Source organism: Pseudomonas sp. SB113 (assembly GCF_040754745.1).
In the GTDB taxonomy this organism is placed as follows: domain Bacteria; phylum Pseudomonadota; class Gammaproteobacteria; order Pseudomonadales; family Pseudomonadaceae; genus Aquipseudomonas; species Aquipseudomonas grimontii.
The window spans coordinates 1-54,820 of record NZ_JBFMHW010000019.1 but is presented as its reverse complement, the minus strand read 5'-3'; the positions used below and the strand labels follow the sequence as shown (position 1 = coordinate 54,820).

Annotated in this window: 60 protein-coding genes, 1 tRNA gene, 2 pseudogenes and 1 riboswitch (1 of these 64 cut by a window edge); of the genes and pseudogenes, 37 read left to right on the top strand and 26 right to left on the bottom strand. The window is 59.4% G+C overall.

From position 1 onward, the window contains the following. Positions 1–435, bottom strand: partial view of a methyl-accepting chemotaxis protein gene (locus AB1462_RS22815; protein WP_276544320.1) — the beginning only. Its footprint begins 1,587 nt before the window's first position; 435 of the gene's 2,022 nt are visible here — the first part of the coding sequence; it begins with the start codon at positions 433–435; the stop codon falls past the left edge of the window. A gap of 322 nt (positions 436–757) precedes the next feature. Here AB1462_RS22815 and AB1462_RS22810 point away from each other — a divergent pair, with 322 nt between their 5' ends. The 5 genes from AB1462_RS22810 (at position 758) to AB1462_RS22790 (ending at position 5,714) form a co-directional block, all read left to right on the top strand. Further along, the gene (locus tag AB1462_RS22810; protein ID WP_259192001.1) at positions 758–1,750 is read left to right on the top strand and encodes an SIR2 family protein; all 993 of its coding nucleotides are present in this window, start codon (positions 758–760) and stop codon (positions 1,748–1,750) included. A 63-nt stretch (positions 1,751–1,813) separates the two neighbouring features. Next, complete coding sequence (locus AB1462_RS22805) at positions 1,814–2,377, top strand: hypothetical protein (protein ID WP_259192000.1); 564 nt, start codon at positions 1,814–1,816, stop codon at positions 2,375–2,377. Positions 2,378–2,638: 261 nt separating this feature from the next. Further along, positions 2,639–4,108, top strand: a complete 1,470-nt coding sequence (locus AB1462_RS22800) for an RES domain-containing protein (protein WP_259191998.1) — start codon at positions 2,639–2,641, stop codon at positions 4,106–4,108. A 230-nt stretch (positions 4,109–4,338) separates the two neighbouring features. Further along, positions 4,339–5,055, top strand: coding sequence for a class I SAM-dependent methyltransferase (locus tag AB1462_RS22795; protein ID WP_259191997.1), 717 nt, complete (start codon positions 4,339–4,341; stop codon positions 5,053–5,055). A 131-nt stretch (positions 5,056–5,186) separates the two neighbouring features. Then, on the top strand, positions 5,187–5,714 hold the full coding sequence (locus AB1462_RS22790) for an AAA family ATPase (RefSeq protein WP_259191995.1): 528 nt from the start codon (positions 5,187–5,189) through the stop codon (positions 5,712–5,714). Between the two features lie 179 nt (positions 5,715–5,893). Here AB1462_RS22790 and AB1462_RS22785 read toward each other — a convergent pair whose 3' ends face one another. After that, positions 5,894–6,940, bottom strand: a complete 1,047-nt coding sequence (locus AB1462_RS22785; protein ID WP_367247983.1) for a hypothetical protein — start codon at positions 6,938–6,940, stop codon at positions 5,894–5,896. A gap of 385 nt (positions 6,941–7,325) precedes the next feature. Between AB1462_RS22785 and AB1462_RS22780 the strand changes: the two genes are divergently transcribed. Beyond that, entirely contained in the window at positions 7,326–7,886 is a 561-nt protein-coding gene (locus AB1462_RS22780) for a hypothetical protein (RefSeq protein WP_367247982.1), read from the top strand. 93 nt (positions 7,887–7,979) lie between these two features. On the opposite strand, the gene AB1462_RS22775 is transcribed toward AB1462_RS22780, so the two are convergent. The 3 genes from AB1462_RS22775 to AB1462_RS22765 all read right to left on the bottom strand — a co-directional run bounded on the left by AB1462_RS22775 (position 7,980) and on the right by AB1462_RS22765 (position 9,871). After that, positions 7,980–8,294 (bottom strand): hypothetical protein, encoded by a 315-nt coding sequence (locus tag AB1462_RS22775; protein WP_259191992.1) that lies wholly within the window; start codon positions 8,292–8,294, stop codon positions 7,980–7,982. Positions 8,295–8,337: 43 nt separating this feature from the next. Next, entirely contained in the window at positions 8,338–8,676 is a 339-nt protein-coding gene (locus AB1462_RS22770; protein WP_259191991.1) for a DUF6124 family protein, read from the bottom strand. Between the two features lie 436 nt (positions 8,677–9,112). Further along, positions 9,113–9,871, bottom strand: coding sequence for an SDR family oxidoreductase (locus AB1462_RS22765; RefSeq protein WP_259191990.1), 759 nt, complete (start codon positions 9,869–9,871; stop codon positions 9,113–9,115). Positions 9,872–10,029: 158 nt separating this feature from the next. On the opposite strand from AB1462_RS22765, the gene AB1462_RS22760 reads away from it, so the two are divergent. From AB1462_RS22760 to AB1462_RS22745, 4 genes are all read left to right on the top strand, one after another. Beyond that, complete coding sequence (locus AB1462_RS22760; RefSeq protein ID WP_367247981.1) at positions 10,030–10,968, top strand: AraC family transcriptional regulator N-terminal domain-containing protein; 939 nt, start codon at positions 10,030–10,032, stop codon at positions 10,966–10,968. A gap of 34 nt (positions 10,969–11,002) precedes the next feature. Then, positions 11,003–11,509, top strand: coding sequence for a peptide-methionine (S)-S-oxide reductase MsrA (gene msrA, locus AB1462_RS22755; RefSeq protein WP_003372371.1), 507 nt, complete (start codon positions 11,003–11,005; stop codon positions 11,507–11,509). A gap of 139 nt (positions 11,510–11,648) precedes the next feature. Continuing rightward, complete coding sequence (locus AB1462_RS22750; RefSeq protein ID WP_259191988.1) at positions 11,649–12,128, top strand: hypothetical protein; 480 nt, start codon at positions 11,649–11,651, stop codon at positions 12,126–12,128. 12 nt (positions 12,129–12,140) lie between these two features. After that, positions 12,141–12,383, top strand: a complete 243-nt coding sequence (locus AB1462_RS22745; RefSeq protein ID WP_259191987.1) for a hypothetical protein — start codon at positions 12,141–12,143, stop codon at positions 12,381–12,383. A gap of 484 nt (positions 12,384–12,867) precedes the next feature. On the opposite strand, the gene gudD is transcribed toward AB1462_RS22745, so the two are convergent. Together gudD and AB1462_RS22735 are read right to left on the bottom strand one after the other, a co-directional pair. Continuing rightward, complete coding sequence (gene gudD, locus AB1462_RS22740) at positions 12,868–14,193, bottom strand: glucarate dehydratase (protein WP_315337083.1); 1,326 nt, start codon at positions 14,191–14,193, stop codon at positions 12,868–12,870. 19 nt (positions 14,194–14,212) lie between these two features. Further along, positions 14,213–15,574, bottom strand: a complete 1,362-nt coding sequence (locus AB1462_RS22735) for an MFS transporter (protein ID WP_259191985.1) — start codon at positions 15,572–15,574, stop codon at positions 14,213–14,215. 275 nt (positions 15,575–15,849) lie between these two features. On the opposite strand from AB1462_RS22735, the pseudogene AB1462_RS22730 reads away from it, so the two are divergent. The 6 genes and pseudogenes from AB1462_RS22730 to AB1462_RS22705 all read left to right on the top strand — a co-directional run. Then, positions 15,850–15,939, top strand: a pseudogene (locus AB1462_RS22730) (outer membrane lipoprotein carrier protein LolA); the annotation flags it as partial. Between the two features lie 61 nt (positions 15,940–16,000). After that, entirely contained in the window at positions 16,001–16,711 is a 711-nt protein-coding gene (locus AB1462_RS22725; protein ID WP_090406791.1) for a FadR/GntR family transcriptional regulator, read from the top strand. A 13-nt stretch (positions 16,712–16,724) separates the two neighbouring features. Then, positions 16,725–17,420, top strand: a complete 696-nt coding sequence (locus AB1462_RS22720; protein WP_090406788.1) for a tRNA (adenine(22)-N(1))-methyltransferase TrmK — start codon at positions 16,725–16,727, stop codon at positions 17,418–17,420. A gap of 290 nt (positions 17,421–17,710) precedes the next feature. Further along, a complete protein-coding gene (locus tag AB1462_RS22715; protein ID WP_367248004.1) occupies positions 17,711–18,256 on the top strand; it encodes an ATP phosphoribosyltransferase regulatory subunit in 546 nt (181 codons plus the stop codon). A 90-nt stretch (positions 18,257–18,346) separates the two neighbouring features. Then, positions 18,347–18,637 (top strand): DUF3144 domain-containing protein, encoded by a 291-nt coding sequence (locus AB1462_RS22710; RefSeq protein ID WP_090406782.1) that lies wholly within the window; start codon positions 18,347–18,349, stop codon positions 18,635–18,637. A 337-nt stretch (positions 18,638–18,974) separates the two neighbouring features. After that, positions 18,975–21,032 (top strand): methyl-accepting chemotaxis protein, encoded by a 2,058-nt coding sequence (locus AB1462_RS22705; RefSeq protein ID WP_090406779.1) that lies wholly within the window; start codon positions 18,975–18,977, stop codon positions 21,030–21,032. Positions 21,033–21,148: 116 nt separating this feature from the next. Here AB1462_RS22705 and AB1462_RS22700 read toward each other — a convergent pair whose 3' ends face one another. After that, positions 21,149–22,270 (bottom strand): lactonase family protein, encoded by a 1,122-nt coding sequence (locus AB1462_RS22700; protein WP_367247980.1) that lies wholly within the window; start codon positions 22,268–22,270, stop codon positions 21,149–21,151. A gap of 441 nt (positions 22,271–22,711) precedes the next feature. Here AB1462_RS22700 and AB1462_RS22695 point away from each other — a divergent pair, with 441 nt between their 5' ends. Beyond that, positions 22,712–24,454 carry an OPT family oligopeptide transporter gene (locus tag AB1462_RS22695; protein ID WP_367247979.1) on the top strand — a complete coding sequence of 581 codons (1,743 nt, stop codon included), beginning with the start codon at positions 22,712–22,714 and terminating at the stop codon, positions 24,452–24,454. Between the two features lie 89 nt (positions 24,455–24,543). Here the strand turns inward: AB1462_RS22695 and AB1462_RS22690 are convergent, their stop codons facing one another. From AB1462_RS22690 to AB1462_RS22680, 3 genes are all read right to left on the bottom strand, one after another. Then, complete coding sequence (locus tag AB1462_RS22690; RefSeq protein WP_090406773.1) at positions 24,544–25,170, bottom strand: glutathione S-transferase family protein; 627 nt, start codon at positions 25,168–25,170, stop codon at positions 24,544–24,546. Between the two features lie 99 nt (positions 25,171–25,269). Continuing rightward, positions 25,270–26,526 (bottom strand): hypothetical protein, encoded by a 1,257-nt coding sequence (locus AB1462_RS22685; RefSeq protein WP_259191980.1) that lies wholly within the window; start codon positions 26,524–26,526, stop codon positions 25,270–25,272. A 102-nt stretch (positions 26,527–26,628) separates the two neighbouring features. Then, positions 26,629–27,009 carry a cupin domain-containing protein gene (locus AB1462_RS22680; protein WP_090406769.1) on the bottom strand — a complete coding sequence of 127 codons (381 nt, stop codon included), beginning with the start codon at positions 27,007–27,009 and terminating at the stop codon, positions 26,629–26,631. A 142-nt stretch (positions 27,010–27,151) separates the two neighbouring features. Between AB1462_RS22680 and AB1462_RS22675 the strand changes: the two genes are divergently transcribed. Then, positions 27,152–27,874: a hypothetical protein gene (locus AB1462_RS22675; protein WP_259191979.1), complete on the top strand. Its 723-nt coding sequence runs from the start codon at positions 27,152–27,154 to the stop codon at positions 27,872–27,874. A gap of 38 nt (positions 27,875–27,912) precedes the next feature. Here the strand turns inward: AB1462_RS22675 and AB1462_RS22670 are convergent, their stop codons facing one another. From AB1462_RS22670 to AB1462_RS22655, 4 genes are all read right to left on the bottom strand, one after another. Continuing rightward, on the bottom strand, positions 27,913–28,332 hold the full coding sequence (locus tag AB1462_RS22670) for a DUF6691 family protein (RefSeq protein WP_367247978.1): 420 nt from the start codon (positions 28,330–28,332) through the stop codon (positions 27,913–27,915). A 2-nt stretch (positions 28,333–28,334) separates the two neighbouring features. Further along, positions 28,335–28,766, bottom strand: coding sequence for a YeeE/YedE family protein (locus AB1462_RS22665; protein WP_259191978.1), 432 nt, complete (start codon positions 28,764–28,766; stop codon positions 28,335–28,337). A gap of 79 nt (positions 28,767–28,845) precedes the next feature. Continuing rightward, the gene (locus tag AB1462_RS22660) at positions 28,846–29,217 is read right to left on the bottom strand and encodes a hypothetical protein (protein ID WP_367247977.1); all 372 of its coding nucleotides are present in this window, start codon (positions 29,215–29,217) and stop codon (positions 28,846–28,848) included. 107 nt (positions 29,218–29,324) lie between these two features. Further along, positions 29,325–29,801, bottom strand: coding sequence for a hypothetical protein (locus AB1462_RS22655; protein ID WP_143513892.1), 477 nt, complete (start codon positions 29,799–29,801; stop codon positions 29,325–29,327). 244 nt (positions 29,802–30,045) lie between these two features. Between AB1462_RS22655 and AB1462_RS22650 the strand changes: the two genes are divergently transcribed. The 3 genes from AB1462_RS22650 (at position 30,046) to AB1462_RS22640 (ending at position 32,057) form a co-directional block, all read left to right on the top strand. Continuing rightward, positions 30,046–30,528 (top strand): GNAT family N-acetyltransferase, encoded by a 483-nt coding sequence (locus AB1462_RS22650; RefSeq protein WP_367247976.1) that lies wholly within the window; start codon positions 30,046–30,048, stop codon positions 30,526–30,528. Between the two features lie 156 nt (positions 30,529–30,684). Continuing rightward, complete coding sequence (locus tag AB1462_RS22645) at positions 30,685–31,356, top strand: hypothetical protein (RefSeq protein ID WP_367247975.1); 672 nt, start codon at positions 30,685–30,687, stop codon at positions 31,354–31,356. A 14-nt stretch (positions 31,357–31,370) separates the two neighbouring features. Continuing rightward, positions 31,371–32,057, top strand: a complete 687-nt coding sequence (locus tag AB1462_RS22640) for a tetratricopeptide repeat protein (RefSeq protein WP_090406756.1) — start codon at positions 31,371–31,373, stop codon at positions 32,055–32,057. A gap of 113 nt (positions 32,058–32,170) precedes the next feature. Here the strand turns inward: AB1462_RS22640 and AB1462_RS22635 are convergent, their stop codons facing one another. Next, on the bottom strand, positions 32,171–33,328 hold the full coding sequence (locus AB1462_RS22635; protein ID WP_367247974.1) for a tetratricopeptide repeat protein: 1,158 nt from the start codon (positions 33,326–33,328) through the stop codon (positions 32,171–32,173). Positions 33,329–33,575: 247 nt separating this feature from the next. Between AB1462_RS22635 and AB1462_RS22630 the strand changes: the two genes are divergently transcribed. The 5 genes and pseudogenes from AB1462_RS22630 to AB1462_RS22610 all read left to right on the top strand — a co-directional run bounded on the left by AB1462_RS22630 (position 33,576) and on the right by AB1462_RS22610 (position 35,681). Further along, positions 33,576–34,031 carry a hypothetical protein gene (locus tag AB1462_RS22630; RefSeq protein ID WP_186731515.1) on the top strand — a complete coding sequence of 152 codons (456 nt, stop codon included), beginning with the start codon at positions 33,576–33,578 and terminating at the stop codon, positions 34,029–34,031. Positions 34,032–34,235: 204 nt separating this feature from the next. Continuing rightward, positions 34,236–34,454 (top strand): hypothetical protein, encoded by a 219-nt coding sequence (locus AB1462_RS22625; protein WP_367247973.1) that lies wholly within the window; start codon positions 34,236–34,238, stop codon positions 34,452–34,454. A gap of 64 nt (positions 34,455–34,518) precedes the next feature. Then, a pseudogene (locus AB1462_RS22620) lies at positions 34,519–34,641 on the top strand (ASCH domain-containing protein); the annotation flags it as partial. A gap of 226 nt (positions 34,642–34,867) precedes the next feature. Further along, positions 34,868–35,260, top strand: a complete 393-nt coding sequence (locus tag AB1462_RS22615; protein WP_259191973.1) for a VOC family protein — start codon at positions 34,868–34,870, stop codon at positions 35,258–35,260. Between the two features lie 187 nt (positions 35,261–35,447). Then, the gene (locus AB1462_RS22610; RefSeq protein WP_131699760.1) at positions 35,448–35,681 is read left to right on the top strand and encodes a hypothetical protein; all 234 of its coding nucleotides are present in this window, start codon (positions 35,448–35,450) and stop codon (positions 35,679–35,681) included. A 3-nt stretch (positions 35,682–35,684) separates the two neighbouring features. Here AB1462_RS22610 and AB1462_RS22605 read toward each other — a convergent pair whose 3' ends face one another. Together AB1462_RS22605 and chrA are read right to left on the bottom strand one after the other, a co-directional pair. Beyond that, complete coding sequence (locus AB1462_RS22605) at positions 35,685–35,924, bottom strand: DUF6124 family protein (RefSeq protein WP_367247972.1); 240 nt, start codon at positions 35,922–35,924, stop codon at positions 35,685–35,687. A gap of 313 nt (positions 35,925–36,237) precedes the next feature. Further along, the gene (gene chrA / locus AB1462_RS22600) at positions 36,238–37,446 is read right to left on the bottom strand and encodes a chromate efflux transporter (RefSeq protein WP_259191968.1); all 1,209 of its coding nucleotides are present in this window, start codon (positions 37,444–37,446) and stop codon (positions 36,238–36,240) included. A 135-nt stretch (positions 37,447–37,581) separates the two neighbouring features. Between chrA and AB1462_RS22595 the strand changes: the two genes are divergently transcribed. From AB1462_RS22595 to AB1462_RS22585, 3 genes are all read left to right on the top strand, one after another. After that, positions 37,582–38,151, top strand: coding sequence for a nucleotidyltransferase family protein (locus AB1462_RS22595; RefSeq protein ID WP_259191967.1), 570 nt, complete (start codon positions 37,582–37,584; stop codon positions 38,149–38,151). A 133-nt stretch (positions 38,152–38,284) separates the two neighbouring features. Beyond that, positions 38,285–38,725, top strand: coding sequence for a TspO/MBR family protein (locus tag AB1462_RS22590; RefSeq protein WP_367247971.1), 441 nt, complete (start codon positions 38,285–38,287; stop codon positions 38,723–38,725). Then, positions 38,725–39,669 (top strand): alpha/beta hydrolase fold domain-containing protein, encoded by a 945-nt coding sequence (locus tag AB1462_RS22585; RefSeq protein ID WP_367247970.1) that lies wholly within the window; start codon positions 38,725–38,727, stop codon positions 39,667–39,669. Before AB1462_RS22590 ends, AB1462_RS22585 begins: the two co-directional genes overlap by 1 nt. On the opposite strand, the gene AB1462_RS22580 is transcribed toward AB1462_RS22585, so the two are convergent. Beyond that, entirely contained in the window at positions 39,645–40,103 is a 459-nt protein-coding gene (locus tag AB1462_RS22580; protein WP_259191966.1) for a DUF6678 family protein, read from the bottom strand. The genes AB1462_RS22585 and AB1462_RS22580 overlap by 25 nt on opposite strands. Positions 40,104–40,295: 192 nt before the next feature. On the opposite strand from AB1462_RS22580, the gene AB1462_RS22575 reads away from it, so the two are divergent. Next, positions 40,296–40,520, top strand: a complete 225-nt coding sequence (locus AB1462_RS22575) for a hypothetical protein (RefSeq protein ID WP_090406727.1) — start codon at positions 40,296–40,298, stop codon at positions 40,518–40,520. Beyond that, positions 40,517–40,648, top strand: a complete 132-nt coding sequence (locus AB1462_RS22570) for a hypothetical protein (protein WP_367247969.1) — start codon at positions 40,517–40,519, stop codon at positions 40,646–40,648. Before AB1462_RS22575 ends, AB1462_RS22570 begins: the two co-directional genes overlap by 4 nt. Before the next feature lie 91 nt (positions 40,649–40,739). Here AB1462_RS22570 and AB1462_RS22565 read toward each other — a convergent pair whose 3' ends face one another. The 4 genes from AB1462_RS22565 to AB1462_RS22550 all read right to left on the bottom strand — a co-directional run bounded on the left by AB1462_RS22565 (position 40,740) and on the right by AB1462_RS22550 (position 44,788). After that, complete coding sequence (locus AB1462_RS22565; RefSeq protein ID WP_090406724.1) at positions 40,740–41,504, bottom strand: ABC transporter ATP-binding protein; 765 nt, start codon at positions 41,502–41,504, stop codon at positions 40,740–40,742. Then, on the bottom strand, positions 41,501–42,505 hold the full coding sequence (locus tag AB1462_RS22560; protein ID WP_090406721.1) for an iron ABC transporter permease: 1,005 nt from the start codon (positions 42,503–42,505) through the stop codon (positions 41,501–41,503). The genes AB1462_RS22565 and AB1462_RS22560 overlap by 4 nt, the downstream gene beginning before the upstream one ends. Next, positions 42,502–43,512 carry an ABC transporter substrate-binding protein gene (locus AB1462_RS22555; RefSeq protein WP_367247968.1) on the bottom strand — a complete coding sequence of 337 codons (1,011 nt, stop codon included), beginning with the start codon at positions 43,510–43,512 and terminating at the stop codon, positions 42,502–42,504. The genes AB1462_RS22560 and AB1462_RS22555 overlap by 4 nt, the downstream gene beginning before the upstream one ends. Before the next feature lie 115 nt (positions 43,513–43,627). Further along, a riboswitch (cobalamin riboswitch) is annotated at positions 43,628–43,822 on the bottom strand. Between the two features lie 36 nt (positions 43,823–43,858). After that, on the bottom strand, positions 43,859–44,788 hold the full coding sequence (locus tag AB1462_RS22550; RefSeq protein WP_367247967.1) for a DNA/RNA non-specific endonuclease: 930 nt from the start codon (positions 44,786–44,788) through the stop codon (positions 43,859–43,861). 133 nt (positions 44,789–44,921) lie between these two features. Between AB1462_RS22550 and AB1462_RS22545 the strand changes: the two genes are divergently transcribed. Together AB1462_RS22545 and AB1462_RS22540 are read left to right on the top strand one after the other, a co-directional pair. Beyond that, positions 44,922–45,983 carry a M4 family metallopeptidase gene (locus AB1462_RS22545; RefSeq protein WP_090406712.1) on the top strand — a complete coding sequence of 354 codons (1,062 nt, stop codon included), beginning with the start codon at positions 44,922–44,924 and terminating at the stop codon, positions 45,981–45,983. Positions 45,984–46,011: 28 nt separating this feature from the next. Then, positions 46,012–46,314, top strand: coding sequence for a protealysin inhibitor emfourin (locus AB1462_RS22540; protein WP_090406709.1), 303 nt, complete (start codon positions 46,012–46,014; stop codon positions 46,312–46,314). Between the two features lie 60 nt (positions 46,315–46,374). Here the strand turns inward: AB1462_RS22540 and AB1462_RS22535 are convergent, their stop codons facing one another. Then, complete coding sequence (locus AB1462_RS22535) at positions 46,375–47,766, bottom strand: aldehyde dehydrogenase family protein (RefSeq protein WP_367247966.1); 1,392 nt, start codon at positions 47,764–47,766, stop codon at positions 46,375–46,377. Between the two features lie 103 nt (positions 47,767–47,869). Here AB1462_RS22535 and AB1462_RS22530 point away from each other — a divergent pair, with 103 nt between their 5' ends. Next, positions 47,870–48,742, top strand: a complete 873-nt coding sequence (locus AB1462_RS22530) for a LysR family transcriptional regulator (protein WP_259191959.1) — start codon at positions 47,870–47,872, stop codon at positions 48,740–48,742. A gap of 47 nt (positions 48,743–48,789) precedes the next feature. Here AB1462_RS22530 and AB1462_RS22525 read toward each other — a convergent pair whose 3' ends face one another. Together AB1462_RS22525 and AB1462_RS22520 are read right to left on the bottom strand one after the other, a co-directional pair. Then, complete coding sequence (locus AB1462_RS22525; protein ID WP_074847327.1) at positions 48,790–48,999, bottom strand: hypothetical protein; 210 nt, start codon at positions 48,997–48,999, stop codon at positions 48,790–48,792. 111 nt (positions 49,000–49,110) lie between these two features. After that, positions 49,111–50,307, bottom strand: coding sequence for an amino acid aminotransferase (locus AB1462_RS22520; RefSeq protein WP_259191958.1), 1,197 nt, complete (start codon positions 50,305–50,307; stop codon positions 49,111–49,113). A gap of 343 nt (positions 50,308–50,650) precedes the next feature. Between AB1462_RS22520 and uvrB the strand changes: the two genes are divergently transcribed. The 3 genes from uvrB (at position 50,651) to AB1462_RS22505 (ending at position 54,769) form a co-directional block, all read left to right on the top strand. Next, entirely contained in the window at positions 50,651–52,666 is a 2,016-nt protein-coding gene (gene uvrB / locus AB1462_RS22515; RefSeq protein WP_027604059.1) for an excinuclease ABC subunit UvrB, read from the top strand. 398 nt (positions 52,667–53,064) lie between these two features. After that, complete coding sequence (gene gltX / locus AB1462_RS22510; RefSeq protein ID WP_259191957.1) at positions 53,065–54,546, top strand: glutamate--tRNA ligase; 1,482 nt, start codon at positions 53,065–53,067, stop codon at positions 54,544–54,546. A 147-nt stretch (positions 54,547–54,693) separates the two neighbouring features. Next, positions 54,694–54,769 (top strand) — tRNA-Ala (locus tag AB1462_RS22505). Positions 54,770–54,820: the final 51 nt, after the last annotated feature.

The window sequence follows — 54,820 nt, the reverse complement described above, 5'->3', positions numbered from 1 at the left end:
ACGCACCTGCACCCGCTTGATATTGGCCACCAACTTGGCAATCCGCTCCTGCATCCCCAACCGCTTACCGCCACCGCGAATGTCCTCACACTCCAGCGGCACCATCACCACCTCGGCCGAGGCGATCAGACTGTCGTCGAACAACTGCAACACAATCCGGTCCCAGCGCTCGCCGGTAGCGCAATACAGCGAATTGGGCGCATTGCAGAGTTCGCCGGAAGTGGTGCAGAGGCTGATGGTGGAGTGCGGGAAACGGCGCTTGAGCTTGGCGGCGATGGCGTCGATGTCCAGATGCGGCGAGATAAAGCCGGTGATCAGGGTGGGGGTGATACGCAGAGCAGTGAGTGCGGCGTCCAGGTTGTTGGCGGTGCTGGTGAGCGTGGCGGTGCCTTGACGATCGGCCCGGGCTTTTTTTAGAAGGGAGAGTGGGTTCATGTGGTGGACTCGATCGAGTGGGGGGGCAGGGGTAGGCGTACGATTAGTAGGGTTATCGGCAGGTTGGGTGGGGGCTGGAGGGGGAGGGTGGGGGATGCGACGGATGGACGCGGGTGTAGGGATGTTCCCCAATATTGACAGGCTGTTATCGGCCGATTGCGGCCGGTTGTGAGCGGCAGCTATCGGCCAAAAGGAGCCAGTCAGATGCGTCTATAAAATCAGAGACGTTTCAGTCTTCTCCGCCCTTCCCTAAACGTGGCAATAGATGGCAACATGCCTCTACTGCCCAAAACACATGACGAACGAAGCAGAGAGGGTAAGGATGCCTAGAAAGACTTTAGTTTTCGGAAACGGGCTAGGAATGGCATTGGATCCACGCCATTTTTCACTCACAAATGCAATGGCTGACGTATGGAATGATCCGTTTGCTATATCAGACATCCATAAAGACTTAATCAGTCAGTGCATGGGGGCCGTCGGCGCAATACCTCAAAGAGAAGACCAACTCGACCCTCTGCACCTGGTAATTTCTGCCTGTAAAACTCTTAGCAGTATAAATAGATCTCAGAGAATGAATGTGCATTGGCTTTCACAAGAAGGCCTTCAATTTCCTATTGCAGTCGGAAACTACATACACAAAGTTGCTACTAGATTGCATTTATATCATGGCGAACTGCCTCGACCATTCTTAGAGCCTTTAATTCGTTTTGTCCGAAATACAAAATCCCACATAGCAACCCTCAATTACGACAAACTGTTATATGGTGCATTTTTAGATGCTAATTTAATGGGCGCCTACAACACTACCACATTGGTAGATGGCATGGTCGGGGCTGGCTTTAGCTCTGACGCACTTGTACGACTATATAACAATAATTTTGGATACTACTTGCACCTTCATGGTTCCCCGTTATTTTTCGATCACCATGGGCTGGCGCGAAAAAGAGACCGTAATGAACTTGACCCCCATTCTCCCGAGGGCTCGGACCATATAGTTCTCACACATGTACGCCATAAGCGATCGGTAATCGGCTCATCAATAGTGCTGTCGACATACTGGAATTATCTAAACTTTAGTCTTAACGAATCGCAGGAAATTATTGTTTTCGGCTACTCTGGCGAAGACAGTCATTTGAATGATGTGATCGCGGCACACGCCCAATCCAAGCACATTGTAATCGTCGAATGGTCGGGCATAGGCCAGACCCAGCAGCAACGACTTGATTACTGGGCTCAAAAATTTAAGACGACAAACTTTCACCATTACTACTTGGCGAATATTTTGACATTCACACAGTGGGATCAAACATACTAAGCTAAAATTTTAATTTTAAAAAAAATATGACTGCAAACATTAAATTGGAATCCGGAAGTGCTTATGGAATTAGGTCCATGGAGTTGGTTGGAAATTGCAAAGCTCACCTCAAGCCTCTTGGTGCCAGGTGCTTTAGCTATTTTCGGTGTTTACATCCATCGCGTTACGAAAAAATTTGAACATCTGCAGTGGCGCAGTCAAAAGCTGACTGAAAAGCGTCTTGCTATATATGATGATCTTGCCCCTCAGCTCAATGATCTACTGTGCTACTACACATACGTTGGCAATTGGCGAGATATCCCCCCACCCGATATAATTGCAATGAAGCGCATCATCGACAAGAAGATTCACCTTGCCGCTCCGTTGTTCAGCGATGAGTTTTTTGCTTCATGCATCGAGTTTCAGAACCTTTGCTTCGAGACAAATACTGGTTGGGGCCGCGATAGCTGTCTTCGAACACCTTTCGAGCGTCGCAGAGACGCTTGGCTCAAAGAGTGGAATACCGAATGGGAGAGTTGCTTTAGCAAAGCAGCAGTCGACCCGACTCTTGTGCGCAAATCGCATCAACGTCTAATGGAAACGTTCTCGAAGGATATTGGCGTGCACCCTCTGGCAACCGCACGTTGAATGAAATAATGTAAAATTGATTATAGTAAATTCTTTTTACAGGCTGAAAACGAACAATTAGTGCCTTGGGTCGAAGGCGGACGTTGGCTAGTGGCTGCTGTCCGCCCTAAGTGAATGTCATTAGCAGCGTACTTCCGGTGAGAAATATTAACTTGCTGCCGATCCATACAGTCTTAGCTAATACCCTACGAGGGCACTGGTGCAGGACTGAGCGATTTCGTACTGTGGAGCAGAATAGATCTACTCCGAGGAAGGGCTGAAATGAAAAATAATTTTTACGACGATGAACCGAAAAGGGTTTGTGTGGGTTGCATTGGCGAAAGTTTTTTGCAGGAAAAAATCGCAGTTGAAGTTGCCGGGAAGTGTTCCTACTGTGATGAAACTAGTTCTCCGTGCATTGAAGTTGAAGAACTTGCGACTCAGGTCGAATCGGCTTTCGAAGCCCACTACGAGCGCACCGCTGAAGAGCCGAATGCCTTCGAGTCCGCGATGCATAGAGACAGCGAGATTGATTATGACTGGGATCGGGAAGGCGATCCCATCTTAGATGTGATAGCAGATATAGTAGGGTGTGAAGAAAACATTGCATCCGACGTGCTTGAGATTCTCAACGTAAAATACGATAACCGAGACCCAAGCGACTCGCATGATGAATGCGAGTTCGCCTTTGATTCCTACTACATACGGAAGAGTTCTTCCGCTGGAGATTGGGATGAATTATGGTTGCGACTAGAGCACGCGCTGAAGCATGAAAGTAGGCTTTTCAATCAGGAAGCTTTGACAATCCTGAACTCAGTCTTCGCCGATTTGCACAAAACGCGCTCACGCACTAATGGGTTGGCACTAATCAAAGCAGGTCTCGGCGAGAATATTTCTGCGCTTTATCGTGCGCGTGAATTCTACTCAGCTGAATCGTTGCAAAGCGCGCTAGTTAAGCCGGTTGAGGAGCTCGGACCACCTCCAGGACGGCTTGCCAAACCAGGCAGGATGAACTCATCCGGAATTGCGGTCTTCTATGGTGCTCTTGATTTAGGATCTGCTTTAGCCGAGGTTCGCCCGGTAGTTGGAAGTAATGTAGTAACGGCAAAGTTCAACATCATTCGTCCAATCACATTGCTTGATCTACGCGCATTGGAAGGTCTTCGCTGTGAAGGAAGCATTTTTAATCCGCTCTATGCAAAGGAGTTAGCGCGTCACGACTTTCTGCAAACACTCAGCAAACGCTTGGTACTCCCGGTGATGCCAAACGAACAGGATCACGAGTATTTGATCACCCAAGCGGTGGCCGACTATCTGGCTTCGCTTCAAACACCTAACGTGGACGGCATCATTTTCCCCTCTGTACAGGATGGGGTCGGAGTTAACGTTGTCTTGTTTCACAAGGCGGCGTGCGTGGAGTCGCTGGGCTATCCACCTTCGACTGAGTTCAATGCTCAGGTGGTGGATTATGATCCAGACACCGGAGATGTGTACCCTTGTTATACCCTTCAAATAAATCAGCCGGCTGTACCAACTAAAAAAGCTGAATTCGATTTCCCTTTTCTGGATTCCTACGAATCGAGCCAGATCCATGCCAAGCATCGAGAACCTTTCCTGAGGCTCGACCTGCAAACCTTGCAAGTCCATGCCATCAAAGCGGTAGAGGTGAAAGCGGAAGCAAAAGCAGTCATGGTGAGGGTAGACACTGCAAGTCCAAATCGAAAGTTACATTTCAGCGCCGACGATTTTTAAATATTTTGAGGGCGTTTGCTTTGTTGTCACCGTCCGCTTCTGGCCGATTTCTGCCTGTCGCGACTGACAGAATCGACCCAAAGTTGACTGTCAACAAGGGGCTGAGTCAGCTCAAGCAAACAGCAATTTTTGAGCCACGCATTCCTTGCAGGAATGCGCCACATAAAATTAATGAATTTTTATTATTGCTGTGTCTGGCGTAGCTTGATTTCAGAACATGGAGAACCGCCTTGAAATCATCCCCTCTCAACTCAGCTGAAAAATTTGATACCTCACGAGCCAATGAGTACGGACGACAGAGCCGTATTGCGCTAGCTGGATATGACGCCTGCCAAGACTTGGCTGCGTGCATGCTGGCGGCAAGCCTGGGCAATACAAGTTCGGCAAAAATACTGGTCGTTGGCGCTGGTGGTACGGCGCAGGAAATTATTGCGATGGCCAAGCTTGAACCGAGTTGGCGCTTCACGGCCGTTGACCCATCCGAGCCAATGCTGGAGGCAGCGAAGCAGCAGTTAGAGGCAAACAACTTGCTTGAAAGAACGGCCATGCATCTTGGGCAAGTTGAAGACCTGGCAGCAGACGAGTCATACGACGCTGCGACCTTGATCGGTGTACTCCATCATCTCGATGGAGATGACGCCAAGCGACAAATTTTACGATCCATTCGGGCTCATCTAAAACCGGGTGCGCCGCTGATTGTCGCGGGGAATCAATACGCTTACGCCAGCCAGCCGTTACTGCTTGCGGCCTGGGGGCAGCGGTGGCGGCAGCATGGAGCCAGCGCGGATGAAGTGAAGGTCAAGCTTGGGAAAATCCTTCAAGGCGCTGATCCTCCACATTCCGAGGCGGCGGTTCAAAAACTCTTGCATGACGCCGGGTTTGGAGACGCTACCCGTTTCTTCAGCAGCCTTTTCTGGGGGGCGTGGTTGTCGTGCAAAGTGGTCTGAACATGATCACGAATGACTGCTTCTGGCCGACAGCTGCCTGTCGCTCTGACCCCCTTGTTGTTGACCGATATAGGCATTGACGTAAAATCGCCACCCCAAAAAATCAGCTTGAATAGCGAGAAGGTGCTTCGATGCAACGGGTGATGATTGTTGGTCAACCTGGGTCTGGCAAAAGCACTTTGGCGCGTAAGCTTGGTCAGCGCACGGGCTTGCCGGTCGTTCATATCGACACTATCCACTGGCAGCCAGGTTGGATAGAACGAAGCCGGGACGAGAAGACGCAGCTTTGTCTCGAGGTCGAGTCCCGTGATTGCTGGATATTCGAAGGTGGTCATTCGGCCACTTGGGACAACCGGATGGCCCGTGCAGATCTTTTGATATGGATTGATCGTTCGACGACGCTTCGATTCTTGCGCGTACTGCGCAGAACGCTGCTCCAACGCGGTCAGTCGCGGCCTGACTTGCCGCCTAACTGCCCCGAACTGCTGGCGAACCTGCCGGAATTTTTTAGATTCATGTGGCGAACGAAAAGATCAGCGCGCGCAAAAATGCAGCAACTCGTCGCAACTGCGCCCTCAGCTTGCCGCGTGGTTTATCTGCGGTCTAATCGGGATACTAGGATTTTTCTCGCGAGCGTTGGAAATTCGACCCTGGCCTAAGCAAGTACGCTGAGGAAGGTCTAAAGCATTGGCCGATGCCGGTCAAAAAGCGGGGGGTAGCGAGCCGGTTTGTTCTCTGCCTCTCGCCAAGGACCGCAATCGGCCAAACACTACTGGTCGTCACGCTAAGGTGTGGCAATGCTCTTCAAAATAGGCGTCGCCTTGAGGGTAAAGGCCGCTCAATACCCTTCCATAAACAGCACAGCCTCCAATTGGCGGGCGTTGTAGGCCAAGTCAGATCGTGCGTTAAGCGCTTGCACAATGGACGCGACAAGACGATTTGCATCGAGCTGCGCTGGCCATGACATATATGCATTGCGCCATACGGTACGAGTCGCTCGTGGCCGACTACCGCCACGTCCAGCAATCAGGCCTAGGTTGGGATACTGCGTCTTGAAGGAATCGAGCTCGACGTCATCGAACACGGCCTCAGCAATAGCCACCAATGCGGTGGCTACACGTGAGTCATAGATCACAAAGTCGTCTGGGTAAAACATGGCGTACAGCTTCGTCCATGCACTGTTCATCGCAGCAGGGTTCTGAGCGTTGCGATTAGCCGCACGTTGCAGGTTGGCGACCACTGCATCGGCATCCTGTGTGGGCAGGCGCACCCCGCCCCACTGGCAGATAGACGCGAATAACGCCAACACCGCGTCGGCATTACCGGCAAGGTCAAGACTTAGCACTCGAGCCTGAGCAATAAACCCCCGCAGTACTTGCTCAGTAGCTACAAAATTCACTCCCGGGGAGGGCCAGAAGTAGCTGCTCAATCGTGCATCCAGTCCCTGAGCCGCCTGGGCTGGGTATACCTTCCGGCGGCGGCGATCGTAGATTTGAAAGGGTTCATGTTCAAGGTAGAAAGCAAAGCGCGCTTCCCAGGGGCTCAAGTCATGGCAACCCAGGGGCGCCTCGGCAGCCGGCTCGACTTCAGCGGTCAGCTCCTGCGTTTCGTCCAGGCCAAGCAATTCATACAACCCGTCGGCGACACGCCGGTAACGCGCCACATGGCCGTTGCGCGCCCAGTAACCGGTGTGCTCACACAGGTTTGCCAGCTGCGTATTGATTGTGTTGGCGGCGAAAAAGTCTAGGCCCACGCGATAGCGTTCGTTGGCATCGGTGGGGCTTAAATAGACCCTGCGGCCAGTGGTTTTAAGGTCTGCGGTGCGGAAGTGTAGCGGTAGCGCGCCGGCGTGGATTTCAAGGGCGATTGCGTCGTGCAGGGCCATTAGGCATTCCAAATGCTGGGGATAAGAGGTGTTCCGTTATAGCGATAGGCTACTCGGCGTAGGGCGCGTAATCCAGTGGGGTAAACGTACGGCTAAGACTTTCAAGCAGGGCTGCGCTTAAGCCCAATCGCCTTGCGTTTGCCCCCATTTAATAAGTCAGTAATCCGACCAATAAAGCCTGGAGGCCTAGTGGCTATTCATTAACAGCGCTCAGCCGGTAGGGCGTGGCAACAACAGTGCGTCAAAATAAAGTTCTGCGGCGTCGTGCCGATACATTGACGACTATCGCTACGCGCTCAGGGGGCTCTAACGAAAACCTTGAGGACGTTGGGAGTCATGGCTGGAAAGTTAATTACACCTAATCATTAGACATATGGAAGCCATAATGAAACGGATTGAGCGGGACTTCGTTACTCTGTTTAACTACCTCTGGTACAAGGATTTTCCCGTTACTGAAACAGCCGGCCTGGCGAATCGGGCCAACTGGACGATTCATATGGGCCTCGTAATCCGGCAATGTGCCAGCCTGATGGGCGCACGGGCGCTTTTCGAATCGGGTGGGCGTACCGATGCGGTGGTGCAGTACTCCGAAAAGGATATTTTGACCTTCGTGGAATGGGAGTGGAAGCGTGCCCACACGGACATCAATGAAATCGAAAAGCTGTATAGCAAGGCCGGTCAGGCAGCCTTTCAGACGTTCATTGGCTACAGCCGCGTAGAGGACATTCAAAAGGCTCTGGACCAGACGTTGAACACCTGGAACGATGCCAAAAGCCCCTTGATTTATTTTCTTATCACCTACGACGTGGTTAAAGGCAACCGCCACTTCGTTGATCTTGTGACCTACCAATTTACAAAAAACCGCTGCAAGAAAATACGCAGTCAGCCGGCGCTACCCTGGATGGTGAATCGCAAGAAGTTCATCGCCGCTGAGGAAAACACATAAAGCCTAAAAGACTTCGGAACTGTTGCCGATCAGCATTTCCCTGCTGGCCTCATCGGCAATTCCGAGCAACGTGGTGGAGGTCCGAATGGGGTCTCACCACAGCAGCGCTTCGACTTCGTCGTACTTATCCGCCAACTTGAGGAAGGTGTTCGCCCAGCCACTGCTGAGGCTGAGTTCTTGCAGGGGGCCGGTGACGGCGAACAGAACCGCCACATCCAGCCTGTTGGGCAAACCACCTGATTTGAGCACGCTGATCAAGCCTAGCAATTCACCCTTCGCTTGTGCCTCGTCTTCCCAGCTTGACCAGCAGAAGTCGTTGTCTGGAAGACCGATCAGTTCTATCGCGGCTTCGAGGACGTGGATGAGGCTTTCAATCGGGGTCTCACGATTGATTCCTTCTTGAAGCAATTGCCGTGCACGGCCCCTCGGCGACCTTTTGTGAGTGACGCGTCTAGTTAATGGCCGCCTCGCGCTCCATCAACTTGTCCATCAGCAACACTCCCAACTCGCTGAGTTGATGAATCGCCAACGCCACATCCCGCTGCTTCCCCGTCAGCTCATCCGAAAGGTCAAGCAACAACGCAGTCACCGAAGAAAAGGTCTCATAGCTATTGGCAATCAGCACTTCAGTGCTGGCATCGTCAGCAACGCTGAACAGCGTAGTCGAAGGTGGAGAAGGCGGCCCTGGCGGTTCGGCGCCCGCGTTGAGGTAGTGATCAATCGCACGATGCGCTGCCTGATTAAGTTTCAGGTCGGGGCCGTTCGGAGGGTTAGGCGTGACTTTGAACATGTGTGTTGTACCTGTTTTAGGGCCAACACCTTTTCGCTACTAAACGAGAGGGTGGCGGCTGTACGCAGGTTAGTAGACCGGGGAAACACACAAAGCCGGCGCGCCCGAGGGCGCCCTGCGCACAGCCACCATCAAGTACAGACAAGAACACCTGATCGATGAGGCTCATGCACTTTATGTTGTCACTCGGGCTACTAAACCCGATCACTGAGTTGTCAGCGACCGGGCCACCTTAGAGAGACGCACTCAAGCGCACAAGCCGGCGGATTCTGACGCAACTGTAGGCAACGGAGCAAGGCGCCCAGGCTTCTTGTAGGACTTGTGCGCGTTGTGCAGCACGATGCGCCATCACGTATTTCGCGCCGTGCCAAACCCCGCATAAACGACGACGCGGGGTTCACCAGATTGGGTTAACAATGAGTCCATACAACGGTGGCTACAACAACTGCCCACCCGAAATATCAAACGTCGTCCCGTTAGCCCAGGCCAGATCATCGGACAGGATGGCGGCAACCGCAGCGCCTATATCATCCGGCAGGCCGACGCGGCCCAGGGCGATGCCTTGTGCCACGTAGGCGTTCACATCTTTATTGTCGCGCACCGCACCACCGCCGAAATCGGTGGCGATAGCACCCGGGGCAATCGCATTGACCCGGATTTGGCGCGAACCCAATTCTACCGCCATGAAACGGGTCAGTACCTCGACGGCGGCCTTCACTGCCGCGTAAAGGCTGTATCCCGGCAGGGTAAAGCGCACGAAGCCGGAGGACACGTTAAGGATGCGGCCGCCGTCTTCCACCAGCGGCAGCAGCTTCTGCGTCAGGAAAATCGGCCCACGCAGGTGCGTCGCGACCAGTGAGGCAAATTGGTCTTCGGTGGCGTCAACAAAGTTGGCAAAGAGGCCATTGCCAGCATTGTTGACGAGAAAGTCGAAACGCTCGCGGCCAAAGTCGGTCTTCAACGTTTCAGTCACTGCGCTTGAAAAAGCCTCATAGCTGGCGGTATCAGTGATGTCGAGCGCCAGCATCGCGATCTTGCCGCCCTGCGCCTCGATGTGCTGTTTCAGCGATTCGGCTTCTGCCGCGCCGCTGCGATAGGTGCCGATGATGTGGACGCCGCGCTTGGCGAGGTGAAGGGCCATGTTGCGGCCAAGGCCACGGCTGGCGCCTGTGATGAGTGCGATCGGGTGGGTCATGGGTTATCTCAGCTAGGTTTAGGCGCGCCTTTCGGCGCTTTCTTGACCCGCTCAAGATAGGCAGTGATCGGTTTACAACCCACGCCCAATACGCTCAATTCATTGCCTGATTGTCTCAATCGTCTTGCGTGATGACGGGGCGTCGGCATAATCGGCTCATGAACAACGACCTTGCACCGCATCTTGAAATAGCCCTGCGCCATGCGCCACCGGGTTTGACGACGACACGGATCCCGCGTGTAGACCTCTGCGTCGGCCAAGGCACCACGGACAAGGCGCCCTGCCTGTATCGCTCGATGATCTGCTTCATCCTGCAAGGCTCCAAGCGCGTCGCGATTAACGATGATCTCCTGAGCTACGACAGTGAGCACTACCTCATCAGCGCCCTGGACCTGCCTTTGAGCGGACAAATCCTTGATGCTGAAGGGGGGGAGCCCTACGTGGCGGTATCGCTGGTGTTGGACCCGGCCATATTGGCGGACCTGGCGGCGAGCATGCCTGTGATTCGCGAGAGCGAACAAAAAGGGATTGGCATTACGATAAATCCGATGAGTGCTTCGCTGCGCGATACGTTGCTGCGCTTATTGTCATTGCTCGACACGCCTGCCGATATCCCGGTTCTCGGTCCCTTGGTCGAACGGGAATTGCTCTATCGTCTGCTGCTGGGCCCCCAAGGCCGGTTGCTGCGTCAGATAGCTCAACCCGATGGCGCCCTGGCCAGCATCCGCCGGGCCGTTGCCTGGATCCGGGACAATTACACTGCCCAACTGCGTATCGATGCATTGTGCGAGGCCAGCGGCATGAGCCGGGCCAGCCTGCATCGCCACTTTCTTTCGATGACTGGCCTCAGCCCCATCCGCTATCAGAAACAGCTTAGATTGCAGCAAGCTCGCCAGCTTTTGCTGGCCGGCGAGCATCGTGCGTCTGATGTGGCGTTTGCTGTTGGTTATGAAAGCGCATCACAGTTCAGCCGCGAGTATCTACGGCAATTTGGTGCATCGCCGGCGCGTGATGTGCGTGAGATACGGCAGGCGATTGGTAGTCCGACGGCCGTTTTTCCCCGATCCAACTTGGTATTGACCAACACCCCCCCATAACTACCCCTGTCTCCATTAACCGCAAGGACAGACCATGACCAACCCAACCGAAACCGCCATCCTCGCTGGCGGCTGCTTCTGGGGCATGCAAGACCTGTTGCGACGCTACCCCGGCGTGCTGCACACGCGCGTCGGCTACACCGGTGGCGATGTGCCGAATGCCACCTATCGCAACCATGGCAACCATGCTGAAGCGATTGAGATCGTGTTTGACCCGGCGGTGATTTCCTATCGGCAGATCCTTGAGTTCTTTTTCCAGATCCATGACCCCAGCACGCCGAATCGGCAGGGCAATGATCTTGGGCCGAGCTATCGTTCGGCGATTTACTACCTGAGCGAACAGCAAAGGGATATTGCCGAAGATACCGCGGCTGACGTGGATGCCTCCAAGCTGTGGCCGGGGCGTGTGGTCACGCAAATAGAGCCCGCCAGCGAGTTTTGGGAGGCGGAGCCGGAGCATCAGGATTATCTGGAGCGGATACCGAACGGGTATACCTGCCACTTCATCCGGCCGAATTGGAAGTTGCCCAAGCGGGCGTGAGCGTGAGTTGCGCCTGGGGGAAGGTCGCGACAGGGGAGACCGGCCTGCCCCCTCCATTTCCTCATTTGCTTTCTTTTGCCTTGAATCCATTGCCCGCCTTCTAGAGAATCCCCGCCTTTGGCTCGAAAGGATGCGTGCGATGAAGTTCGAAGGGACGTTCCACTACATGGGCAATCACGGGATCGTGTTCAACGTTTCGCAGATCACCCTCACCGACAGCGAACGCGGACGCCTGCGCGAGCTGCATTTTGGCGAGGCGAAAAGTGCCCACTACGAGGTCAACAGCAAGGTCGTCGAGGTGTACGACAAGATGCTGGCCAAGAGCCTGCCGTGCGTGATGATGATCGGCATCTCCAAGCCACTGACGCGGCAACAGGGCGACGCCCTCAACGCGCAGCGCACCAAGATCGCTAACCTGGCCGCCAGTGCCTTCGCTGGCGCCACTTCTGCTGTGGCTTCCCCTTACGTGGGTGTTCCTGTCGGGGCGGGTGTGCGCATGTATGCCAATGAAATCCTGCCCACCTATCATGCCGGCGACGTGCTGGTCAGCATCGAGGCGCAGGTCAGCGGCGGCATTGGTCCGCAACGCAGCGCCTCGACCCTGATCATCAAGACCTGACTGGAGAAGCACATGTCTGACATTACCCAGCTGATCTTGGCCCTGGTGCTGTTTTTTCTGCTCGATCGGTTTGTTAAACCGTACCTGCTGCGTAAGTGGCTGGGGGTGCTGCTGGTGGCGGCGGGGGCGGTCGGCTGCGTGGCGGCAAGCCAGGTCCGCCCAGGGGGGGCGGACCTGGGGTTGCTGTCGATCTTTGCGGTTGCGCTGGGGGTGGGGTTGTTCCTGAAGCGGCGGCGGTTCGAGCGAGTTGGTTGAAGGGGGCTGCTCATTAACCATTTTGGTTTTTAAACTTAAGTTGTGTGACGGCCGTGTCGGCGTGTTTTAACGCGTGGGTGTCAAGCGGTTTCAAATCTTACCCTTCCTGGGTTAAGTTTTCCTGATCGAGAACGGCTCGCATTTTACGCAAAGTGAAGCGGCTGCGTAGGACGTTTCTTTGGGCTTCATCTCTATCGTCTATGCGGTCGTCATCGCGGGCAAGCCCTCTCCCACATTCTGGCGATGCGCGGATGTTGAAGCAACGGCATGACATAGCGCCGTTGTTTGATCGGTGTTGCAGGAAAGTGTGGTTGAGCGAGGCTGCGGTAGGATCGAGCGACCACAATCTTTGAGAAATAAGAAGGACCCCTGTGGGAGGGGGCTTGCTCCCGATAGCGGAGTGTCAGTCGATACATGCCTGGCTGATACACCGCCATCGGGAGCAAGCCCCCTCCCACATTGACCCGCGTTGCCTTCACAGGGCTCAGCGCACCAGGCAAGGCTGCTTGTTGTTATAACTCCAACCCGGAATCAAGAACTGCATCGCCACGCTGTCATCCCGCGCGCCGAGGCCCATGCCTTTGTACAGTTCGTGGGCCTTGGCCACGGCGTCCATGTCGATGTCCACGCCCAGGCCGGGCTTGGCCGGCACTTTCACGTAACCGCCTTCGATTTTCAGCGGTTCGCGGGTCAGGCGCTGGCCGTCCTGCCAGATCCAGTGGGTGTCGATGGCGGTGATGTCGCCTGGGGCGGCGGCGGCCACCTGGGTGAACATCGCCAGGGAAATGTCGAAGTGGTTGTTGGAGTGCGAGCCCCAGGTCAGGCCCCATTCGTGGCACATCTGCGCCACGCGCACCGAGCCTTGCATCGTCCAGAAGTGCGGGTCGGCCAGGGGGATGTCGACCGATTGCAGCTGGATCGCGTGGCCCATTTCGCGCCAGTCGGTGGCGATCATGTTGGTGGCGGTTTTCAGGCCGGTGGCGCGGCGGAATTCGGCCATGACTTCGCGGCCCGAGTAGCCGTTTTCGGCGCCGCACGGGTCTTCTGCGTAGGCGAGCACGTGGTGCTGGTCGCGGCACAGGCGGATGGCTTCTTTCAGCGACCAGGCGCCGTTCGGGTCGAGGGTGATGCGTGCATCCGGGAAGCGTTCGGCCAGGGCGGTGACGGCTTCGATCTCTGCGTCGCCGCTCAATACGCCGCCCTTGAGCTTGAAGTCGTTGAAACCGTATTTGGCTTTGGCGGCTTCGGCCAGGCGCACCACGGCCTCGCTGGTCAGGGCTGTTTCATGGCGCAGGCGGAACCACTCGTCATCGCTGTCGGCCTCGTTGCGGTAAGCCAGGTCGGTGGCGCTGCGGTCGCCGACGTAGAACAGGTAGCCGAGCATTTTCACCGCATCACGCTGCTGGCCTTCGCCGAGCAAGGCGGCCACCGGGACCTCGAGGAACTGGCCCAGCAGGTCGAGCAGGGCGGCTTCCATGGCGGTGACGGCATGGATGGTGATGCGCAGGTCGAAGGTTTGCAGGCCACGGCCAGCCGAATCCCGTGAGGCAAAGGTGCTGCGCATCTGGTTGAGGATGCGCTGGTACTGGCCGATGGGTTGGCCGATCACCAGGCTACGAGCGTCTTCCAGGGTTTCGCGGATGCGTTCGCCACCGGGCACTTCACCGACGCCGGTGTTGCCCGAGCTGTCCTTGAGAATCACGATGTTGCGGGTAAAAAACGGCCCATGGGCGCCGCTCAGGTTGAGCAGCATGCTGTCGTGGCCGGCGACGGGGATGACCTGGAAATGGGTGACGACGGGAGTATTCATGGCAAGTTCCTGGATAGGCTCAAAGAGGTTTGCTGAGGGTGGCGCTGGTTGGCGTCACGCCTGGCGACGTCAAGGCGGCGGAGGGGGCGGTCTTGGCAAAGAACACCAGGATCGCGGCGAGCACCGAGGTGCCGGCCAAACCGTAGAGGCCACCCTGGATCGAACCGGTGGTCTGCTCCAGGAAGCCAAAGGTGGTCGGCGCGACGAAGCCACCCAGGTTGCCGATGGAGTTGATCAAGGCGATCACGGCAGCGGCGATACGCGCATCCAGGTAGCCCTGTGGGATCGGCCAGAACAGCGAGGACGCCGACTTGAACCCAATGGCCGCAAAGCAGATCGCCACGAACGCGAAGATCGGCCCGCCGGTGGTGGACATGAACATGCCCGCCGCCGCAATCAACAGCGCCGCCGCAACCCAGGCCTGTTGGAACTTGAATTTGCCCGACAGCGTCGCGAAGGCATACATGGCGATGATCGAGATCAGCCACGGGATCGAGTTGAAGAAGCCGACCTGCACATCGCTCAGGTCACCCATCTTCTTGATGATGCTCGGCAGCCAGAACGTCGCCGCGTAGATCGTCAGTTGAATGCAGAAGTACAGGGCGCAGAACAGCAGGATCTGACGGTCCTTTAGCAGCTTGCCGAGGGTGGGTTTGACGCCGCCCACGGCTTCACGCTCGCGTTGTTCCTGGTCGATGGCGTTGACCAGCACATCCTGTTCTTCGCGGGTCAGCCATTTGGCGTCGTGGGGCTTGGAGTCGAGCCAGAACCACACAAAGAAACCGATCACCACCGAGGCCAGGCCTTCGATGGCGAACATCCATTGCCAGCCGTGAAAGCCAAACCCTTCGATCTGCAACAGTGCACCTGACAGCGGGCCGGAGATCAACGAGGCCACCGCCGAACCACTGAGGAAAATCGCGATGGCTTTACCGCGTTCCACGCCCGGCAGCCAGCGCGTGAAGTAGTAGATCACCCCAGGGAAGAAGCCGGCTTCGGCCACGCCCAGCAGAAAGCGCAGGATGTAGAAGTGGGTTTCGTTCTGGATGAACGCCATCAGCGTGGCGACGATGCCCCAGGTGAACATGATGCGGGTCAGCCAGATGCGCGCGCCGACCTTTTGCAGCAGCATGTTGGAGGGCACTTCAAAGAGGGCGTAGCCAATGAAGAACAGCCCGGCGCCAAACCCATAGGCCGCGGCGCCGATGCCCAGGTCATGTTCCATGTGCGTGCGCACAAAGCCGATATTGACCCGGTCGATGTAGTTGAGGATGAACATGATCACGAACAGTGGGAGCACATGGCCCTTCACTTTTCTCACGGCGTGCGCGAGGACCGAATCACTGTTTGGTGCGGCAGATGCATGGCTTGAATTGTTCACAATTCAAAACTCCCCCTGATTATTTTTATGCGGGTTTGCGTGTCTTGTTGATAGACATCATACAAGTTCTTTTCTGGGGCTCGCAATGTGGTGATGATGTTTTTGTGTTTATAAGGGCCAGGTTTTAGTGCGTTTTTGGTTATTTTGCGGGTCTGTGTGGCGTTTAAAGAAGGTTGAGTGCGCTTTTGGAAGAGGGCGTGTTGGTGGTCATAAATGTTGGTTGTCATACAAGTTTGGCGCTTTTTTCACTCGGGCCCTAACCTGTAGGAGCGAGCTTGCTCGCGAAAAACGTCAACGATAATGCGGGCATCCTGAATAAACGCGGCGCCCTCAGGTTTTTCGCGAGCAAGCTCGCTCCTACAGTGGGGTTACGCCGTGGGGCGGGATGTTAAGCTCCCTCCTGCCCAACCCCGTGGATTCGTAACTATGCCCATTGAAAACGGCCCCCCCGTCCGTAGACGCTCCAACAACCTGGCCCAAGGCGTGCTCGACGCCCTGACCCAGCGCATCCTGCTTGGGCAGTTGAAGCCGGGTGAAAAGCTGCCGTCCGAATCCACCATCGTGCTCGAACATGGGGTGAGCCGTACCGTGGTGCGCGAGGCCCTCTCCAAGTTGCAAGCCTCGGGGCTGGTGGAGACGCGCCACGGCATCGGCACCTTTGTGCTCGCGCAACATGCCCAGCAAGGCTTGCGCCTGCATGTGGACACCGTCGCCAGCGTGCGCAACATGCTCGAGCTGCGCCTGGGCCTGGAAGTGCAGGCGGTGGCACTGGCCGCCGTGCGCAGGACCGACGAGCAGCTTGCCCACATGCGCGCCGCACTGGACGACTACCAGGCCTCGCTGGCCAACAACGACAGCTGCGTGGAAGAAGACAAACGCTTTCACCAGTTGATCGCCGAAGCCACCGGCAATAGCTTCTTCACCGAAATCATGCTGCACCTGGGCAATGCGATGATTCCGCGTACCCAAGTGAAAGGCGCCGAGCGTGGCGGGGCGGACTTTGCCAAGCTCGGGCAACTGGCGAACCTGGAACATGAGGCGATCTTCAACGCGATCAAACGCCAGGACCCGGACGCGGCGCGGGCGGCGATGGTGTTGCATCTGACCAACAGCCGGGATCGATTTTCCGGCGAATAAAAAGGAACACAGGTTGAACGAACACACCTTGTCCATGCGCCTGGAGCGCGTGGCGGCGAATGTGCCGATGGGCGCGCGGCTGGCCGATATCGGCTCGGACCATGGCTACCTGCCGGTGGCCTTGATGCGCCGTGGCGTGATAGAGGCGGCCGTGGCGGGCGAGGTGGCGATCACACCGTTCCAGGCGGCTGAGCGCACCGTGCGTGAGAACGGCCTGGAGCAGCATGTCACGGTGCGCCTCGCCGATGGTCTGGCGGCGATAAAACCGGCAGACGCGATCACCGCGATCAGCGTCTGCGGCATGGGCGGCGAAACGATCCGCGACATCCTCGACAGCGGCCAGGCCTACCTCAGCGGCCGCGAACGCCTGATCCTGCAACCCAACGGCGGCGAGCAACCGTTGCGTCACTGGTTGATGCAAAACGGTTACACCATCCTCAGTGAAGAGTTGTTGCGGGAAAACCGTTTCTACTACGAAATCATCGTCGCCGAACGCGCCACACCGGTGAGCTACAGCGCCGAACAGCTGTACTTCGGCCCCGTGCAGATGCAGGCACGCAGCCCGCTGTTCCTGGCCAAGTGGCAGCGCATGCTGCGTCAGAAGCAGAAGACCCTGGCCAGCTTTGAGCGCGCGCGGCAGGCCGTGCCGGAGGATAAGGCGCAAGAGATCGCACAGCAGGCCCGGTGGATTACTGAGCTGTTGAATTGAGCTTGCTTGTAACTATTCCTACATGTGTGCAAGGATTGCCCATGACCAAATTTTCGCAAAGCAACCGCCATCACTCTCACGGACCTTTCCCAAGGTGCCGTGGTTGCTTGCGCTCACTGATTGACCAGACGCTCTGATCACTTAATGAACCCAAACCAAGGCGCCTATGGCGCCTTTTTTATTGCCTGTAAAAATGGAGATTCAAGACATGACAATGCTGCGCGGAACCCGAATCGTGACAGGGAAAGAAGCCGCAACGATGCGTGAGATAGAGGGACGATTCCGGAGCTATCTTCATCGAAGCGGGAGCTGAAGAAGCTATCGTGCCCGCGTTGTGGAGCCAGGACACGTTTATTGAAAAAGCCGGCGGCAGTGAAATCATCGGGCAGATGTGGGCTTTCGATGACAAGGCGGGTCGCCAATGTTGCCTGATCCCAGAGGCCACCGCGCTGTTCCAGGAGCGCAATGCAGCCTTGCTCGGCGAGCGGGGTGAGGCCATGTTTTTCTACGTGGCACGGTGTTATCGGTATGAGCGGCCGCAAGCCGGTCGCTATCGTGAATTTACCCAGTTGGGGTTGGAAATTCTCAGTCCAGAGCCCGCGCTGGCGCTAAAGCGCAGCCAAGCCCTTTGCTCCGGGTTTCTGGACACGCTGGGGCTCGACTATGAGTTGAGCCTGGCGGTAAAGCGTGGGCTGAGTTACTACCTTGAAGGCAATGGCTTCGAAGTACGCTGCCCCGCACTGGGTGCGCAGCAGCAAGTGGTAGGTGGCGGTGCTTACCGAGAGGGCGCCGGGTTCGGCATCGGGCTTGAGCGGCTGGTGCTGGCATTGATGTGATGTTCAAGGCGCCTCCGCAGGGAGGCGCCTGCTCTCCAGCCGCAGGATATGCTCCAATGGTCGTCTCATTCGCTCACCCAGGAACCCGCAATGGCCGACGCCACCGACCAAACCTTCTACGACCGCGCAGACGCGCATATCGAGCTGTCGAACGAGCAGCTCAAGACATTCGAGAACCTCGGCCAGGTGAGTGCCTCGATGATGTTCGGCACCACGCGGTTCAATGCCTGGGCCTGTGCGCGCAACTTTAAGTCCGGCGAGCAGATGGCTGAGGAGCGCGAGGCGATGCTCACGTATTTCTGCGATCAGTACCGGATGATGCTTGAGGACAACCTGGACGATCACATCAATAATTTCAGCCGGTACATGCAGGCTAAATAGGTCGCTGCCGGTATTTCTTCCAACGGCGTGTCCTGCCCTTCAAGTTCTCCCCGCGCGCGGCCGATAGGATGCTTGTGATTGAGGGCGTTCTGGCGCGCGCCTCGGTCAGTCGTCTCCGGCGGTGACAGCGGCCTTGTCCCTACTGAGTGCTTTTGCCCCATTTTCGCGCACGCGAGGTGGGGCGTTCGTGCAGCGAACGCCCTGTTTCGGGGCTGAGTGTGAGCGGCCCGTATCTTGCTAGAGCCTTACCAATCAATGACATGGCATTTTGCTTTCATTTATTTCAAGGCTTCGCCCAGCGGTGCGCCGGGCGGGTTGTTTTCGGGAGTGGTCGGACATGCACAGCCTTTTATCACCTGGTATCCGCCTGCTCGGACGTTTCGGTTTCGCGCGTAAGTTCCAGATTCTGTTTTTCCTGTTCATGCTGCCCCTGGCGGGTAGCCTGTGGATGATCGGCCAGGACTATCGCGACAAGTTAAGCGTGATTTCCGCTGAGCAGTCCGGCCTTCGTCAACTGTTGGCCCTGGATGCGCTGGATGGCCAGTTGACCGCCCAACGTAACCTGGCTGCGCGCTGGAAGGCGGCGGACATCCTGCATGCCCCCACGCCGGCGGCGAAGGCGGCGATGGATAAGGTGGATGCCAATTTCCCGCTGATCCTGCAAAGCCTGCAAGCCCTCGGTGATGCCTTGAAAACCCAGAACGCCGGCGCTGATGTCCTGGCCCGCTTCGAGGCGTTGCAGGCCACCGTCAAGGGCATGGATTCCGCGTCCCTGCGCACCGTGGGCTGGTGGCCGGATGGCTACGACCGCTTCACCGCCGCGCTGACGGCGATGCAGGCCCTGCGCGAACAGATCACCCTCGACGCCGGCCTGATCCTCGACCCCTGGCTGGAAACCTACATGCTCATGCAGATGGGCACCCAGCAAACGCCCGACCTGATCGAGCGCATCGGGCGCATGGCCAGTGTGGGGCAGTCCTCGATTTCTTCGGGGCAGTTCACCTTGCAGAGTCGTTTGCAGATGCGCGACTTGCGCAGCCGCATCGGCGATGCGCGGGATCAACTGGTCAAGGCTGCGGCTTCGCTCAAGGCCAAGCAGTACGCCGGAATGGAGCCGTGGACGGCGCAATACGACACCAGCCTGCAGTTGTTGGATAACGAACTCAAAGTGCTCGACGACGGCGTGTTCGGCGGCAGCATCAAGCTGGATACGGCCGGTTTCGAGCGCAGTATCGACGCCATGCTCGAGTCGCTCGGCGCGCTGCGCGTTCAGTCGCTGACGTCGATGGATGCACGCCTGGACTACTACCGCGCACATGCGAACACGCAATTCATACCGATGGCGGCAACGTTCAGCCTGTTGGCCCTGGCGGCGCTTTATCTGTTCATGTGTCTGCAAGCGTCCATCCGTCGCAGCGCCAGTGGCATCACCACACTGGCCGAGTCCCTGCGCGACGGTAACCTGTGTGTGGAAGTGGCGGTAGAGGGCCGCGACGAACTCGCGGCCATCAGCACCGCGCTGAACGTCGCGGTGGTGCAGTTACGCACCAGCCTGCTTGGCGTCAATCACGAAACCCAGCAGCTCGGCTCGGCGGTGCTCACTCTTAATTCGCAATCGGGCAGCACCCTCAGCGAAGTCGAAGACCAGCAGCACCAGATCAGCCAGATCGCCGCCGCCGCCACGCAACTGGCCGCCACGTCCATGGGCGTCGCGCGCAGCTGCGAACAGGCCTCGGGCAGTGCCCAGCAAACCCGGCGCATCGCCGAAGACAGCAGCCGCGACAGCCAGCGCACCACCGCCAGCATCCAGCAGCTCAACCAGCGCCTGACCGACACCGCCGATGCCTTGCAGCAAGTCAGCCAGCAAGGGCAGCAGATTCAGTCGGTGGTCGACACCATTCGCGGCATCGCCGAGCAGACCAACCTGCTGGCGCTCAACGCAGCCATCGAAGCCGCCCGCGCAGGCGAGCAGGGCCGGGGCTTTGCGGTGGTCGCCGATGAAGTGCGCAGCCTGTCGCAACGCACCCAGGCGTCGACGGCGCAGATCGCCGGCACCGTCGACAGCCTGCGCGCCACGGTGAGCCAGGCGGTGACGCTGATGGGCGCCGCGTGCGAGCAGGCGTTGACCGATGCCGAGTCCGTCACCGGCTTGGGCACGCGCCTGGGCGAGATTGCCGGCGCGGTGCAGAACGTCACCGACACCCTCGCGCAAATCGCCACGGCGGTGGAGGAGCAGGCGGCGACGGCGGATGAAGTGAGCGGCAATATCCAGCAAGTCGACCAGGCCGCCGGGCGTCTGCTCGACGGCGCGCGCGCGGTAAATCGGGCAGCGGATACCTTGAGCAAGGGCAGTCAGGCGTTGAGTGATAACACTGCACGGTTTCGCCTGAGCTGAGGTCTGTAAACCCTGAAGATCCAACCCGGTGGGGGGGGGCTTTCCCGAATGCCAGTCAGTGAAGGAGGAACACTGTAACTGTGGCGAGCGGGCAAGCCCCCTCCCACAGGTTCAGGTCAGTTGGCCGAGGTATGCAGCACCTCAATCCACAGCGCACCCTTGCCCGACGCCGCTTCCCCCACACGCTTCAACGCACCCGCGGCACTGACCGCATAGGTGCCGACCTTGTCGCTTTTCTCGCCGGTCACCAGTAGCCAATGCCCGTTGGGGGAGAACGCGATATTGCGCGGCTGCTTCTCTTCGACCGGGTAGTTGTCGACAAAACGCAGGCCGCCTGTGGCGGTATCCACGGCAAACGCCGACACCGAACTGCTGGTGCGCTCGCTCATCAGCAGCAGCTTGCCGTCCGGCGACAGGCGCAGGTCAGCGGCCCAGATGCGCGGCGTCGGGTCGTCTTTAAGGTCATTGTTGCGCGCGTCACGCACTTCGCCGTGGGCCAGTTTCAACCGCTCAGGAATGCCATTGGCCACGCCGATCTGGGTCAGCGCGCCGGTGCTGTCATCAATGGCAAACGCGGTGACGGTGCCGCTCATTTCGCCGACCACATACAGGTACTTGCCGTTGGCCGAGAACGCCAGGTGCCGAGGCCCGGTGTTGGCCGGTACGCTCACGTAGCCGCTGCCGATCGGGGTGAGCGCGCCGGTGGCGGCGTCGAAGCGGTATTGCAGCACATGGTCCGTGCCCAGGTTGCCGGCGTAGGCAAAGCGATTGCTCGGGTCGGTGCGTAGCGAGTGCGCATGCAGGCCGGTCTTGTAGGTGCGGATGGGCTCGGGCTTGTCGATGGGCTGGACGCTGAGGGTGTCGGCACCGTAAGACGCCGCGAGCAAATAGCGCCCGGCGCGGTCGGTGGCCAGGTACGCCATGCTTTCGGCCAGCGGCGCCTTGGACTGCGGCGTCAGGCGGCCGGTCGCCGGGTCGATGCTGAAGCCCTGGACCTGAAACGGCTTGACCCGCAAGGCCGCGAACAAGGTCTTGCCGTCGGGGCTGAGGGCCATGGGATTGACCTGGTCGCCGGCCGTCACTTGGTCGACCAGGCTCAGGGCGCCGTTGCCTTCGTCGAGTCGGTACTGGGAAATCAGCCCGTCACCGGGGCTGGAGATGTACGCGAAGGTGGCGGCGCCGGCGTGCGCACTCAGGCCGCAGACAACGGCGGCGGCCAGGAGGAGGGGTTTATTCACGGGTGATCCTTTATTGTTATGGGTGTGGTCAGTCATCGTATGACTGTATGCGAGTCTCGGCAATGGTTGTTTTATCGGCGTGATGGGCGCTGTATCTCTACCCGCGCCAAGGGCTTGATGCGCTGCATGAGTAACGATCCCACCTGATGCTCGGCCGGCGTTTCGACGGCGAGCCGCTGCCGTGGGTGCACACCGCGTACTGGCTGGCGGCCGATGAGCTTAGCGGCTGACAGAGATTGCACATCACAGGACGTTTTTTGCCCCGGACCGCTATGGCGTGGTCAATCCCGAGGATGCGCCGCGGGTGCAGCGGCTGCTGGACAAGGCCCAAGCCGGTTAAGGGAAAGCGCCGCACCTGTGGCAAGCATTAAACCCGGAACCTTCAGCCCCGACAGGGCTCACTTGTTAGGTCGCCCTGTTCCCTTGCCGAAAGGAATCCGCATGCATGCCACCTCATCAACCGTGCCCCTTCACACCCCCGTCGAGCGCGAACTGAGCCTGCGCGCGGTCATCACCGGCACCGTGCTCGGTATCCTGCTGACCCCTTCGAACGTGTACGCCGGGTTGAAGATCGGTTGGTCGTTCAACATGTCGATCATTGCCCTGCTGGTGGGGTATGCGATCTGGCAGGGCCTGGCCAAGCGCTCGTCCGAGCAGCTGCCGTGGACGTTGCATGAGAGCAATATCAACCAGACCGTCGCCTCGGCCGCCGCTTCGATTATTTCCGGTGGGCTGGTGGCGCCGATCCCGGCCTATACCTTGCTGACCGGCAACCAGCTGGACGCATGGCCGATGATCGCCTGGGTGTTCTCGGTGAGTTTCCTGGGCATCTGGATTGCCTGGTACCTGCGGCCTTCGTTGCTCAATGACAAGGCGCTGAAATTCCCCGAAGGCATGGCCACCCTGGAAACCCTGCTGCATATCTACAACCATGGGCGCGAAGCCGCGACGCGCTTGAAGGTGTTGCTCAGTGCGGCGTTGCTGTCCGGATTGGTGAAGTGGGTGGACACCTTTGTGTGGGCCTTCCCGCGTTGGTCGCCGAGTGCCCAGCTGGAGCGCCTGACCTTTACCGCCGACCCTTCGCTGTTGCTGCTGGGCTTTGGCGGTATTATCGGCATTCGCGTCGGCCTGACCCTGTTGCTGGGCGCCTTGCTCGCCTGGGGTGGCCTGGGCCCGTGGCTGCTGGCGCACGGCTTGGTGAGCTTGCCGGCCGGCAGCAGCGGCCCGCAATTCGCCGCGTTGGTGGAGTGGTTGCTGTGGCCGGGCGTGAGCCTGATGGTGTGCTCAACCCTGGCGTCGTTGACCATTCGGCTGTGGGCGTTGTACACCTCGACCAAATCCGTCGGCGGGCAAGCCTGGAGCGTCCCCAAGGCCGGCCCTGCCGCCGGTTTCGCGCTGTCGATCGTATTGGTGGTGAGCCTGCAGGCGCTGTTGTTCGGCATCAACCTGTGGATGGCGTTGCTGACCATTCCCCTGGCGATCTGCCTGGCCGCCGTCGCTGCCCGCGTGGTGGGCGCCACCGGTATTCCGCCGATTGGCGCCATCGGGCAGTTGTCCCAGCTGAGTTTCGGCATCGTCGCGCCGGGGCAAGTGCCGATCAACCTGATGAGTGCCAACACCGCCGGCGGCTCGGCGGGGCAGTGCACCGACTTGATGAACGACTTCAAGGTCGGCAAGGCCATTGGTGCTACGCCGCACAAGCAAGTGATTGCGCAGACCCTGGGGATTTTCATTGGCAGTATCGTCGGGGTGTTTGCGTACCTGGCGCTGATTCCTGATCCGCAATCGATGCTGCTCACCGAAGAATGGCCGGCGCCGGCGGTCGCGACCTGGAAAGCTGTGGCGCAAACCCTCACCCATGGGCTGGACTCATTGTCGGCGAGCATTCGCTGGGCGATTGCTATTGCCGGTGTGGTGGGGGTGTTGCTGGGCGTACTCGACAGCCTGTTGCCCGTCCACCGCGCCCGCTACTTGCCGAGTGCGGCCGCGTTGGGGTTGGCGTTTGTGCTGCCGGCCTCGGTGTCGCTGATGATGGCGCTGGGTGCGGTGCTCACCTGGCTGGTGAGCTGCCGCTGGCCGAGCATCACCGAGCGGTTTGCGATTACCGCTGCGGCGGGGTTGATTGCCGGGGAGAGCATCACCGGCGTGGGGGCGTCGCTGTGGCAGATGATGGGGAATGGGTAAGCTGCCCCCCAAGGCTGGTATCTCCCCTGTGGCGAGCCCGCTCGCCACAATGGCCCGGCTCTTGGTGGTTTAAGGGTTCGCCGCATCACTCACTTGGCAAACGCATACTCCCCACCCTGTTCCAGCGCCTGGCGATAGGCCGGGCGTGCCTGGAATCGCTGCACCCACGCGGCCAGGTGCGGGTACGCCGGCAGCTTGCCCTGGGCCTTGGCGATTTCGCCGATAAAACTCATCTGGATGTCCGCGCCGCTCAGGTCATCGCCCAACAGATAGGGGGTGTGCCCCAGCGCCTCGTTGAGGTAACCGAGGTAATTGGCCACTTCCGATTCGATACGCGGATGCAGCGGCGCACCGGCATCGCCCAGGCGCCCGACGTACAGGTTGAGCATCAACGGCAGCATGGCCGAGCCTTCGGCGAAGTGCAGCCATTGCACGTACTGGTCGTAGGCGGCAGTGGCCGGGTCCGGTTGCAGGCGGCCATCGCCATGGCGGCGGATCAGGTAGTCGACGATGGCGGCGGACTCAATCACCACGTTGGCGCCGTCTTCAATCACCGGGGATTTGCCCAGCGCATTGATCGCCTTGAGCTCCGGGGGCGCAAGGTTGGTTTTCGGGTCGCGCTGGTAGCGCTTGATCTCGTACGGCAGGCCAAGCTCTTCCAGCAGCCACAGAATACGCTGCGAACGTGAGTTGTTGAGGTGATGGACAATGATCATGGGAACTCCGCGGGGCGTGGGGTGTGTAGGAACAGACTGCTGCGGCAACCTAGAGTGCCCTGAATCAGCGGGACGTTTGCTTGGCAAACGCCCCTTCGATCAACGCACCACCTCGAACGCCGTGTATTGATACGCCGAGCGCATTTTGCTCGACGTCGTCTCCAGCGTCAGGGCAATGCCCAGGTCTTCGATAAAGGCGCGCGAGGTCTTGTAGTCACCCTGTTCGCACTCAAGCTTGATGGCGTCGCCGGTCAACGAGGCAAACACCTGTCGGGCCGGGAAGCGCTGGCCGACCTTGCAGCTCACGGAGGTCTCGAGCGGGGTATCGGTCGGTTTGCCGGGCACGTTCGCCATGTGCAGGTTGGCACTCAGCGTCTGGCCAGGCGTCCAACTGCTCGGAATACTCAGCTCGGCTTCGCGGGTCAGCAGCACCTGGCCGTCGCCCACGCCATTCATCTTCGATTTCAGTTGAATCAGGTCCGCCTGCACCAGGCGCTCGACATGGAAGGTGTCGCTGTAGATCTCGTTCTTGTTCAGCAAGCCACCCACCGCCGTGAAGGTCACCGAGGTGGGGGTGTCGTTGCTGCCATCGCTTTTTTTCGACAGGTAGGTGTAGCTCAACGTCTTGAACTTCGGCTGCAGCAGGGCCGAGTCAAGGCGCTGGAGCACGCTGGCGGGTACGGCGACGTCGTTGATGCTCGGCTCTACGACGGTGCGCGGGTAGTCCACCGGCGCGATGTCCGGACGCAACCAGGCCAGCAGCGCCGCATCGACACCGCCCTGCAACGAACAACTGATGCGCGACTGCGTGCCGTCGGTGCCTTCCGGCTCTACCAGCAGCACGCGCTCGACCTCACGGGTGCCCGGCGCGACGCCTGGCCGTGGCTTGATGGCCTGCCAGCGGTCGTCGACCTTGAGTTCACTGCGGATGTAGGCGTTGTCGCCTTTTTGCAGGCGAGCAGGTTGGTCGAGCAGCGGAGCAAGGCGTTGGGCAACCTCGTCGATATTGCCTTGCACAACAAAGCCCCAGTAATAGTAGAGCCCCAGATTGCCGAGGTCGGTGGCCTCGTCGGCGTACGACAATAGCTTCAAGCCCGCGATGGGCGGCGTGCTGACCGGCACCGCATTGGCCTTGCGGTCTGCGCGGTTGACCACTGCGATCCACGAGAAATCCTTTTCCTGCTTGAGCGGTGCGTAGGCCTGCCAGGCGTCGCGGTGGCTGTTCAGGCTGCTGAAGAATGTCGCGTCGCAGCGGGTGAAGGCCTTGAGCGTATCGGTCAGCGCGGCGTCGTCGGCGTGGGCGAAGGAAGGCAGCAGCGCAGAAGCGAGGAGTAGGGCGGCGGTGGGCAACTTCATCGAGCGGGATGTCCGTATCGGGGGCGGGAGCTGGGCATTATCCAGAAATTACCCGCCAAAGGCTCGGCTCAATGATCGAGCCCTATGATGCCCGCGAATCTTTCAGATCCACAGATCGTTTGTTGCCGTGCGTTCACCGCCTTCATGGCCGGTATTCAAGATGCCCCGAGGCTCAATCATCATCAGCTTCGCCTCACCCTCGGCGGCCGTCCGATGTTCAACGCCACGCGGGACCACATACAATTCGCCCGCCGCCACAGACACCGGGCCTTCCGGCAGATCGATACGCAGTGTCCCTTCCAGCACCAGGAACGCTTCGTCGGTTTCCGGGTGTGAATGCCAGATGAACTCTCCTTCGATGCGCACCACCTTGAACTGGTAGTCGTTCATTTCGGCGACGACCCTGGGGCTCCACTGCTCGTTGATGAGCGACGCCTTTTGCGCGAGGTTTACCGGTTGTGCCGGGTGCTGTGACGTAGCCATGATCCATCCTCTGGTAGGTAAGAGGACCAGACTATCGAGGCAACGAAGCGCTTGGCTTGTACGATCCTGCACGTCGGCCGCTTAAAGCTCGGCCCTTTGCCGTCGATAACCTGTATGAACCCGCCAATCATGGACCGATAAAATGGCTCTTTCCGTTAGCGCTGCCTATCTCCCGCCAGCCAACACCAGCCTTACACCTTCCGACCAGAAGCTCGTGGCCCAGCCACTGACAGATGCCGCGAAAGAAGCGGTGGCGAATGCCGGCCCGGCGGCCGTCTACCATCCCAGTGGCTCAGCAAGCACTACATTGGAGCCGCTGGAGGTGGTCGACACCTGGGTCGGTCGGACCCAGTCGCCAGACCACCCTCGGCTCGTCGAAATTTCCACCGGCGCGCTCAATACGCTGAAGGCCTCCTTCAAGGCATTCGAGTCAGCGCTGTCGACCACCGCTCCCGACTTGGCCGGCAAAAAATACGGCTTCACCGTCGAGGCCGATGGCCGCCTGAAAGTGCTGGATTCGGCCAGTCAGCTCAGCAGCTCGGATACCCAGCGGCTGACGGATTTGCTCAATCAATCCCTTGGCCTGAAAACCGCAGCCGTTGCCTACCGCAACGCCGCCATCGACACGGTGGACGCCGATTCGGTCTGGTCGGGCCTGGGCTTCTACAGCCTGACTAACGAAAACTTTGCCAAGACCATTGATCTGGCGCCGCTCTTAAGAGACTTCGACCCGTCTGACTTCAAAGGGTCCAGGGATCGGATTTTTATTAATCAACTGGCCTCCAAAGGCGAGCTGGCGACGCAAGAGACGGAAGCGGCGATGTATGAGCGGCGTGGAGTGCAGCGGTTCAGTGCGCAGGCCTGACCTACTGTGTGGGGTAAAAATGAAGCCGTGCAGGCTGTTCAACCCCGCCTGCGCGATTCAATCCCTGCAAAAATCAGCATGCCCGCCACCATCGCCAGCGTGAACACCACCACCTGCCATTGCCCCGTCAACAGCAATGCCACTGCCGGCCCGGGACACAGCCCCGCAATCGCCCAGCCCATGCCGAACACCAGGCTGCCCAGCACGAGGCGGCGGTCGATGGTGCGTTGCGTCGGCATCTGGATCGGCGCGCCCAGCAGCGAGACCTGGCGATTCCTTACCAAGTAAAAGGGCACGCTGCTCACCACCAGGGCGCCGAGCATCACCAAGGCCAATGAAGGGTCCCAATCGCCGGCGAGGTCGAGGAACGCGAGCACTTTCGCCGGGTTGGTCATGCCGCTGAGGTGCAGTCCCAGGCCGAAGATCAAACCGGTCATCAGTGCAGTGAGTTTGCGCATGCTCAGGCTCCCAGCAGGTGGCGGATGAAGTAGACAGCGGCGAACCCGCTGCCCATGAAACAGCCGACCGCGACCAGCGAGCGCAGCGACCACCGCGACAGCCCGCAGATGCCATGCCCGCTGGTGCAACCCGCGCCATACCGCGTGCCGATCCCTACCAGCAGCCCTGCCAGCACCAGCCCGTAGCCACCGACTTGGAACGATGACTCAGGCAGCTTGGCGAACAGTGACCAGATCCAGGGTGAGACCAGCAGCCCGATCACAAACAGCAGTTTCTCCCCGCGCCCCTCGCCGTGCCTGGAGAGCAGGCTGCCAAGCAGGCCGCTGATCCCGGCGATGCGGCCGTTGAGCAGGATGAACAGGCCGGCGGACAAGCCGATCAGAGCGCCGCCGAGCAGGGCGGTCCATGGGGTGAAGTGGGTGGAGAGGGTCATGGTGGGGCCTGGGTGTGTGGGGACTACGTGCATCGATAGCATAGTCTTATCCACATACCCAATGAGTGAAGAGGCGTACTCATACTTTGGTCGTATGCACCTTGGCCAGGCGCAGGCGCCAATCGCCGTCATGGCGCAGGCGGCATTCTTCTTCGGAGTCGAAGTGTACGCAGCGTTCCATGGACGCGCCGTGCACGTCGGCGTCGTGCAGTGCGGCGGCGGTCAGCTCACGCATGCGTTGATCGGCCCCGGTTGAGAGGGCGTGTTCCTTGCTGGCGCGGCTGTCGAACACCCAGATCACGCGCAGGCTTTGGGGGAAGGTGGTGTAGTCGACGGTGTGGGTCAGCCAGTCGAAGCCGGGGATTTCAGTTTTGGCGGTTTCGCAGGCGTCGGTGAGGGTGGCGATGAGGCGACGTTCGAGGCGGGCGGTTTCGCGGTTGGTCAGCGGCATGGAGATCCTGCAAGGGCCAAACGCCCAAGATTAGCAGTGCGCGCGCTGAGTTGGCAGGCCCAGCCTGCCGTTTCTCGCTTGGAGTATCACCTCACAGCGAAGATCGATCACGGTACTTCGGTGAATATTGTGAATTGGCAACCGTGCACTGAATCTGCTCGGCAGAAGTCGTCTGCCGTCCAATTAGGGCCTACTGCGCGAGGTCGTACAGGGAAGCGCTGAGACATTCTCAAAAACGCAAACTGCTCCGGCCCTTCGTAGTCACAGGCTACGAAATAATATTCGGGCTCGCCTTTGCTTTGTGCAGTGCGAATAGCGGCCGACTCGAATTTCATTCCTTTGAGGTAGTGCTCTTGCGCATAGGGGTTCTCACCTCTCCAGCCGCTGCCGGGCGAGATGGCGGTGTAGCTATAGCCGTCTTCCGCTTTGGTCTGCTGGATGCTTCCAATGCCCGGGCACATGCTGCCGGCCGTGTTGGTATTAGAACTCGATGTACAGGCTGCAAGGCTGACCAGTACCGCAGAGCACAGCAAAATCATCGATGCGGCGCGAATGGGCAGTAGGCTCGAACTGGAGATGTGCATGGTGAAGTCCTCGGCTGAGTAGTCTTTACTCTGAACGGTGACAGCCGGGGCGGATACTGTGAATGTTGACAGGTCGGCAGATGGATTCGGAATAACGGCGCGCTTCAATCGCAGCAGGCTGAATCTGTGAGAGGCTCATGCGGTGTGTGTAGACAGTGAGAAAAGGTTCAAGCTGCGGATGCGATCAGTTGACGCGATTGTGGCTCGACGTCATGTTTGAACCGCCATGTTCAGAGCGCAAAATATGCCTGTCACCCTCAATCAAAATTCCCCGATGGTCCTGGTCCCAACTCAACAAAGCGACTTGGACGATCTTGTCGCCCTTCGAATTGAAGCCATGCGTGAAAGTCTGGAGCGCGTCGGGCGATTCGACCCGGTACGCGCTCGCGAGCGGTTTGTCAGCGGCTTTGAGGCCCGCGACACACGTTACATTGAGGTGTCTGGAGAGAGGGTGGGTTTTGTAGCCGTTCAGCGTCATCCGAATGAATTCCTGCTCGACCACTTATATGTGAGGCCGAGCGCGCAAGGATCGGGGATCGGCGCGGCAGTGCTCATTCAGGTTTTCCAAGAGGCGGATAACGCTGCACTCCCTATTAAAGTGGGGGCTCTTAAAGAAAGCGCGTCGAATCGCTTTTATACCCGCCACGGCTTCCAATTCGTCGAAAGCAGTGAGTTCGACAATTATTATGTTCGCCCGAACAGGGCGGTGGCGGGGCCGGCGGGCTAGTTGGATGGCGCGTGCGTGGAGACCGGGGTCTGACATTCGCGCCATGCCTGCGTTCAGCCAAAACATGAGAAGCTGGATTTCTCCCGCAAGCCTGTATTGCTAAAGTTCTCAACTCACCGGCCGACAGCTTTTGTTTCCACTTCACGGATGATTTTAATGTTCCGCTCTCTTTTTTCCGGCGTTGCTTTGCTCGCCTTCGGCGCCGTCTGCACAGCCCAGGCCCAGACCGTCATCACGCCTGAACAACTGCTGACGGAGTTCTCTCGTTGCGATGCGCATTTCTTCGAGAGCCTGCGCGACGCCCGTCTGCCAGCAGGCACCTTGCGCCTGAGTGACTACGGCTCGGTCAAGGCACCGACCATCATGAGTCCGCTGCAGGAAGGTGGCACTTACCAACACTTCGAAACGCCCCTGATCGTTAACGGCGTGCGTATGGTCGGCTATTACAACCAGGCCCAAACCATCAAGGACGTCGGCAATTTTCTGTTCTGGGGTTTTGTAGCCGATGGCTCGCCGCAAGAGGTGGCCGCAAAGCTCAAGCCACTGATCGTTGATAACGCACGCTTTGTCAGTCAGGGCAAAGCCATTACTCGCGCCGAAATTCGCCGTGTCGGTGACCCGATCGGCCAATGGCGCACCGAAGGGCTGACCGGCCCTGGCGTCGCTACGCCGTTTGGTTTCGTAGACCGCGTGCTGATGGTCGACGCAGGCGACACGTCACCGTCGCTCGTGGGACACACCACCGTGTTCTGCTCGCTGCAAGGCACCGTGACCGCGCCGCTGTTGCAGGTCTATCGCCCTGACCTCAACGCTCATCTGCTTGACTGACAAGGATGCTTATCATGAAGACTCGCTGGCTCGCACTGATTGCCTGCTCCGTCATCCTCACAGGTTGTGCAGGGATGCAGAACCCGCAAAAAGCCAACCTTGCCCACTGCGCTAATCAGTTGAAGGCATCCAAAGCCGAAAACTACCCTCTGGTGCTGCAGGAAGGTGATCTGTGCCTGCAGAAAGCTACGCTGCCTGCCTCGCTGCATAGTTTGATCTATGCGGTGCAGGCCGACGCCTACCTCAACCTCAAGCGCTTTCCCGAAGCCTTGGCCGCCAAGGAGAAATCCATGCAACTGTTGGTCAAGCCTGAGCCGCGCGCCTACCTGGACTTGAGCGCCATGTATCGTGCCGCTGGTAACCCGAAAAAAGCCCTTGAGCTCGTGCAGTACAACCTTGACAACGGCATGGGAGAAGCAGGAAAGGGGACCGGCTTCAATATGCCGACCTACTATCATCTGGGCCTCGCACTGACAGACCTGGGTCAGTACCGGGAGGCCGCTGAAGCATTCAGTACCGGCCTTCAGCGCCAGCCGGACTATGCCTGGGCCTATTACGCGCGCGGGATCGCGTACGACCATTTGGGCAACAGGGAAGACGCCAAGGCCGACTTCATGAAGTTCTCGCAGATGGTCAACAAGAAGTACGTGCAGGCGGAGCACAAGGCCAAGCTCGCCGAATACAAGGTTTCCTTGCCGTAATTGGAGCACCTGCTGAGGGGGCACGTTGTCTGGATAAGCCGGCGGGTTCAGACGCATGCGTAGGCAATTTGATCGTGAAGGCTTGGTTTGATATGGCGTTTACGTTCGTCTGCTTACTGCACGTTCGTTATATCTGCCAACAGTTGTTCGAGTCCTTCCGGAGTTGAATAGAGGTTTTCCAGCGCCGCAACCTCGGCCAGTTGGCTGGGTGAAAGGGCCTTTTCTTCGTGCTCAAGCTGGCCGCGCATGTCATCTTCATTTCTCGGTAGCTTGCGTTTCAACGCTACGCGCAAAAGTCCGCATGCCTTGAGCTTGTTACGTTCGAAACCTCGGCCGGTGTCCATCTGCACAGCGAGGAGGGCGGTTGCAAACGCGTGTCCTTGCGCCGCAGCCTTGAGCAACCACCGGTTCGCTGTCGGGTAGTCGGCCGGTATTTCATCACCCTTGTTGTAGAGGTAGCCGAGAATGAACTGCGCATCGGCCCGACCTTGCTCGGCAGCACGGGTATACCACTGCACGGCGGCGGGTACATCCTTGGGTGTGCCGTTACCACTGAGCATCGCGAGGCCCATCATTTCGTAAGCTTTGGCATTGCCGGTCTCGGCCGCCTGAGCAAGTAGCTTGACCGAGCGCTCAAGATCGACCGGCGCGCCTCTGCCCTGTGCGTAAAGCGTTGCCAGCTGTATGAGTGACTCGGCATCTCCTTGAGCACTGCCCTTGCTTGCCCATGCGAACGCCTGCTGGTCGCTCGCCTCAACGCCGTCACCTCGGTAGTAAAGCCTCGCGAGGTCTCCTTGTGCTCTGGCATGTCCTTGTTCGGCGGCTTTTTGAAACCACATGGCTGCCTGGGAGAAACTCCTGGGTTGATCCTGGCCTGCAATATTGGAAATACCCAGGAAATACTGGGCATCCGGGTTTCCATGCTCGGCCGACCGAGTGATCCACTCCAGGCCCTTGGAATGATTCACCGCTACGCCGCGCCCGTAGTAAGTGAAAAGGCCGGTTTTATACTCAGCGACAGGTTCGCCGTTTTCAGCAGCGCGCAAATACCACGCTGCAGCCTTGACCGGGTTTTTATCGACCACCAGGCCTTCGTCATAGACCGCACCCATCAGCAGCGTGACGCTGTGCGGACTGCGCCATACGGTGATAGCGAACGTGATTAAAAGATAGGCCAGATAGCCCAGGAGCAACGCAACCAAAGGAACGACAAACCGGCGCAATTTCGAATCCATTCGTGAGGTGTGGGTGAGCAGTGTAGCGATGCTCACGCGCCGGGGCATAGATGCCTTTCTACAACAGGTTTAACCGCGTACGGCGCTGCGAACCAGCGGCGCATGTGCAGGCCCATGTAGGCGTTGATGGCGATGGTACATCGCGCCCAGCAGGGCAAATGCAGTGAAGGTCAGGATCGCTTTCGGCCAGGAGCAGCCATTCATAACCCCTTAAGGTATAGGGATGCTAACCTCGCTAAGCCAAACTGAGGCAAGGCACCTGAGAGACTCCGGGGATCTAAAAATGGAAGAAACACTTTCCTCGACATTTATGCGCACCAAAGGGAAGCCCATAAGTTTCAATGGAAAAACTGTCGTTGCGATCATGGAGATCAAGATCACAGAGCCCAGAACCGTCTTTTCAGTTCGTCGATTGGGCGCTACGAACGGTCGAGTGCAAGGATTGGCATTAAAGATGATGGGCGGGCAAATCGTCGTCGAAGGCTCTGGCAACGGCTGTCCCGAAATAGTTTTGTGGTCTGATACCAGTCCCGATGCTTTGGAGATAGAAGTGTTTTCTAAAGGTGGAAACGTTCTAAAAATCTGGAACGTCTGGAAGAGCGCTTTTGGCATGAATGCATGGGTTGGCAATGCTGGAATTCACGTCCACGGGACCGATGGCACGATGACGTTGGAATGTAGCGACGGGGTGGGTGATGTCGACTTCTCCGATTATGTGGTTGTTGTGGAAAAACGATAATGCACGGAGTTATGTCGGCTTTGGGTCGATTACTGCCTTTTGTAAATTGGAACACCGAAGAGGTTACTTGTAATACCTGGTCCGAAGATACGACGTTGGTCCAGAATAAAGAATTCCAGCCATTGAGTTTCGCGTCGGCCTTGATCGTGACGATTTATGAGTGCTAATGCTGTAGCAAATGACAGGATTTAACGGGATTTCGTTATGAATATCATTGATGATTTAAAAGTTAAGTACCCCGGGGCCATTTCATGGCCATTTGGGGATGCTCCAGAAATGGCGGATGAGCTGGCTGAACTTGTTGCTAAAGGAATAAAAACGGCTGCGTGTAGTTCATTTTCGTCATTCAAACATGAAGATGAGCCCCCACTATTGGCGGTTACGGCATCATCCTCAACAGTAAGGGCGAACCTGTATGTGTAATTAGAGTTGTGTCGATGCGTATAATTCGTTATTGCGACGTAGATCATGACCTTGCAAGGAAGGTGAAGGGGATCTCAGCCTCAGTTACTGGATGCAGGGTCATAAAGTTTTTTTCCAGAGAGAGGGCTCGTTCGACGAGGCTATGGAACTTGTGGCAGAAGAATTTGAGTTGGTGGAAGTATTGTAAAAGACAAAGCGCTCTGAATCGTCCCGAGTTTTTTAGGCCGTCTCCAAGCTTGCGGTGTAACGCTTTTCAAACTCTACCGATGACCGCAGGACAAGCAATAAGTGAGAAGAGCAGGCGTGTAAACACAGCTTCCACGACCGACGGAGTACGTTTCAGGCTCGGAGTTGAAAACAGCCTGAAAATGCTTGGTATGGTGCGAGAAGGCTTACTCTGTTTAGGACAAAAAATGATTTCACATGTATTCATCGGAGTGAATGACTTCAGTCGAGCACTTGTGTTTTATCAAGGGCTCATGCAGATCCTCGGACTTGATCTCAAGTTCACTGAACGTGAACGCCCATGGGCTGGCTGGAAACACCCGGAGACTGAACGCCCTCTTTTTGTGGTGGGCAAACCGTTCGGCGGCGAATCCGCGACGCCAGGACATGGGCAAATGATTGCTCTGCTGGCACCTAATCGACAGACCGTACACAACGCCCATGCCTTGGCGTTGGCATTGGGTGGAACATGCGAAGGCGCTCCCGGCCTGCGACCCGAATACCACCCGAATTTTTATGGCGCGTACTTTCGAGACCCTGAAGGAAACAAGCTTTGCGTCTGTTGCCACGATCCGGAGTAGGTCAAGTGGAGGGTGTCTAAAAGGGGATGGATTTATTTGCAACTTCGTGGTCGCGCAGGGTTGCCCACCAATGCAGACGGAAAGTGAATTAGGGATGAAATCGGCCCTTTTGTGCCCGTACCGGTCTACCATACCTCCCCGGGAGCGGTTCTATGCGCTGCCGTTCCTCAGTTTTTAAGGCATCCCAATGACCATCGACCAAATCTCCCTCCCCAAAGGCGTAGGCCCTCACGCCGCCAAGCTCCTCGACGCCATCACCGGTGCCGCCACCCATGAAGAACTCAACCGCGCTGGCGGCAAGGCTGAAGGTTTTGTGCTCGGTCTGGAATCCACCAAAGCCATCAAGAGCCAAATCGCCGAGTCGTTGTATGTGGCTTACGACGACGCGGCGAGTAATCGTTCTAGTGAATTGAAGGGCTAGGCATTAACCGGAGCAGGGCGCTTCGCGGTCGAGCAATTTGGCAGTGAGGAGTACGCCCAGCTCGCTCAGTCGGTGGATAGCGAGGGCGATGTCGCGGTGTTTGCCGCATAGGTCTTCGGACAAGTCGAGCAGCAGCGTGCTGACTGAGGCGAAGGTTTCGTAGCTGTTGGTGATGAGGGTTTCGTTGCTGGCGTCGGGAGCGACGCTGAAGAGAGCGGTTGAATCAGGTTTGACTTGAGACATAACGATATCCAAATGTGGGCTGTCACCTCGTCGCTACTAAACAAAAAGGTGGCAGCTGTACGCAGGTTAGTAGACCGGTGGATATCAAAGCCGGCGCGCCCGGAGGCGCCCTACGCACAGCCACCATCAAGCACAAACGCAATGTCTGAGTGATGACGTTCATGCACTTTTTTGATACCCAACTCAGGCTACTAAACCCGATCCCCGAGAGATTCGGCGACCGAGCCACCTTAGAGACGGCCATCCCAGCGCACAAGCCGGCGGATTCTGACGCAAGCGTAGGCAAGGGAGCAAGGCGCGGTGACTGTGCGGCTCACACCGTCAGACTTAATAACCAACCCGCCGCGCCGCTTCCTACAACCACCAGCCACGGTGGCAGTTTCCACAGCATCAGCGCCGCCAGGCCAATCAGTGCCAGGGCGAAGTCCTGGACGGTGAAGATGGCGCTGGTCCACACCGGTTGGTACAGCGCCGCCAGCAACAGGCCGACGACCGCTGCGTTCACACCCACCAGGGCGGCTTGGGTATGGGGGCTGCGGCGCAGGCTTTCCCAGAAGGGCAGTGCGCCCATCACCAATAAAAACGATGGGACGAAGATCGCCAGCAGGCAGAGCAGGCCGCCGAGCCAGCCGGTTGGGGCTTGGTTCAGCGAGGCGCCGAGGAAGGCGGCGAAAGTGAACAACGGGCCCGGCATGGCTTGGGCCGCGCCGTAGCCAGCGAGGAACACGTCGTTGTTCACCCAGTGGCGGGGCACGACTTCGGCTTGCAGCAAGGGCAGCACCACGTGGCCGCCGCCGAATACCAGCGAGCCGGTGCGGTAGAAGGCGTCGGTCACGGCCAGGGTTGCGTTGGGAGTCAACTGGGCGAGGATCGGCAGGCCGGCCAGCAACAGCACAAACAGCGACAGCCACAGCGTCCCGGCGCGACGGCTGATGGTCACGGGCAGGGCGTCGTGCGCGGTGGGCGGTGTGGGCTTGAACAGCAGCAGGCCGGCCACGCCCGCGACGACGATCACGCCGACCTGGCCCCACGCCGACGTTTGCAGCAGGGCCACGCAGGCGGCGAGCAGCATCACGGCCACGCGTGGGGCGTCGGTGCATAGGTTGCGCGCCATGCCCCACACGGCCTGGGCGACCACGGCGACGGCCACGACTTTGAGGCCATGCAGCGTTCCGGGCGGGATGGCGGTGCTGTGCCGGGCGATGCCCAGCGCCAACAAAATCAGCACCACGGCCGACGGCAGGGTAAACCCGAGCCACGCCGCCAACGCGCCGCCATAGCCCGCGCGCGACAGGCCGAGCGCGATGCCCACCTGGCTGCTGGCCGGGCCGGGCAGAAATTGGCACAGTGCGACCAAATCCGCGTAACTGCGCTCGCTCAGCCAGCGCCGCCGTGTCACGAATTCCTCGCGGAAATAACCCAGGTGCGCAATCGGGCCGCCAAAGGAGGTAAGCCCCAGGCGCAGGAAAATCAGAAACACCGACCAGGGATTTTCGCGGCGATCAGCGGGGGAGTGGGCCAAGGTGGGCGATCTCGATGAGGGCAGGGCATCGAGGCACCTTAGCGAATTTTAGTGACGTGAAGAAGAGGCGCCAGCGACAGCGCTCAATGTTGTACCGTTGCTCCCCAGGACCGTACCGATGACGAAGGAGTCAGCATGACATTGACTGTCGAAACCCTGCTCGAGCTGGCCATGGCCAACCCCATCAACGCCGAAATCACTGCGCGCCTGCCTGACCTTGGGGTGGACCAGTGCATGCTCACGGCGGGGTGTCTGTTTCAGGCGGTTTGGAACCATCAGGCGAATTTGCCTGCCGATCAGGGCGTGAAGGACTACGACGTTTTTTACTTCGATACCGACGTGTCCTACGAGGCGGAAGACGCGGTGATTCGTGCGGCGGACGAGCTGTTCAAAGACCTGGGCGTCAATGTCGAGGTCAAGAACCAGGCGCGGGTGCACCTTTGGTACGGGCAGCGCTTTGGTCGGCCTTATCCGCAGTTGCATTCAGCGCGCGACGGGGTCGATCGTTATCTGGTGGCCGGTACGTGTATCGGCTTGGAGATTGCCACGGGCGAGGTGTACGCGCCGTATGGGTTGGAGGATGTGGAGCTGGGGATTTTGCGGATTAATCCACTCCATCCGGAGCAGGCGTTGTTTGAGCAGAAGGCGCGCAGTTATCAGGCGCGCTGGCCTTGGCTGAGGATTGTAGGGGTTGGGGATGCCTGAATGCTTTGGCTGGGGCGCTGCGTTATCGTTGGCGATTTTCGCGAGCAAGCTCGCTCCTACCGTTGATTTGCGCTGAACTTTTACGTGGGTGCTGCACGTCCAAGGTTCAAACCACTCCCGCCAAGGACAGACGATGACCTTCTTTATCTTCCTGCTAGCCTGCGCCGCCGCTGCCAGTAGCGGCATTATTTTCAAGCCCGGCGCCTGGTACGAGTCCCTCGTTAAACCGAGCTTCACTCCGCCCAATTGGCTGTTCCCGGTCGCGTGGACGCTCATCTACCTGTTGCTGGCCTGGGCCGGTTATCGCTTGAGCCTGATCCCCGGCAGCCAAATGGTGCTGGCGTTGTGGGCCGCGCAAATTGCCTTGAACACCCTATGGACGCCGGTGTTTTTCGGCGCGCATCGCCTGCTCGCCGGGATGGTGATCATCGTGTTGCTGTGGATCACCGTGGCGGCGATGGTGGTATTGGCCGTGCGCCTGGACCTGATCACCGGCCTGATCCTGTTCCCGTACCTGGCGTGGCTGTGTGTGGCGGCGGCATTGAATTTCTCGATCCTTCGCAATAACCGCTGATGGCCCACCAACCCTGGCCCGCCAGCGAGGCGGAACTGGCCCAGATGCGCCGCTTCAATCAGAAGCTCGCCTGGCTGCCGCGCTTCAAGATCCGCAACCGCATCACGCCGCGTTTGATCCAGGCGTTGTTGCGCGTCAGCCAAACGATCAAGCGCGCCACACCGGCTGAAAGCAGGGTTGTCGATAACGTCCCCGTGCGCATCCTGCGGCCAAGCGGCAAGCCCAAGGGCGTAGTGCTGGATATCCACGGCGGCGGCTGGGTGATCGGCAATGCGCAGATGGATGACGACCTCAACCTGGGCATGCTGCAGGCGTGTGACGTGGCGGTGGTGTCGGTGGATTATCGGTTGGCGGTGGATACGCCGGTCGAGGGGCTGATGGCGGACTGTTTGGCCGCCGCGCATTGGTTGCTCAGCGCAGACGAGTTTGCCGGCCTGCCGGTCATCGTCGTCGGCGAATCGGCCGGTGGGCATCTGGCGGCGGCGACGCTGCTGGCGCTCAAGCAATGGCCTGAACTGCTTCAGCGCGTAAGCGGCGCGGTGTTGTATTACGGCGTTTATGACCTGGCCGGCACACCGAGCGTACGCGCTGCGGGGCCGGAGACGTTGCTTTTGGATGGACCGGGGATGGTGGAGGCGTTGCGCATGCTCACGCCGGGGCTGAGTGATGATGAGCGCCGGCAGCCGCCGTTATCGCCGTTGTATGGTGACCTTACCGGCTTGCCCCCGGCGTTGATGTTTGTGGGGGAGTTGGACCCGCTCAAGGATGACACGCTGTTGATTGCTGAGCGGTGGCCCAGCGCTGAAGCACACCTGTTGCCGGAGTCGGCCCATGGATTTATTCATTTTCCGGTGGCGATGGGGGGACGCGTGCTTGTCTATAGCCGAGAGTGGATTACTCGGCTCATCGATGTTTCATCTTATGCAGGCGGAAAGTCTTCGTAGGATTTTGGAAGGTAGCCCCAAATTCTCAGAACGTCGGCTTGCACTTCAAACTCGAATCCAATCTGCGCGACGACTTTCGATATTTCTTCGGTATGGTCAATGTATGTTTGGGGGAGTAGCACTCCCAAAGAGGGCGCTGCTTGCCACAAGCCGATGTCGAACCATTCGACGTAAGCAAATGGGAACGGCAAGTGATAAAACCACTCCACGTCCCATTCCGAGATATAGCCTGTGATGGATTTGGAACGATAGGACGGCTGCCAACCGCTGCGCTGGCGGAAGTGGGTGATCAGCTCGTTCCACTTGGTATTGTTCGCCGCGCTTGCCAGGTTTCTCGCTGCAACGGTGGCCTGGATGATCTTCCGGTTTTTATCATTCTGTCGGGCGCCGGGCCCTGGTAGCTCACTCATATTCATCGCTGTCGACTCACTCATTCGATTGACACGTCACTGCGCGGCCCCAGCCATTGGATGGCGATCCAGGATATTGATTTTTCTTTTTTGTGCCGCTCGGAATTGTCTGAAAGGGTTACCTGATTATCTTCGTCGTAAGCGGATAGGCAACTTAAAGCTGATCACATGGTCAGGTTTGTCCGATACTCCTCTCCCATATAGAAGGACCCCACCATGCGCACATACACCCTGAACTACCTGTTCAACGATGAACCCCGTAGCCATGTGTTCGAACTCAAGCATCCTGAATTGCCCTTGCATGATGCGGCGTTGCACTTGCTGCAGTTGCATTTCGGTGATGCGGAGAATGGCCTGATCATGCCCCCTGCGGATGCGACCCCGGAGGAGATTCTGGAGCAGGCGAAGTGGGTGGGGATTACGCAGATTGAGGTTGTATGAACCCAAGGCCGACCATTCAGGCCGTCAGCGCAGCCGACATCCCTGAAACGCTGATCTTCGTCCTGCAGGCCCGTGCCGAGCTTTTCCCGATGCTCAGCGCAGCCGGGATGCCGACGGACCTGGCGTGATTTGAAGCAACCTATGTACACCCATCCGTTTCTACCGGGGGCGATTGGTTTCTGGATTTGCCAAGGGTTTGAGGGAGTGGATATGTGCTGTTCAGTTAGGCCGCAACCGCAGTATCTGCGCCCCATCGAACGGGTCCGTCAGGTAATGCGCCTGCACCCCGAATGTCTCCTGCAAGCGCTGTGGCGTCAGCACGTCCAGCGGCTTGCCCAGCGCTACCAGGCGCCCACGATCCAGTATGGCCAGGCGATCACAGGTCAGCGCCTGGTTCAGATCATGCAGGGCGATCAGGGTGGTCACGGGTAACCCTTGCACACCTTTCAAAATCGCCAGTTGATGCTGGATGTCCAAGTGATTGGTCGGCTCATCCAGCAACAGGATCTGTGGCCGTTGCGCCAGGGCGCGGGCGATGTGCACGCGTTGGCGCTCGCCGCCGGAGAGGCTGCGCCAGGCACGGTGGCTCAGGTGGGTGGCGTCCACGTCGTGCAGGGCCTGGCGCACGATGGCGTCGTCTTCGCTGGACCACGGGCTCAGCGCCGACAGCCACGGTGTACGGCCCAGGGCCACAGCGTCGAACACGCGGATGGCGTCGTCGGTGTCGGCCTGTTGTTCCACCACCGCCAGTTGTTGTGCGATGGCGCGGCGGGACAGGTCGCCCAGGCGTTGGCCGCCCAGGCGCACATCGCCGCTGGCCGGAGTGCGCAGCCCGGCGAGCAGTTTGAGCAGGGTGGATTTGCCGGAGCCATTCGGCCCGACAATCCCCAGGGTTTCACCCAACTGAACCTCCAGGTGAATATCACGCAGCAACTCGGCCTCACGCACCTTGAAGCCCAGGCCGGTGCAACTCAGTACGCTCATCGCGCATTCCTCCGGCCAATCAGGATCAGCGCAAACACCGGCGCGCCCACCAAGGCCGTCACCACGCCGACCGGAATCACCTGGCCCTTGATCAAGGTGCGCGACAGCACGTCTGCCGCGATCAAAAACAATGCACCTCCCAGCGCACTCGCCGGCAGCAGGCGCGAATGCCCGGTGCCGAGCAGCAGGCGCACCGCGTGGGGGATCACCAGGCCGACAAAGCCAATGGCACCGACGATGGACACCATCACTGCGGTCACCAGCGCCGCGCAACCCACCAGCACGAACTGCACGCGGCGCACCGGGATGCCCAGGGACGCGGCCGAATCCGTACCGAAGGTAAACGCATCCAACGCGCGACGATGCCACAGGCATACCGCCAAGCCCGTGACCGCCACCGGCACTGCCAGCCACACCGACGGCCAGCGCACGCCGCTGAGGTTGCCCAGCAGCCAGAACATGATGCCGCGCGCCTGTTCGGAGCTGGCTGATTTGGTGATCAGGAACGCCGTGAGCGCGTTGAACAGCTGCGAGCCGGCGATGCCCGCGAGGATGATCTGCCCGGTGCCGCTGGACGAACCACTGGCCCGCGCCAGCAGGATCACCAGGGCAAACGCCGCCATCGCGCCGACAAAGGCGCCGGCCGAGAGTGAAATCAGGCCGCCGCCCACGCCCATCAGCGCCACCAGCACCGCGCCGGTCGAAGCGCCGGCGCTGATGCCCAGCAGGTAGGGATCGGCCAGTGGGTTGCGCAGCAACGACTGCAAAATCACCCCGCAGGTGGCCAGCCCCGCACCGCAGGCGGCGGCAACCAGGGCGCGGGTGAGGCGGTAGTTCCACACCACGCCTTCATCGATCGGGTCCAACACGTAACCGGCCGCCCACAGTTTGTTGGCGAGCACCTGCAGCACCACCTGGGGCGAGATGGCGGTTTCGCCGATGGCCACGCCGGCGAGCACGGCGATCAGCAATAGCGCCAGGGCGAGTAATGTCCGGATCATTGCGGCAGGTCGTAGCCGTCGATGGCCGTGGCCAGGTGTTCAAGGCCATCGAACATGCGGATGCTGGCTTGCAGCGCCAGGGCGTCGAGGATGATGATGCGGTTGTTTTTCACGGCGTCCATGTTGCGCGTGACCGGGTCGCTGCGCAGGAAGGCGAGTTTCTTTTCATGGTCGTCGGCGGGGTAGCGGCGGCGGTCCATGCGGGCGATCACCAGGAAGGTCGGGTTGGCCTTGGCGATGGTTTCCCAGCCGACGGCGGGCCACTCTTCGTCGGATTGCACCACGTTGTGCAGGCCGAGGGTTTCGAGCATGAACTCGGGGATGCCTTTGTGGCCGGCCACGTACGGGTCGCTGCCCATTTCGGAACTGGAGAACCACACCAGCGCGCTGGCGTGCTTGAGGCCTTTGCTTTGTACGGTGGCCACGGATTTGGTCAACCGCGCCTTGAGCGCGTCGTTCAGTTGTTGGCCGCGATCCTGTACATCGAAGATCTGTGCCAGCTGGCGGATGCTCTTGTAGATCGTCTCGATACGGAACGGCTCCAGCCGCGTGCCGTCGGCGCCCACCAGGTTGTCCTTGCCTTCGCAGTCGGAGGGCAGCAGGTAGGTGGGGATCTTCAGTTCGTGAAACTGCTCGCGGGTGCCGACCACGCCTTGCGGGCCCACGACCCACTCCAGTTCGGCGGCCACCAGTTGCGGGCGCTTGGCGATCACCGCTTCGAAGCTTGGCTCGTTATTGGCAAGGCGCTCGATGCTGTCGTTCTGGGCCTTGAACTGCGGCAACACGCTGTTGAACCACAGCGAAGTGCCCACCACGCGGTCAGCCACGCCGAGGGCATAGAGCATTTCGGTGGCGGCCTGGCCGATGGTCACGCTGCGCGTGGGCGCCTGCTGGAAGGTGAGGGTGCTGCCGCAGTTTTCCAGCGTCAGCGGGTAATGCGTGGGTGCGGCGTGGGCCAGGGCGCAGAAACCCAGGCCGCCGATCAGGGCGGTAACGCGTGGCAGCATGCGGCAATCTCCGTGTGGACCGTACGTGTAAACAGGGGAGGTACGGTTCGGAAATACGCCCTCGAACGCTGCCGAACGGGCAGGCAAGGATGTCCTTCCCGGACACCCCGCCGGTTAGTGATTGTGCTGGGCCGGCAGGTCTCCTGACTGATGCGTCATCGCCACGCTCCGGCCTTCCCGGACGCGGTCCAGTGGCAGTGGGGAGCAGGCTCGGCACCTACAGTTGCGGGGGCAGCTTCGATTGACGCGCGATACCGCGCTTCGAATTCCCTATTAGTCCCGTTCGGGAACCGGCGCGGTATGGTAGTTGATTAGGACGAGGCGATACAGCCCGGAGAGCGCCCGATCAAAGACGAATATCCTCAGGCCCTCGGATCAGCGCTTCAATCCGCGTGCCCGTGGCGCGCTCTTCGTTGCTGAAACCGTCGTAGTCCGCGAGGTTGGCGAAACGGATGCCGGTCAATTGTTCTATCTGGATCACGCTGCGTTGGTAGGTCCTGACCTGGCCGAACATCAGGTCGAGCTGACCCAGTTCGCGGCTTTGGTCGATCATGTAGGCACTGGCGGAGGGCTTGCCGTCGTCGCTGAGGTAGGCCACCACTTTCCAGAACGCCTTGGGGATTCTGATGCCACGGTAGAGGCGATCGTCGTCGGCGAACACCGGGCCGCTGAACACCGTTGCCCGGGCTTTCCAGCGTTGCGTATTGTTGAGAATGTAGTCTTCGAGTTCCAGCCAGGTCTTTTGGTTGAACCCGCTCATCTGCGGCGAGCAGTTGGTGAAATGGAAGGTGTCGATGTTGGCTGTTTTTGCCTCATCGCCCCAGTTCGGGTCCTGCCGGCGCACCAGGTGGCCGCGATCCAGTCCATTGTTGGTGTAGAGCACTTCGCCCACCTGCGCGCTGATCGGCAGGCGACCATCGTAGGCCCAGGTGTCGTTGCTGCGGATAATCTCCACATGCTGCCCGCCGTCGATATTGACGCCCACGTAGAGCGCCAGTCGTCGGGAACGTGACATCGTCACCGAGAAATGCGTGTAGTCCAGCCGCAGCGGTTGTACGTCATCCGCCAATGCCTCATCGGCGCTGGGCCAGGGCACCGCGAAGCTGCTGAGAAAATCCTCGGCGTAGCCCTGTCGGTCCTGTAGATCCTTGGCGGGGGTGACACGGGGCGTCGCCGCCCGGGCTTCCAAAAGGCTGGGATTGACCGCGATCAACGGGCGCAGATCGGCGAGTCTTGGGCGGTGCGAAAGGTCGATTTTGGCTTTACGTGCGGGCATCGGTAGTTCCTCGCGGTCCTTGGATAAACACGACTGCAACATAGCTTCATGACAATTTGGGCCAAGCAGTCACCGTCGGCTACCCTGAAACGGTTACCCGGACGTTCGCCACACGCCAACAAGGAGCCAGCCTATGTGTGTTCGCCAACAGCGCAACCCGATTTTTTGCCTGATCCCGCCGTATATGCTCGACCAGATCGCGCGCAACGGTGATAAAGCCCAACGCGAGATCGCGCTGCGTACCCGTGCCAAAGACAGCACCTTCCGCTCGCTGCGTATGGTCGCGGTGCCGGCCAGGGGGGCCGCCCATATGGCCCTGGCCATGGGCGCCGACAAACGGCGCTCGATCTACAGCGCCGAGGGCAGCGACAGCCTGCCTGGCAAGCTGATCCGTGGCGAAGGCCAGCCCGCCAGTGGTGACGCCGCAGTGGACGAAGCCTACGACGGGCTGGGCGCCACGTTCGATTTTTTCGACCAGGTCTTTGATCGCAACTCCATCGACGATGCCGGCATGGCGCTGGACGCCACCGTGCACTTTGGCCAGAACTATAACAATGCGTTCTGGAACTCGACCCAGATGGTGTTTGGGGATGGCGATCAGCAGCTATTCAATCGGTTCACAGTGGCGCTTGACGTGATTGGCCATGAATTGGCCCACGGTGTCACCGAGGATGAGGCCAAGCTGATGTATTTCAATCAGTCCGGTGCCTTGAACGAGTCGCTGTCGGACGTGTTCGGCTCACTGATCAAGCAATATGCCTTGAAGCAAAAGGCCCAGGACGCCGACTGGTTGATCGGCAAAGGGCTGTTTACCAAGAAAATCAAAGGCACCGCCCTGCGTTCGATGAAGGCACCGGGTACGGCGTTCGATGACAAGCTGCTGGGCAAGGACCCCCAGCCAGGGCATATGGATGATTTTGTACAGACCTACGAGGATAATGGCGGCGTGCATATCAATTCCGGCATTCCCAACCATGCGTTCTATCAGGTGGCGACGAAGATAGGCGGGTTTGCCTGGGAGCGCGCAGGGCGCATCTGGTATGACGCACTGCGCGATGCACGGTTGCGGCCAAACTCGGGGTTCCTGCGTTTCGCGCGCATCACTTACGATGTCGCCGGGCGACTTTATGGCGTGAACAAGGATGAGCAGAAGGCGGTCAAGGAGGGCTGGAAAGCGGTCGGCATTTCTGTGTAACAACACGCTTGGGCAGTGAGGAACAGCCATGCAAATTTCGATCAAGGAAATCGGCGGACCGGCGTTTTTTCCGGGCCTGGCCAAACCTCGTACCGTGCAATTGGACACGCTGCCCGAGCCGGACCAGCAAGAGTTGCGGCAACTGATCGAGAAATCAGACTTCTTTCAGTTGCCGCAAAGCACGGCGCCGGAACCCGGCAACCCAGGCCAGGTGCATTACACCCTGACCGTGACGGAAGGAGAGCGCGAACACACGGTCTGCGTGCTGGCGCCGGTGAAGTCACAGGCGCTGGATGGGCTGGTGCAATGTGTGCGGCGGCATATTCGCTAGGGCTGCTGCGCAGCCCTGCGGGAGCAAGCTCCCTCGCCACAGGTGCTGTGTTGTCTTGAATTATTTGCGATCCAGCCATACGGTCTGGGCATTGCAGAACTCGCGCACGCCAAAGTGCGACAACTCGCGGCCGAACCCGCTTTTCTTCACGCCGCCAAACGCCACCCGAGGGTCGGACACGCTGAACGCATTGACGAAGATCCCGCCGGTTTCCAGCTGGTTGGCAATGTCGCGGGCCTTGGCCGGATCGGTGGTGAAGATGCTGGCGGTGAGGCCGAACTCGCTGTCATTGGCCAGGGCCACGGCGTGGTCGGCGTCGCGGGCGGTGATGATCGAGGCCACCGGGCCAAACAGTTCCTGTTTGAACGAGGTCATCTGGTCGGTGACGTCGGCCAGTACGGTCGGCTCATAGTAGTTGGCGGCGCCGGCGACTTTGTGCCCGCCCAGCAGCAGGGTGGCGCCTTCTTCCAGGGTGGCCTGGACCTGGCCGTGCAACTCGTCGCGCAGGTCGAAGCGTGCCATGGGGCCGACGTAGGTGTTGGCCGATGTCGGGTCGCCCATCACCAGCGCACGGCTGGCTTCGACGAACCTGGCGGTGAAGGCGTCCACTACGCCAGCTTCGATGATCAGGCGCTTGGCGGCGGCGCACACCTGGCCGCTGTTCTGGAAGCGGCCGATCACGGCGGCCTGGACGGCGGCGTCGAGGTCGGCGTCGTTGAGCACGATGAACGGGTCGGAGCCGCCCAGTTCCAGCACGCATTTCTTCAGCGCAGCCCCTGCCTGGGAGCCGATGGCCATGCCGGCGCGTACGCTGCCGGTGAGGGTGACGGCGGCGATGCGCGGGTCGGCGATGGCGGTGGACACGCCGTCGGTGGTCACGTTGATGACTTCGAACAGGCCTTCAGGGAAACCGGCTTTTTGCAGCGCTGTTTTCATCAGGTACGCACTGCCCATCACGTTCGGCGCGTGTTTGAGCACGTAGGTGTTGCCGGCGAGCAGGGTCGGCACGGCGCCGCGCAGCACTTGCCACACCGGGAAGTTCCACGGCATCACGGCGAGGATCGGGCCCAGCGGGCGGTATTCGATCTGGGCGCTGCCGTTGTCCACCAGGGTCGGTTCCGGGGCCAGCATGGCCGGGCCGTGGGCGGCGTACCATTCGCTGAGCTGGGCGCATTTTTCGATTTCGGCACGCGCCTGGGTGATGGGCTTGCCCATTTCCAGGGTGATCATCTGCGCCATCTCTTCGGCTTGATCGCGCAGGGCTCCGGCGAGGGCCAGTAGCAATTCGGCACGCTGGCTCACCGGCTGGCGGCGCCAGGTGCGGAAGGCTGCGGTGGCGCGGTCGAGGGCGGCGTCCAGTTGCGACGCGGTTTCGTAGGGGTAGCTGCCGACTGTTTCGCCGGTGGCGGGGTTGATCGACAGGGCGTGGGTCTGGTGAGAAATAGCGTTCATGGCACCGTCCGGCTGAATGTGTGGAATGGGTTCAGCCTACGGGGATGTATGTTTTCTGGAAACTGAATAATATTGATCGATACGTTCACGATTGGAGAATGACTTGGACCTGGTGCAGCTGGAAATCTTCAAGGCCGTTGCCGAGCAGGGCAGCATCAGCGCCGCCGCGCAATTGATTCATCGGGTGCCGTCGAACCTGACCACGCGCATCAAGCAACTGGAGCAGGATTTGGGCGTGGAGTTGTTCATTCGTGAGAAGAGTCGCCTGCGCCTGTCGCCCGCCGGGTGGAATTTCCTCGGCTACGCGCGGCGCATTCTCGACCTGGTGCAGGAAGCCCGCGCGACAGTGGCAGGGGAGGAGCCCCAGGGCGCGTTTGCCCTCGGCTCCCTGGAAAGCACGGCGGCGGTGCGTATCCCGGCGCTGCTGGCGGCGTACAACCAGAAGCACACCAAGGTCGAACTGGACCTGAGTACCGGGCCTTCAGGCACGATGATCGAGGGGGTGTTGTCGGGACGGCTGGCGGCGGCGTTTGTCGATGGGCCGGTATTGCATGCCACCTTGGAAGGCGTGGCGGTGTTCGAGGAGGAGATGGTGGTGATTGCGCCGTTGCACCACGCGCCGATCACGCGAGGGCAGGATGTGAATGGGGAGAGCATCTACACCTTTCGCTCCAACTGTTCCTACCGGCACCATTTCGAGCGTTGGTTTTCACAGGACGGCGCGGTGCCGGGGAGGATCTTCGAGATGGAGTCCTACCACGGCATGCTCGCTTGCGTCAGCGCCGGGGCCGGCCTGGCGCTGATGCCACGCAGCATGCTGGAAAGCATGCCGGGGTTTACCACGGTGAGCGTGTGGCCGCTGACGGACAGTTTTCGCACGCTGCATACCTGGCTGATCTGGCGGCGTGGCACGGTGTCGCAGAGTTTGAACAGCTTTGTGAAGTTGCTGGAGGAGCAAGGCTTGACGCTGGCGTAGATCGGTCACCGCGCAAATCCTGTAGCTACCGCAGCTCGCGTCGAGATTTAGCCGCCGAACTGGAAGGTGCCCATGGCCAATTTGGCCATGATCGCCGTGGCGCCCAACTGCACCAGCCACAACGCCAGGCCACCCAGGAACACACCCAGCGCCACTTGCAGCACCAGGCTTTTCTGGCGCTTGGCTTGCGGCGCGCGCGGGGTGAAGTGCTCCTGGTCGTCGGGATCGGCGTGCAGGTTCAGGTCGTCGTTTTTCATAGGGCTCTCACAGCAAAAGGGCAATCGGTGCTCAGTCTAGGGGAGCAGGGTGTTTTCCGACAGGCATTAAAAAGGGAAGCCACGGCTTCCCTTCGTATAACGCCGTCAGGCTTATAGAACCTGAACAATCGCCTTTGTTACCGCAGCAATGTTCGACTGGTTCAACGCCGCCACACAGATACGCCCGGTATCCAGCGCGTAGATACCAAACTCGCTGCGCAGGCGGGTGACTTGCTCAACGGTCAGGCCGGAGTAGGAGAACATCCCACGTTGGCGACCGACGAAGCTGAAGTCGTGGCCCGGAGCAGCCTTGGCCAATTCGGCAACCATCTGCTCACGCATGCCCCGGATGCGCAGGCGCATCTCGGCCAGTTCGGCTTCCCACTGAGCGCGCAGCTCAGGGCTGTTCAGCACCGCGGCAACAATCGCTGCGCCGTGGGTTGGCGGGTTGGAGTAGTTGGTGCGGATCACACGCTTGACCTGGGACAGGATGCGCGCGCTTTCTTCCTTGGAGTCGCCAATGATGGACAGCGCGCCCACACGCTCGCCGTACAGGGAGAACGACTTGGAGAACGAGCTGGAGACAAAGAAGGTCAGGCCCGATTCGGCGAACAGGCGCACGGCGGCGGCGTCTTCGTGGATACCGTCGCCAAAGCCCTGGTAGGCCATGTCGAGGAACGGCACCAGGTTCTTGGCCTTGACCACGTCCAGTACTTGTTGCCAGTCGGCCGGGCTCAGGTCGACGCCGGTCGGGTTATGGCAGCAGGCGTGCAGCACGACGATGGACTGGGGCGGCAGGGCGTTGAGGTCTTCGAGCAGGCCGGCGCGGTTCACGTCGTGGGTGGCGGCGTCGTAGTAGCGATAGTTCTGCACCGGGAAACCGGCGGTTTCGAACAGAGCGCGGTGGTTTTCCCAGCTCGGGTCGCTGATGGCGACGACGGCGTCGGGCAGCAGCTGCTTGAGGAAGTCAGCGCCGATTTTCAGGGCGCCGGTGCCGCCAACGGCTTGCACGGTCACTACACGGCCAGCTTCGAGCAGTGGCGAGTCGGTGCCGAACAGCAGGGTTTGCACAGCCTTGTCGTAGGCGGCGATGCCGTCGATCGGCAAGTAGCCACGGGCGGCGTGTTGCGCCACGCGAATGGCTTCCGCTTCGGCAACGGCACGCAAGAGTGGAATCTTCCCCTCCTCGTTGCAGTAAACGCCCACGCCAAGGTTGACCTTGGTGGTTCGTGTATCGGCGTTGAATGCTTCGTTGAGGCCCAGGATTGGATCGCGTGGTGCCATTTCGACAGCGGAGAACAGGCTCATTTTTGCGGCAGCTCTATGGGGGAAGGGAGGGACGTGTCGCGCTCCAGCCGAATGCACTAGAGCGGTGCACAAACGGGGAGCTAGTATAGAGGCCATCACCGCTCAGGGCGACAACCGAAACGGCTTTTCGGCCAAGTTTTTCGGTTTATTTGCCGACCGTTAGTCTTATTGCAACATCGGTCAACCACGGCGGGCAGGACGATTGCCTTGAAACCCGTCACATTCGCCACCACTTCTACAGCTATCATGGTTTTTTCCTACGACCTGCTCTGAAACTTTGCGGGTTGTGGTCTTTTTCGTCCCCGACGGGTTTACAGTCTGGGGTGACTTCAAGAGGTACGTTATGTCGGATTTCCAACTAGTCACCCGCTTTGAACCTGCCGGCGACCAGCCCGAGGCCATTCGCCAGATGGTCGAAGGCATCGAGGCCGGCCTGGCGCACCAGACGCTGCTCGGGGTGACCGGTTCGGGCAAGACCTTCAGCATCGCCAACGTGATCGCGCAGATCAACCGCCCGACGCTGGTGCTGGCACCGAACAAGACCCTGGCCGCGCAGTTGTACGGCGAGTTCAAGGCGTTCTTCCCGAACAACGCGGTGGAGTACTTCGTTTCCTACTACGACTACTACCAGCCCGAAGCGTATGTGCCGTCTTCCGATACCTTTATCGAGAAGGATGCGTCGATCAACGACCACATCGAGCAGATGCGGCTGTCGGCGACCAAGGCGTTGCTGGAGCGCAAGGACGCGATCATCGTCACCACGGTGTCGTGCATCTACGGCCTGGGCAGCCCGGAAACGTATTTGAAGATGGTGTTGCACGTGGATCGCGGCGACAAACTCGACCAGCGCGAGCTGCTGCGCCGCCTGACGAGCCTGCAATACACCCGCAACGACATGGATTTTGCCCGCGCGACCTTCCGCGTGCGTGGCGATGTGATCGACATCTACCCGGCCGAATCCGACCTGGAAGCGATCCGCATCGAGCTGTTTGACGATGAAGTCGAGAGCCTGTCGGCCTTTGACCCGTTGACCGGCGAAGTGATCCGCAAGCTGCCGCGCTTCACCTTCTATCCGAAAAGCCACTATGTGACCCCACGCGAAACCCTGATGGGCGCCATCGAGGGCATCAAGGTCGAGCTGGCCGAACGCCTGGAGTACTTGCGCGCCAACAACAAGCTGGTGGAAGCCCAGCGCCTGGAGCAACGCACGCGCTTTGACCTGGAGATGATCCTCGAACTGGGTTACTGCAACGGTATCGAAAACTACTCGCGCTACCTGTCGGGCCGTGAGTCCGGCGCGCCGCCGCCGACCCTCTACGACTACCTGCCCGACGATGCGCTGCTGGTGATCGACGAGTCCCACGTCAGCGTGCCGCAAGTGGGCGCCATGTATAAGGGCGACCGCTCGCGTAAGGAAACCTTGGTGGAGTACGGCTTCCGTCTGCCGTCGGCGCTGGACAACCGGCCAATGCGCTTCGACGAGTGGGAAGCCATCAGCCCGCAGACCATCTTTGTGTCGGCCACGCCGGGCAACTACGAGGCCGAGCATGCCGGCCGTGTGATCGAGCAATTGGTGCGTCCGACTGGCCTGGTCGACCCGGAAATCGAAATCCGCCCGGCGCTGACTCAGGTTGACGACTTGCTTTCGGAAATCACTAAGCGTGTGGCGCTGGAAGAGCGGGTGCTGGTCACCACGCTGACCAAGCGCATGTCCGAAGATTTGACCGACTACCTCGCCGACCACGGCGTGCGCGTGCGCTACCTGCACTCGGACATCGACACCGTGGAGCGCGTGGAGATCATCCGCGACCTGCGCCTGGGTACCTTTGATGTACTGGTGGGCATCAACCTGCTGCGCGAAGGCCTGGACATGCCGGAAGTGTCGTTGGTGGCGATTCTCGATGCGGACAAGGAGGGCTTCCTGCGTTCCGAGCGCTCGTTGATCCAGACCATCGGCCGTGCGGCGCGTAACCTCAACGGCCGGGCGATTCTCTACGCGGATCGCATCACCGGTTCCATGGAACGGGCAATTGGCGAGACGCAGCGTCGTCGTGACAAGCAAATTGCCTTCAACCTCGAAAACGGCATTACGCCCAAAGGCGTGTTCAAGGACGTTGCCGACATCATGGAAGGCGCCACCGTGCCGGGCTCGCGCAGCAAGAAGCGCAAGGGCATGGCCAAGGCCGCCGAAGAGAGCGCCAAGTACGAGAACGAACTGCGCTCGCCGAGTGAGATCACCAAGCGTATCCGCCAGCTGGAAGAGAAGATGTACCAGTTGGCGCGGGATCTGGAGTTTGAAGCTGCGGCGCAGACTCGGGATGAGATTGGCAAGTTGCGTGAGCGGTTGCTGGCTGTCTGATCTGCGGTGGCTGGACCGGCCTCATCGAGGCATGGGTATCTACACAACTTGAGCGAGCCTTCTGTGTAGATACCGCCTTATCCAACACCGCGCAAATCCGTAGCAGCTGCCGAGCGCAAGCGAGGCAGCGTCGGCCGCGCCTCGAGCCTGAATCGGCAGCGCGCCTGACGCAGCCTCGCCAAGGCTCGACAGCTGCTACGCACTATTCTATTGAAGTTGTGTAGATACCCATGCTCATCGGGGGCAAGCCCCCTCCCACACGTTGACTTGTGAACACCGTCAAATGTGGGAGGGGGCTTGCCCCCGATGGTTGCGCCTCGGTTTTCCAGAAATCACCCATGCTGTTACCATTCGCCCCTTGTTTCAATTTCAGTTATATCGCCCATTCGAGACCTGCCATGACCACCGTCCGCACGCGCATCGCGCCATCGCCTACTGGGGATCCCCACGTCGGCACTGCCTACATCGCCTTGTTCAACTACTGCTTTGCCAAGCAGCACGGCGGTGAATTCATCCTGCGGATCGAAGACACCGACCAACTGCGCTCCACCCGCGAGTCGGAACAGCAGATTTTCGATGCCTTGCGCTGGTTGGGCATTACCTGGGCCGAAGGCCCGGACGTCGGTGGCCCGCACGGTCCATATCGCCAGAGCGAGCGTAGCGACATCTACAAGCAGTACACCCAGCAATTGGTCGACATGGGGCATGCGTTCCCATGCTTCTGCACCGCAGAAGAACTCGACCAGATGCGCGCCGAGCAACAGGCCCGTGGCGAAACCCCACGCTACGATGGCCGCGCGCTGCTGCTGCCTCCCGAGGAAGTGGCCCGGCGCCTGGCCGCTGGCGAACCTCATGTGATCCGCATGAAGGTGCCGAGCGAAGGCGTGTGCGTGGTGCCGGACATGCTGCGCGGTGACGTCGAGATCCCGTGGGATCGCATGGACATGCAGGTGTTGATGAAGACCGACGGCCTGCCGACGTACTTCCTGGCCAACGTGGTCGACGACCACTTGATGGGGATCACCCACGTATTGCGCGGTGAAGAATGGCTGCCATCGGCGCCGAAGCTGATCCTGCTTTACGAGTACTTCGGTTGGGAACAGCCACAACTGTGCTACATGCCGCTGCTGCGTAACCCGGACAAGAGCAAGCTGTCCAAGCGCAAGAACCCGACCTCGGTGACGTTCTACGAGCGCATGGGCTTCATGCCCGAAGCGATGCTCAACTACCTGGGCCGTATGGGCTGGTCGATGCCGGACGAGCGCGAGAAGTTCTCGCTGCAGGAAATGGTCGATAACTTTGACTTGTCCCGCGTGTCCCTGGGCGGGCCGATCTTCGATATCGAGAAACTCTCGTGGCTCAATGGCCAGTGGCTGCGTGATTTGCCGGTGGAAGAGTTCGCCAGCCGCGTGCAGCAATGGGCGCTGAACCCTGAATACATGATGAAGATCGCGCCGTTGGTGCAGGGCAGGGTGGAGACGTTCAGCCAGGTCGCACCGTTGGCCAGCTTCTTCTTTGCCGGTGGCGTCACCCCGGATGCCAAGCTGTTCGAATCGAAGAAACTCTCGGGCGACCAGGTTCGCCAGCTGATGCAGTTGATCCTGTGGAAGCTGGAAAGCCTGCGCCTGTGGGAGAAGGACGCGATCACAGCGACGATCCAGGCGGTGGTCGAGTCCCTGGAGTTGAAATTGCGCGATGCCATGCCGCTGATGTTTGCCGCGATCACCGGGCAGGCCAGTTCGGTGTCGGTGCTCGATGCGATGGAAATTCTCGGCCCGGACCTGACTCGTTTCCGCCTGCGCCAAGCCCTTGATTTGCTTGGCGGTGTATCGAAGAAAGAAAACAAAGAGTGGGAAAAACTGTTGGGCGCCATCGCTTAAGCGGTCTGTTGCAGCGACGAAACCCCGGTTTTCCGGGGTTTCGTCGGTAAGTGATTGTTATCCCGGCAAAAAACTTTTGAAAATGTTGAAAATAAATTTGACACACTTCCAAACCGCCATTAAGATTCGCCCCGTCCTCACCGATGAGGGGCTATAGCTCAGCTGGGAGAGCGCTTGCATGGCATGCAAGAGGTCAACGGTTCGATCCCGTTTAGCTCCACCAATTTGCAGGTTCAAGGTCTGGCCACACCGTCCTTGAATTGATCAGGTCTCA

Bases quoted from the DNA above. Each gene is read 5' to 3' on its own strand.
- AB1462_RS22615 (WP_259191973.1), top strand. From the start codon at position 34,868: ATGATTTCACATGTATTCATCGGAGTGAATGACTTCAGTCGAGCACTT.
- AB1462_RS22640 (WP_090406756.1), top strand. From the start codon at position 31,371: ATGAAGACTCGCTGGCTCGCACTGATTGCCTGCTCCGTCATCCTCACA.
- AB1462_RS22790 (WP_259191995.1), top strand. From the start codon at position 5,187: ATGCAACGGGTGATGATTGTTGGTCAACCTGGGTCTGGCAAAAGCACT.
- AB1462_RS22535 (WP_367247966.1), bottom strand. From the start codon at position 47,766: ATGAACGCTATTTCTCACCAGACCCACGCCCTGTCGATCAACCCCGCC.
- msrA (WP_003372371.1), top strand. From the start codon at position 11,003: ATGACCAACCCAACCGAAACCGCCATCCTCGCTGGCGGCTGCTTCTGG.
- AB1462_RS22780 (WP_367247982.1), top strand. From the start codon at position 7,326: ATGAAACGGATTGAGCGGGACTTCGTTACTCTGTTTAACTACCTCTGG.
- AB1462_RS22760 (WP_367247981.1), top strand. From the start codon at position 10,030: ATGAACAACGACCTTGCACCGCATCTTGAAATAGCCCTGCGCCATGCG.
- AB1462_RS22545 (WP_090406712.1), top strand. From the start codon at position 44,922: ATGTGTGTTCGCCAACAGCGCAACCCGATTTTTTGCCTGATCCCGCCG.
- AB1462_RS22665 (WP_259191978.1), bottom strand. From the start codon at position 28,766: ATGACCCTCTCCACCCACTTCACCCCATGGACCGCCCTGCTCGGCGGC.
- AB1462_RS22680 (WP_090406769.1), bottom strand. From the start codon at position 27,009: ATGGCTACGTCACAGCACCCGGCACAACCGGTAAACCTCGCGCAAAAG.
- AB1462_RS22605 (WP_367247972.1), bottom strand. From the start codon at position 35,924: ATGTCTCAAGTCAAACCTGATTCAACCGCTCTCTTCAGCGTCGCTCCC.
- AB1462_RS22810 (WP_259192001.1), top strand. From the start codon at position 758: ATGCCTAGAAAGACTTTAGTTTTCGGAAACGGGCTAGGAATGGCATTG.
- AB1462_RS22580 (WP_259191966.1), bottom strand. From the start codon at position 40,103: ATGAGTGAGTCGACAGCGATGAATATGAGTGAGCTACCAGGGCCCGGC.
- AB1462_RS22805 (WP_259192000.1), top strand. From the start codon at position 1,814: ATGGAATTAGGTCCATGGAGTTGGTTGGAAATTGCAAAGCTCACCTCA.
- AB1462_RS22555 (WP_367247968.1), bottom strand. From the start codon at position 43,512: ATGCTGCCACGCGTTACCGCCCTGATCGGCGGCCTGGGTTTCTGCGCC.
- AB1462_RS22525 (WP_074847327.1), bottom strand. From the start codon at position 48,999: ATGAAAAACGACGACCTGAACCTGCACGCCGATCCCGACGACCAGGAG.
- AB1462_RS22670 (WP_367247978.1), bottom strand. From the start codon at position 28,332: ATGCGCAAACTCACTGCACTGATGACCGGTTTGATCTTCGGCCTGGGA.
- gltX (WP_259191957.1), top strand. From the start codon at position 53,065: ATGACCACCGTCCGCACGCGCATCGCGCCATCGCCTACTGGGGATCCC.
- AB1462_RS22550 (WP_367247967.1), bottom strand. From the start codon at position 44,788: ATGCCCGCACGTAAAGCCAAAATCGACCTTTCGCACCGCCCAAGACTC.
- AB1462_RS22595 (WP_259191967.1), top strand. From the start codon at position 37,582: ATGACATTGACTGTCGAAACCCTGCTCGAGCTGGCCATGGCCAACCCC.
- AB1462_RS22560 (WP_090406721.1), bottom strand. From the start codon at position 42,505: ATGATCCGGACATTACTCGCCCTGGCGCTATTGCTGATCGCCGTGCTC.
- AB1462_RS22575 (WP_090406727.1), top strand. From the start codon at position 40,296: ATGCGCACATACACCCTGAACTACCTGTTCAACGATGAACCCCGTAGC.
- AB1462_RS22570 (WP_367247969.1), top strand. From the start codon at position 40,517: ATGAACCCAAGGCCGACCATTCAGGCCGTCAGCGCAGCCGACATCCCT.
- AB1462_RS22585 (WP_367247970.1), top strand. From the start codon at position 38,725: ATGGCCCACCAACCCTGGCCCGCCAGCGAGGCGGAACTGGCCCAGATG.
- AB1462_RS22765 (WP_259191990.1), bottom strand. From the start codon at position 9,871: ATGACCCACCCGATCGCACTCATCACAGGCGCCAGCCGTGGCCTTGGC.
- AB1462_RS22520 (WP_259191958.1), bottom strand. From the start codon at position 50,307: ATGAGCCTGTTCTCCGCTGTCGAAATGGCACCACGCGATCCAATCCTG.
- gudD (WP_315337083.1), bottom strand. From the start codon at position 14,193: ATGAATACTCCCGTCGTCACCCATTTCCAGGTCATCCCCGTCGCCGGC.
- AB1462_RS22675 (WP_259191979.1), top strand. From the start codon at position 27,152: ATGGCTCTTTCCGTTAGCGCTGCCTATCTCCCGCCAGCCAACACCAGC.
- AB1462_RS22590 (WP_367247971.1), top strand. From the start codon at position 38,285: ATGACCTTCTTTATCTTCCTGCTAGCCTGCGCCGCCGCTGCCAGTAGC.
- AB1462_RS22690 (WP_090406773.1), bottom strand. From the start codon at position 25,170: ATGATCATTGTCCATCACCTCAACAACTCACGTTCGCAGCGTATTCTG.
- AB1462_RS22785 (WP_367247983.1), bottom strand. From the start codon at position 6,940: ATGGCCCTGCACGACGCAATCGCCCTTGAAATCCACGCCGGCGCGCTA.
- AB1462_RS22540 (WP_090406709.1), top strand. From the start codon at position 46,012: ATGCAAATTTCGATCAAGGAAATCGGCGGACCGGCGTTTTTTCCGGGC.
- AB1462_RS22650 (WP_367247976.1), top strand. From the start codon at position 30,046: ATGCCTGTCACCCTCAATCAAAATTCCCCGATGGTCCTGGTCCCAACT.
- AB1462_RS22770 (WP_259191991.1), bottom strand. From the start codon at position 8,676: ATGTTCAAAGTCACGCCTAACCCTCCGAACGGCCCCGACCTGAAACTT.
- AB1462_RS22750 (WP_259191988.1), top strand. From the start codon at position 11,649: ATGAAGTTCGAAGGGACGTTCCACTACATGGGCAATCACGGGATCGTG.
- AB1462_RS22725 (WP_090406791.1), top strand. From the start codon at position 16,001: ATGCCCATTGAAAACGGCCCCCCCGTCCGTAGACGCTCCAACAACCTG.
- AB1462_RS22685 (WP_259191980.1), bottom strand. From the start codon at position 26,526: ATGAAGTTGCCCACCGCCGCCCTACTCCTCGCTTCTGCGCTGCTGCCT.
- AB1462_RS22610 (WP_131699760.1), top strand. From the start codon at position 35,448: ATGACCATCGACCAAATCTCCCTCCCCAAAGGCGTAGGCCCTCACGCC.
- AB1462_RS22645 (WP_367247975.1), top strand. From the start codon at position 30,685: ATGTTCCGCTCTCTTTTTTCCGGCGTTGCTTTGCTCGCCTTCGGCGCC.
- uvrB (WP_027604059.1), top strand. From the start codon at position 50,651: ATGTCGGATTTCCAACTAGTCACCCGCTTTGAACCTGCCGGCGACCAG.
- AB1462_RS22655 (WP_143513892.1), bottom strand. From the start codon at position 29,801: ATGCACATCTCCAGTTCGAGCCTACTGCCCATTCGCGCCGCATCGATG.
- AB1462_RS22745 (WP_259191987.1), top strand. From the start codon at position 12,141: ATGTCTGACATTACCCAGCTGATCTTGGCCCTGGTGCTGTTTTTTCTG.
- AB1462_RS22800 (WP_259191998.1), top strand. From the start codon at position 2,639: ATGAAAAATAATTTTTACGACGATGAACCGAAAAGGGTTTGTGTGGGT.
- AB1462_RS22705 (WP_090406779.1), top strand. From the start codon at position 18,975: ATGCACAGCCTTTTATCACCTGGTATCCGCCTGCTCGGACGTTTCGGT.
- AB1462_RS22565 (WP_090406724.1), bottom strand. From the start codon at position 41,504: ATGAGCGTACTGAGTTGCACCGGCCTGGGCTTCAAGGTGCGTGAGGCC.
- AB1462_RS22695 (WP_367247979.1), top strand. From the start codon at position 22,712: ATGCATGCCACCTCATCAACCGTGCCCCTTCACACCCCCGTCGAGCGC.
- AB1462_RS22710 (WP_090406782.1), top strand. From the start codon at position 18,347: ATGGCCGACGCCACCGACCAAACCTTCTACGACCGCGCAGACGCGCAT.
- AB1462_RS22625 (WP_367247973.1), top strand. From the start codon at position 34,236: ATGAATATCATTGATGATTTAAAAGTTAAGTACCCCGGGGCCATTTCA.
- AB1462_RS22660 (WP_367247977.1), bottom strand. From the start codon at position 29,217: ATGCCGCTGACCAACCGCGAAACCGCCCGCCTCGAACGTCGCCTCATC.
- AB1462_RS22630 (WP_186731515.1), top strand. From the start codon at position 33,576: ATGGAAGAAACACTTTCCTCGACATTTATGCGCACCAAAGGGAAGCCC.